Raw genomic sequence first — 57,671 nt, 5'->3', positions numbered from 1 at the left:
TCACCAACGCTTGCTGGATCAAATTAAGCAATCCGGGTTTCATGGTGTAAATAATTTTCCATCTGTTGGTTTAATTGATGGCACATTTCGTGATGCATTGGAAGCTGAAGGGCTTGGCTTTGAACAGGAGATTTCCTTTTTAAGAGAAGCCTCTCGCCAAGGATTGTTTACGGTAGCCTTCGTTTTCAATGAGAACCAAGCCACTTTGATGGCACAAGCTCAGGTGGATATGATTTGTGCCCATTTAGGCTGGACTTTAGGTGGAGAAACCGGAGTACAACACAGCATGACTCTGGAAGAAGGAGTTAAACTGGCCAATCGTATTTTTCAGGCTGCTCGGACCGTTAATCCTACTTGTTATCATGTGGTTTACGGAGGGCCTATTACATCTCCTGAGGATGCGTTTTTATTTTATAAACAAACAAGTGCTATTGGTATAATTGGCGGCTCTAGCTTTGAACGGCTCCCTACTGAAAGCAGTATCAGGAAAATCACTGATCAGTTTAAAAACTACGCTTCGTTAGAAGAAGAAAATCTTTATCTAAAAAAAGAACTTCAGAAAAAACTTGGCTTCGACGAAATTGTGGGGAAAAGCCGTCCTATGCAAGAAATTTATGCACTGGTAAAAAAAGTAGCCAATAAAAATGTCAATGTATTAGTACATGGGGAAAGCGGAACGGGAAAAGAGCTGCTTGTCAGATCAATCCATTACAATAGCGACCGTTATAATCAAGCATTCGTAAAGATCAACTGCGCCGCCTTACCAGAAACCCTTTTAGAAAGTGAACTATTTGGTCATGAAAAGGGAGCGTTCACTGGCGCAATCCAGCAACGTCTTGGTCGGTTTGAACTAGCGGATAAGGGAACGTTGTTTTTGGATGAAATCGGTGAAATGAGCTTATCTACGCAGGCGAAGCTCCTTCGCGTCATTCAGCAGCAGGAATTCGAACGGGTAGGCGGTTCGACAACCATTAAAGTAGACGTGAGAATTGTATGCGCTACCAATGTTAATCTGCGAGAGGCAGTTGAGCAGGGAAGGTTTCGGGAGGATCTCTACTATCGTTTAAATGTAGTCTCCATCCAGACTGTTCCATTGCGAGAACATAAAGAAGATATTCCTTTGCTCATCAGCCATTTCATCCAAAAAATCAATCAGAAATTTCATTGTGAGGTACAAAGCGTAACCCCTGCTGCACTAGATGCAATGCTCAGCTATGATTGGCCAGGTAATGTGCGCGAGCTAGAGAATACACTCGAACGCGCAGCTATTTTGAGTAATTCATCCATTATCGGCTTAAGCTCCCTTCCTCCATCCTTGCAACAGCATATTCAGCTACATGAACAAGCTAATCGTGCTCTCTATGCTCAGGATGTTCCTTATGCTTCGTCTCAAAGCATTCAATCATTGGAAAAACAGTGTATCCTAGACACGCTCGCACTCTGCTCTTGGAATCGTACCAAGGCAGCTGAACAGCTGGGAATTACCCGCAGAACCCTTTATAACAAATTAAAAAAGTATGACATTAAGGTTCCTTAAAGCCTTTTAGGAAATGAATATACAAGAACGGATATCCTTTTATATTTACGTACAAGTCTATGCGGGAAAATATTTCTCGTTATTTTTTTAATTGGGAAATATTTTCCCGCTTTATTTTACACATGAGAACTTTTTTCTCGATCAATACCTACAAAACCGCATCATTTCATTTGGCACGGTGGTTGCAATTAGTAGTCAGTGTAAGCAGGGCGATAATCAAATGAGTGGGGTGTGGGTTATGGAAAAAAAACTGAATCGAAAACCAGTTGTTGCTCTACTAGGTACCCTTGATACAAAAGGAATAGAGTATCGATATATTAGAGAGCGTTTACAAGAACAGGGTGTTGATTCTCTTCTGATTGATGCTGGTATCATAGGCAAGCCCCAGATCGAGCCAGAAATCACACATGAACAGGTAGCAGAAGCCGCTGGTACTTCCCTTGGACAGCTTTTACAAGCTAATGATCGAGGTCTAGCAGTTGAAACCATGGCGAAAGGGGCGGCCAGCCTTTTATATCAGTTTTACACAGAAAATCGAATAGATGGCGTTCTTGGGCTTGGTGGTTCGGGAGGTACCTCTTTAATCACCCATGCCATGCAGGCTCTACCGATTGGCGTTCCTAAAATGATGGTTTCCACCATGGCCTCCGGAGATACTCGTCCATATGTGGGAGCGGTGGATATTGCCATGATGTATTCAGTCGTAGACATCGCAGGTATTAACAAAGTATCTGCTCAGATTTTAAGCAATGCCGCTGGAGCCATTGCCGGCATGGTGAAGGCTGTTGTTCCAGAAATGACAGAAGAAAAACCGTTACTCGGCGCTACAATGTTCGGAGTTACCACCCCTGCTGTAGACGTGGCCCGAAAAAAACTGGAACAGCTCGGCTATGAAATCCTAGTGTTCCACGCTACAGGAACAGGTGGACAATCTATGGAAGCGCTTGTGAAAAATGGTTACCTCAAGGGCGTTCTAGATCTAACAACAACGGAACTAGTTGATGATCTGGTCGGAGGCGTATTATCAGCAGGGCCAAATCGCTTGGAGGTTGCTGGTCAATTAGGGATTCCACAGGTCGTTTCTCTAGGTGCATTAGACATGGCGAATTTCGGTTCGTTGGAATCTGTCCCTCTGCCATATAAAAATCGTTTGCTCTGCGTCCATAACTCTACGGTAACCCTAATGCGAACAACACCGGAAGAATGTGCAGAACTTGGCAAACGCATTGCTCGAAAGCTCAATCAAGCAAAAGGACCTGTCTCCCTATTCATTCCATTGAAAGGAACTTCCGTAATTGCTACAGAGGGACAAATTTTCTATAATCCTGTGGCTGACCAAGCTCTATTTCAGGCAATACATGAGCACATTGATCCACAGGTCGTGAACATTGTTGAATGGGATACAGATATCAATGATCCAGCTTTTGCACTTGCAATGGCTGAACACCTGCACGAAATGTATCAGGTCTGGCTAAATAAACCTGGCACAACAACAAAATAAACACCTGATGACTTTAGAGGAGGAATATCTATGATTACGAGAGAAGAAGCATTGAAACGATTACAAGCGGAGATAAAAGCTAATAAACCGATTATTGGGGCAGGAGCAGGTACAGGCCTGTCAGCGAAATGCTCTGAGGCTGGAGGTACTGACCTCATTATTATCTACAATTCCGGTCGCTATCGTATGGCAGGACGTGGTTCATTAGCTGGGTTACTACCTTATGGAGATGCTAATGCGATCGTGATGGAGATGGCAGGAGAAGTACTACCTGTCATAAATAGCACACCTGTGCTTGCCGGAGTATGTGGCACCGATCCCTTCCGACTGATGCCTGTATTTCTGCGTCAGTTAAAAGAGAGTGGATTTACTGGGGTCCAAAACTTCCCTACGGTCGGCCTTATTGACGGTAATTTCCGTGCTAATCTTGAAGAAACAGGAATGGGCTATGATAAAGAGGTGGAAATGATTCGCTTAGCTCATGAAATTGGCTTACTAACTGCTCCTTATGTATTTGATGAGGAGCAAGCAGAAAAAATGGCGAGAGCAGGTGCGGATATATTAGTTCCACACATAGGACTCACTACCTCTGGAAGCATTGGGGCTAAAACAGCAGTGACATTAGATGAGGCTGTAGCACGTGTTCAAGCAATGCATGATGCCGCTAAAAAAATAAATCCCGATATTATTGTTTTATGTCATGGCGGTCCAATTGCTACCCCAGAGGATGCCGCTTATGTCTTAAAACATACGACAGGTGTTGTCGGATTCTTCGGGGCATCTAGTATGGAACGCCTCCCTACAGAAACAGCTATTACGGAAAACATGCGTCAATTTAAAAAGATAATGGAGTAAGATCCATAAAAAAACTCTCCAGCGCCTTCACCAAAGCGCTAGGAGAGTTTTTTTCGTTCTTATATCTTATAGTTTTGCAAATTTCATTGTGTCGCGAGCAATCATTACCTCTTCGTTTGTCGGGATAATGAAAGCTTTAACTGGAGAATGATCAAAAGTAAGATCAATTTCTTTACCACGTACGTTATTTTTAGAACGGTCGAAGTATACACCCATCCACTCCAATTTATCCAATACGCGACCACGGATGGTATCACTGTTTTCACCGATACCAGCTGTGAAGATGATTGCATCTACACCGTTCATTTGCATTGCATAAGAACCGATGTAGTTACGGATTTTTTCTACAAAGATTTGTAGAGATAGCTCGGAACGCTCGTCATTGTTTTCTGCTGCAGACTCGATGTCGCGAAGATCGCTAGACAGACCAGAAACAGCTAAAAGACCAGACTTTTTATTTAGTACTTCAACTAATTGGTCAACAGAAAGTCCTGTTTTTTGTTGTAGATAAGGAAGCAATGCTACGTCGATATCACCAGAGCGAGTACCCATTGGCAAACCAGCAAGTGGTGTAAAGCCCATAGATGTATCAATGGATTTACCACGGTAGATAGCAGCCAAGGAAGCACCGTTACCCAAATGGCAGCTAATCAAACGTAGTTTTTCTGCTGGACGATCCAACAATTCAGCCGCACGCTGCATCACATACTTGTGAGAAGTACCGTGGAAACCGTATTTACGGATACCGTACTCTTCATAGTATTCAGTTGGAATACTGTACAAATAAGATTTAGCAGGCATTGTTTGGTGGAAAGCTGTATCAAAAACTGCAACCGCAGGAACGTTTGGTAGAATTTTTTGGAATGCAGTAATTCCCATGATGTTAGCTGGATTGTGTAGAGGAGCTAGTTCAGAAAGCTCTTCTAGTCTTTTAATTACTTCATCTGTTACCAAAACGGAATCTTTAAAGGTTTCGCCACCATGAACTACACGATGACCAACGCCATCCAATTCTGTAATATCTTTAATAGCGCCTTTTTCTGGATCAGTTAACAAAGCAATTAGTTTTTTTACAGCTACTTCGTGGTCTTTCAGATCAAGCGTTTCTTTTAGCTTCTCTCCATCACCTACTTGGAAGGAAGACATGGAATCCTCCATGCCAATACGCTCCATTAGACCTTTTGCCAATACACGCTCAGAAGGCATGTCAAATAATTGGTATTTCAAAGAGGAGCTACCACAGTTTACGGATAGTACGATTGCCATATGATCACCTTTATCCTATCTTGTTGTTTGTCTTTCGTTGTCTCTCGATTAATGAAAAAATCAGTATAGACCAATTTCATCACAATCTCTAGTAATCTACTTTAGCATGAATCATCGCATCTGTGAATGTTATCACATGAAATTCAGACTCTTTCAAAAACTATTACTTTTAGTATGTCCAAAACCACACGATCGTACTCAGCGCTCGTTCATCATACTTCTCCTCGTACCTCGGCAATGCTTTTTCCTCCACGAAAAGCATGTCCGCCTTTCACTTTCGTACCAAGGGTTTTAAACCCACAACGTTCATATACTCGTGCCACCTGTTCTGTAATGGGAGAGACAAACAAGCTCTGTATTCCACGTTCTAGCAGACCCTTTTGCATATGAGCAATCAGCTGACGGATGAGTCCTTTTCCTCTAAATTTGGGTAGTGTGGCAACATTTTCTAACATAATCGTATCTTTATGCTGAATCATATACATGAATCCTTGTTCTTCCAATAACTGAAGAAACAGTAGATTCTCATCTACATTTTTAATATAAAATCGTGGGATCAGGTTTCGTTGTTCGTAAAACGTAATGACCTCAGAAATAACCGACTCTGGATTTTTGATTGGCAATTCAACGTGTGCATGATTAGCATCATAATAGCTCGGATTCTGTTCATTGCAGTATAAAATACCCCAATCTCGCTCGTAACCAGTCGTCAAGCTATTATATTGAGCTTTCTCTAGCTCAATGAATTGTTTGTACCAAATGTCCATATAAGGTGCCCCCTAGTTCAAAATTATAGAAAATGAATTGATATCCTTAGCAATTAATTGTTAATTTTCTAAAAGCCTTTTACATAACTCTTTACACTGCCTATACCTTTTTAATATATCTTAGTTGCTTCTAACAAATTTGATCTTTGCAGAATCTCGCCCAGTAATAGGCTCCATTCATCTCTATTCTTCCTAAAAATGAAATTGCTTTTGTAAAAAAAAACGCTGCTCTTTCATATAAACTTCATCCCAGCTTAACCTCTTCTCCTGACAAGCTCTTTACAATGAAAGCGAAAACGAGCTTTTAACAGGAAAAGGAGCGATTCAACCAATGGAAGTAAATCGTCGTCAGTTTTTAACATTTCTTGGAACCGGCACTGCTGCTCTAGCTTCATTGGCAACGGGGATTCCAGCCCTTGCAAAAGGAGAGTCCATTTCTGGGAAAACAGCGGATCACCTATTTGGCCTACAATCTCCTCCTAAAGCCTTTCATCCTAAATTCACCCCGATTAAACCAAGCACAAAGGATGATGTCATCCTTCCTCAAGGCTTCTCTTACGATGTAATTGCCCTTTATGGTGATAAAATTAACGCTTCCGGCGATACTTTTGGTTTTAATGCCGACTTTAACTGTTTTCTACCAATTAACGGAAAATCAGATCATGGTTTGCTCTGGACGAATCATGAATATTGCGGAGAGCTAGAATACTATGTAAATGGGTATGATAACCTACACGCTGATCCCAAAAATAATAAACGCACACAAGAACAAATCAGCAAATACCTATACGCACTAGGTGGCTCTGTCATTGAAATTAAAAAGGAGCAAGGTAAATGGAAATTAGTTCAAAATTCGAAATATGGTCGCCGAGTCAGTGGATTAACCAAGCACGTAATGACTGGGCCTGCCGCTAGCCTTGCTAAAGAAGTAGTCGGTACATTTGCTAACTGCTCGGGTGGTGTCACCCTATGGAATTCTATTTTATCCTGTGAGGAGAATTTTCAAGATGTAGTCACCGATTGTAAACTTGCCGATGAGCGACACTATGGCTGGGTGGTGGAAGTTGATCCATTTGATCCAGGCTCTACTCCTAAAAAGCATACGGCACTTGGACGTTTCTCGCACGAAAATACTGCAATGACACTAGCTCCTGGCGGTCAATTAGTTGTATACATGGGCGACGATGCTACAGATCAATATGTGTATAAATATGTATCTAAAAGCAAGTACGATAAGTCGAAAGGTAAAGCAAATAGCAAGTTACTAGAAGAAGGGACGCTGTATGTAGCCAACTTCGCAAAGGGTAAATGGATAGCTCTCGATTATAGCAAGACAGAAGCCTTGAAAAAAGCAGTAGATAAAGAAAATAAACCGCAATTTACCTCCCAAGCAGATGTATTGATCAACTGCCGTATTGCAGCAAAAGTAGCTGGTGGAACACCGATGGATCGTCCTGAAGATGTGGAGGTTCATCCGATTGATGGTTCTATCTTTATTTCTCTAACGAATAATAAAAATCATAGCAACTTTTATGGTCACATAATGCGACTGTTTGAAAAGAATAACGATCACGCTGGTGTAGAGTTTGATTTTGAAATCTTTGCTACAGGTGGTCCACAAAGTGGTTTTGCTGCTCCTGATAACATGGCCTTTGATAGCGCAGGGAATCTGTGGGTCGTAACTGACATATCCTCTGGTTCCATGAATGCGGGAATCTACCGTTCCTTCGGGAATAATGGTGTCTATTTTATTCCTACCTCTGGTGAGCATAAGGGTGTAGCTAGTCAATTTGCTTCGGCTCCAGTTGGTGCAGAGATGACAGGGCCTTGGTTTACACCGGATGAAAAAACATTATTTTTATCCGTTCAGCATCCTGGGGAAAATTTAGAGTCTTATGATAAACCAACCAGTCACTGGCCGCGCGGAGCATCCTCTCTCGCTTTGCCAGGGGTAATCGCTATTAACGGATTTTAGGAAGCCGCATACCTTACCTGTTACCTGTAAATAGATTCTAATCTCTATCTATTAGGAAAGGAGGAAACACCCACATGCTATCATCTATTGGGATTCCAGGTCTTATCCTGATTTTAATTATTGCATTGGTGATCTTTGGCCCAAGCAAGCTACCTGAGATTGGTCGTGCATTTGGACGTACCTTGAGTGAATTTAAAACAGCTGCCAAAGATTTAACCAAAGATGAGGAATTAGACAAACCAGCAGAACCAGTTAAAGCAGCAGAGGCAACCAAATCTATGGAACCAGCTAAAAAAGAAGTTTCCTAATCGGTTCGTTCGAATCTAGTTGAAAGAGGTAGAATTTCATTGAACCCTTCCAACACTCCAAGTCATATCATTGACCATCTAAGCGACCTGCGAAAACGGATTATTATTGTCATTGCTACATTTTTACTTAGTTTTATTATCTGCTTTTTATATGTAGATTTTATTTATCAGTTCCTCACCAATCGTTCTGGGGAAAAGCTGACCATCTTGGGTCCTACCGACGTACTAAACATTTACATGAAACTATCTGCATGGTCCGCAGTCGCGATTACAATTCCGATTGCTGCCTTTCAGATATGGGGATTTGTTTCCCCAGCTTTAACCGCGAGAGAACGACAGGTAACATTGATGTATATTCCCGCTCTGTTTCTGTTGTTCATTATTGGGGCAACGTTTGCCTATTTTGTCTTGTTTCCGATGGTGTACAAGTTCGTACTGGGATTGTCCAACAATAACTTTCAGCTCATGATTACGGCAAGTGACTACTTCAGCTTTATGCTCGCTTTTTGTCTACCCTTCTCGGTATTATTCGAGCTTCCGCTGGTGGTTTTATTTTTAAGCCATTTGGGTATTGTGAATCCGCATCGGTTAGCAAAATTACGCAAGCCCGCTTATTTACTATTATCCATCATTTCTATCTCGGTGACTCCCCCAGATATCATATCGGATATCTTGGTGCTTGTACCACTGATCGGGTTATACGAATTAAGTATTGGAATATCAAGAATGGTGTATCGTAAGAAGCTAGAGAAAGAAGAGATTACCCTAGGTTAGTCGATATTGTAAAAGAGGCGATCCTTCTCCGACAAAAATTCGGATGAAGACCGCCTCTTTTGCTATACATTATTACTCTCTATCGATTATCCACTTTCTCCGGATACATGTCATGATTCATCATGCGATGTTCTGCCATCTCTTCATATTTGGTACCTGGCTTCCCGTAATTGCAATATGGATCAATCGAAATTCCTCCGCGTGGAGTGAATTTCCCCCATACCTCGATATATCTCGGGTCCATTAGCTTGATTAAATCGTTCATAATAATATTCATACAATCCTCATGGAAATCACCATGATTGCGGAAACTGAATAGATAAAGCTTTAATGATTTACTCTCTACCATTTTCTTATCAGGTATATAGCTGATATAGATAGTAGCAAAATCTGGCTGTCCCGTCATTGGACAAAGGCTAGTAAATTCAGGGCAGTTAAATTTAACCCAATAATCACGATATGGGTGCTTATTGTCAAACACTTCCAAAACACTTGGGTTATATTCATAATGATACGCAGTCTGTTGATTACCAAGCAGCGTTAAATCTTTTAATTGTGGGTTTGTAGATTGATTATTATGGGTCATCTCTTTTTAACTCCTTTAGCTCTTTTTCTCGGATCTGCAAGGCAGCTTGCTACGGACGTTGTTACACGCCCCGCTTATTGCCCCACAACAGGGTGTGTAGCTGCGGTAGCACTTTGGCATTGTTAAACTCTTTCGTCATAGCTACTTTGTCTACTAACCATTCCAGTGATTGTAGTAATCGATCACGCAAGCCTTCTCGATCACTTTCGATATCAGCTAATTCCGCATTTCCTACTTGCAAATAAAATGGCACCTGCGGATAACGCTGATGTAACTCTTTTGCATACTGGAAATCCTCTTCGTCAAATACAACCACCTTCATGCTAACCTGCTGATTCGTTGCTTTAATAGAGTCGTCAGTTAGCTTGGCAACAATCTCATCTAGTCGACCTATATTCGTCGTCATACCGGAGCTAGGTGGTTTCGGAGATAAGGTAATATCATCCACTTCAGCTAGCCACTTCTGCCACTTGCTACCCTGGGTTTCCACACCAATGCGAATGTGGTGGGAATGTAGCAACTGGACTAGTTCTCCAAGTGGGGCAAGCAATAATGGATTACCCCCTGAGATCGTGACATGCGAGAAGCAGTCCCCGCCAAGCTCCTGTAGCTGATTCCAAATCTCTTCTGCTGTCATCATGCTGATTTGCTCTTTAGCTGAGCCATCCCATGTAAAAGCAGAGTCACACCAACTGCAACGATAATCGCAACCAGCCGTACGTACAAACATGGTTTTTTGCCCAATAACCATTCCTTCTCCTTGGATCGTCGGCCCAAATATTTCCAGCACAGGGATGTTACTCATTATACATCCACTCCCTGCGCATTTCGGCATAGCTAGTTGGTGTCTCAAATAGCCTTACAAATTCCACACGTACGCCCTGTTCCTGATAAATAGAGATATTGGTAAGAGACTCTTCCATTTTTTCAAATATCCACGCTACCATATTTTCTGCTGTTGTATTCATTTGTGGTAACGTTTCATTTAAATAACGATGATCTAAATAAACCTCGATTTGTTCTTTCCAGATGGTTTTGATGTCTCCGAAATCTACGGTAATCCCAATTTCATTGGGACGACCACTAATGCCAAACACTACCTTATAGGTGTGTCCATGTAAATTCTTACATTTACCCTCGTAAGCATGTAGATGATGAGCAGCATCAAAAGTGAATTCTTTGCTTACTAGCACTCGCTTTTGATGATAACGTAGCTCTTCCTTCTGGATATCCTGTTCATATCGTTGCAAGCGTTCGACAATGTGAAAATCATAGAAGTTTCCCATTGTTCGCTCGCTCCTCTTCGTATGCTTTAAGGCCTGCCGCACGTAACTGGCAAGCTGGACATTCACCACATCCATCGCCAATCACTCCGTTGTAGCAGGTTAAGGTTTTTTCACGGACATATTCAAACGCTCCCAGTTCATCGGATAGCTTCCATGTCTGCGCTTTGTTTAACCACATAAGTGGTGTATGGATTACAAATGGATAATCCATTGCTAGTTGCAGAGTCACATTGAGCGATTTGATAAAGGAATCCCGACAGTCTGGATAACCGCTAAAATCGGTTTCGCAAACACCAGTGATGATATGTCGAGCGCCAATTTGCTTAGCATAGACCGCTGCGAACGACAAAAAGAGCAGATTGCGTCCATCCACAAATGTATTGGGAATTTCACCTTCTACCTGTTCAATCGCTACATCATCGCGAGTCAACGCATTAGGAGCCAATTGGTTTAACAGACTCATATCCATAATCGTCTGCTTTACGCCTTGCTCTCTGGCAATTCTCTGTGCACATTCAATTTCTTGCTTGTGACGCTGGCCGTAATCAAAAGTGACTACTTCCACCTCACCAAACTGTTTTTGTGCCCAAAACAAACACGTCGTGCTGTCTTGGCCACCACTAAATACAACCACCGCTTTGTCTTTTTTCATGTCGCTTCATCCCTTTCGTGTTCTTGAAGAATCGTGTCTTCAAGGGTCTACGAAGAAAGAGCGTTCTTGAACTATCATATGAAACTTGTCCCCAGGTAGTTTTTTATAGAGGGAGTTCGCGAACCTCTCCCATGCACAAAGTCATGGAATTCTTCTGGTTGTCTGCTTGCGGTAAACAGACTTCTCCATTATACGCTGTTTTTATAGAAAGCATAAGATTGTTTTACAAATTACAAATTTTTACTGATGCAATATTGCTAGCTATAATAAAACAAACCTTTCCCTATTACCAAAGGAGTATCTCTATGTCTTTTCTTAAACAAAAACCATTGATGTACTTGTTTAATGTAATGGTTCTTATGTCGGCAGGCTCGGCCATTTTGTGGATTTATCGTGTAATGGACACAGGTCGCCTGACTTTTCGTTGGCTACTTATTCCAAATCTAGTGCTAGCTTGGATTCCCTTTATCATGGCTTTGATTTTATTTGACTGGTACCAACGCAAGCAGCGTTTTTCGATTGGGATGCTACCGATAGCTGGCGTGTGGCTGTTCTTTCTTCCCAATGCGGCCTATATTGTGACGGATATTGTACATCTGACCACGTTAAATATTCGCTACTTCATCTATTATGATGTGACGCTAAACTTTTATTTTGCGCTAACTGGGATTATACTCGGCTTTTTATCTCTAGCCTTGTTGCATCAAATCTGGGCCCAACGCTTTGGTTCTTTGATCGGGTGGCTCTTCGTTTTGATAACACAGCTATTAACAGGTATTGGTGTTTACTTAGGTCGTTTCCTACGTTGGAATAGCTGGGATATCATCCAGCATCCAGTAAGCATCCTCACCCATGCGATGGAGGCGATTTTTAATCAGGAAGCTGTTCTATTTATTATTCACTTTAGTATATTTGTAGCTTTTGTATATCCACTGTTTTATGTTCTCATTCGACCATATGTAAGCTCTTTACACCCTTCACAGGTACAAGCTAAACCCCATCAGTAATAAAAACACAACAAGATAGGAACCAATTCCTACCTTGTCTGATAAAAAATTTTAGTTATTTTATCTAAACAAATCAGTGCATGCTTTCTTCTTTACTCTGTTCCTCTTGGATTCAGACATAAAGATTCTGCCCGCTGAGCTATTTCATCGTTATAAGTTTGATCAAATTACGCTGTAAGCAAAAAACATTCCACGCTCCGATCCAAGGACACGTGAAATGTTTTTTTGCTTTTTGCTCACCTATTCATAATCAAAATGATCGGGATCTGGACCAAAACGTTGATCTCGATTCAAGCTGTCTAACATAGCCATGTCTTCATCTGTAAGCTCAAAATCAAACAAGCCCGCGTTTTCGATAATCCGTTCTTTTCTCACCGATTTAGGTATGACCAAAACCTTATGCTGTAAATCCCAGCGTAACACGATTTGAGCAGGCGTTTTCTGATAGCGCTCTGCCATTTCTTGTAGCAGCGGAACCTCCAGATTACCTCGCATCAGCGGACGCCATGCCTCTACATAAATTCCATGCTGCTCGCAGTACTGACGCAATTCTTTTTGGATCAAATAGGGATGCATCTCTATCTGATTGAGCATTGGTTTCACTTCACAAACTGAAAACAAATCTTCCAAATGATGAATATGAAAATTACTTACACCAATCGAACGGACAAGCCCTTTTTTATAAAGAGTCTCCAAAGCTCTCCACGTCTCCCTATATTTACCAGGAACCGGCCAGTGTACCAAATATAAATCAATATAATCCAGGCCTAATTTTTGAAGACTAGTATCAAAGGCTTGTAAGGTTGACTCATAGCCTTGCTCCGTATTCCACACCTTTGTCGTGACAAAGATCTCTTCACGTGGAATCTTGCTATCTCTAATCGCTTTTCCTACTCCTGCTTCATTTTCATAAATCGCCGCTGTATCTATACTGCGATAACCAGCCTCTAGCGCCATACGAATGGCTTGCTCCACCTCAGTACCGTCATCCGCCTTATAGACTCCAAGCCCCAACCAAGGCTTTACTACTCCGTTTGCTAATGTTGCTCCATCTGTAATACGTAACGTCATACCTATCCCTCCGCTCACAAAAGTCTCAACGTTATGATAGCATACAACAATCTTTTTAAAAATTTTTTCAAAAAGTATGAAAGAAAATCCTCCCACCTGCGTTATAGCTTATGATTTAAATAAAAACACCCTTAGATATCGTTAGCTAACGCACATCATTGTGAAAGTACAAAAAGGAAAAAAAGCTGCGCAGCTCCCTTTTTGAATAGGAGGACTAACACCAATGCAGGACGACCAAGAGTTGGTTGTTCTTGTGCAACGCGGACATAAAGAAGCCTATACACGCATTGTCGACAAGTATAAAGGTAAAATCTACGCTTACCTATACCGCATGATAGGCCAGCAACAAGACGCACAAGACATGGCTCAAGATGTTTTTCTTAAGGCATATTGTCATATTCACCAATATAAACCGGAGCACTCCTTCTCATCCTGGCTGTACCGGATAGCAGCCAATCATTGTATAGATGAGCTCCGTAAACGAAAGAAAGCTCCAAGGAAAAATCAAAATGAAACCACCTTGGTCGACAAACAAACACCAGAATACATTCTGTTGGAGAAAGAACGAAATCAAATATTACAATCTCACTTATTAGCACTGGATGAGTCATACCGAACGGTTCTCATGCTTCGTCATCACGAGCATTTCAGCTACAAGGAGATCGGGGATATTCTAGAAATCCCTGTGACCACTGTACAAATGCGCCTGAATCGAGCACATAAAAAATTGCGTGAGAGCTTATTAGCCTCTGTTGAAGGAGGTGGATTCCATGACTTGTGTGAAATTGAGACTGTACCAAGCCTACATGAAAGATCTACTCTCTCCTGAAGAGAGCGAACGTTATGAATTGCATGTAGCGACTTGTTCGCAATGTCGGCGCCTTTTAGAGAATGAAGAAGCAGAAGAGCATCTTGAAAACCAAGACGTTGATATTGATATTGATACTGATGCTGATAACGGACATCCTAACGATCTTGTCACATGGGAGAATTGGGAGGAAGCCCTCATGGATATGGACATTCCACCTCTCTCCGACACATTTACCCAAGATGTAGAAAGACGAATGGAGCACATTATACCATTAAAACCACTTATTAATTGGAAAAAAAGGAGCTGGAATATCGTGAAAAAAGCTACACTTGCTGTTGCCGGACTTACTTTAGCTGTTTCTTTAGGTACCTTTGTATCCCCTACCTTTGCCGATTATGTGCATAGTTTATTTTCAGATAATAAAAAAGCTGACAGAGGGCTAAAAAATGCCGCCACACAAGGATATGTACAAAAGCTAACTACAAAAGTGACCCAGCAAGGGATTACAATAGAAGCTAAAGAATTAATGGCAGATACATTACGGGTCGCTGTTCTATTGGACGCTATAGATAAAGAGGGCAAAAAAATACCTGTCGAAGAAATTACAAAAGCTGAAATGAATGCTCAGCTAACAGATGGCCAAGGAAAGCCATTTAGCCAATATGGTGGAATTACTGGTCCATTAGGTGACCTTCTCATCGTAAAACATGAGCTTACCAATCTGTTTACGGAGAAGAATCCTATGCCAGAAGAATTATTTATGGACATCACTTTCACAAAAATCAAGGACATAAAAGGCGAATGGAAACTACGTATTCCAATTGATATGAAGAAGGCAAAACAGGTGACAAAAACCTTGCTTCCGAATAAACAATATACGTCTGCGCAAGGTGTTACCATAGATCTACAAAAGCTAGATATAGCACCGAGTGCAACGCTCCTCACCCTCCGAAAGGAATGGACAGAAAAGGAAAAGCAAAACATAAAGAAAATGATTGATCAGATTGGAGTAAATGAAAATTCGAATGCTAAAGAAAAAGAAGAAGTAGAAGAGAAGCTAGAATTTGCCTCTTTAGAAATGCGTCAGATCGATATCGCTTATGAATTATTAGATGAGAAGGGGAATATCCTAGCAGCACAGGATGACAGTAAAGCTAGTAATAATAAAAACGTGATTCCCAATGGATTCTCCGGAACAAGCAATCCAGATGGATCATATACAGTCTGGGATACTTTTACCCCACAAAGCCTGGAGCCTACGACCTTTAAACTAAAAGCGATCTATCGAAGTGAACCAGCTAGTTTCCAAACAAAGCTGTCACCAGCATCACTAGCTCAAAAGCCTGTTACAGCTACAGGAAGTGATGGCAGTGTATACACCTTTAAAAAAATAAAAGTAGATACGGAAAATGAAAGAGTAGACCTTGAAATCGACAGCGTTTTGGGCAAGAACGTTGTGAATACATCGATGTGGAGAGCAATCGATGAAACCGGTAAATCCTATCGTATCTATCAACCATCTGCTAATACTTTAACCATTGACGAACTAACTAAGATGCCCAAAGAGTTGACTATCAAGTATCATTTTGCTAAGAAGGAATATAGAAATGTCAATTGGGAAATAAACCTCACGGATAAAAAGCAGCAATAGATGAGAAAAAAAGAAAGAGCCAGGCATTCTGGCTCTTTTCCTTTTTAGCAAGCAGTTCTTTTTTCGTTTTACGATAATACTTGCTTAATTAGTTCAATCGCCCAATCCAGCTCTTCTTTACTGATAACAAGAGGTGGTGCAAAGCGAATCGTCGTCTCATGAGTTTCCTTGCACAGCAATCCTAATGCTTTTAAGCTTTCACAATACGGACGCGCTGCTGTATCTAACTCTAAACCGATAAACAACCCTTTCCCACGAACCTCTTTAATATGAGGGTTCTTAATCTCTCTCATTTTTTCCATAAAATAAGTGCCAAGCTCTAAAGAGCGTTCCACTAGTCTTTCTTCTTCCAACACTTCCAACGCCGCCACTGCTACTGCACAGCCCAATGGGTTTCCACCAAAAGTAGACCCGTGGGACCCTGGTTCAAATACACCTAATACCTCGCTATCAGCCGCTACAGCAGAGATTGGGAAAACTCCACCGCCTAACGCTTTTCCCATGATGTACATATCTGCTTTTATACCTTCCCAATCTGTAGCAAACATTTTTCCGGTACGTCCAAAACCAGTTTGAATTTCATCCGCTAGCAGTAATACATTATGCTCGTCACAGAGACGACGCGCTTCACGTAAGAAGCCTTCCTCTGGGATGACAATCCCTGCTTCCCCTTGAATCGGCTCTACTAAAAATGCAGCTGTATTAGGAGTAATGGATTCTGCTAATGCCTTGCTGTCACCATACGGAATAACTTTGAAGCCAGGGGTAAATGGACCAAAGCCTCGTTTGTACTCATCAGCGGAAGAGAAGGAAGTAATCGTAACTGTACGTCCATGGAAGTTCCCTTCACAAACAATAATTTCCGCTTGATTCGCTGGTACTTTTTTACTATCATACGCCCAACGACGTACTGCTTTTACTGCTGTTTCTACTGCTTCCGCTCCCGAGTTCATCGGTATAACCATGTCTTTACCTGTCAATGTAGTAACTTTTTCATAGAAATGACCAAGTTGGTCGTTGTAAAAAGCTCGCGAGGTTAAGGTTACTTTATCCGCTTGATCCTTTAGCGCTTGAATGATTTTCGGATGACAATGTCCTTGATTCAAGGCAGAATACGCACTTAACATATCTAAATAGCGAGTGCCTTCTGGGTCTTCTACCCAAACGCCCTCTGCTTTGGAAATTACAATCGGCAGTGGGTGATAATTATGTGCTCCGAACCGTTCTGTCTGATCAATAATTTGTTTTGTCGTTGTCATAAATAACCCTCCTATATCTAGCTGCTTATATTTTTATGCATTTTCTATGCCAACAAAAAATTGTAAAGAAATAAGCTTTTTTTTGCACGAAATAAGCTTACTACGCAAAAAAAGTTTGCACAAACAGTTTCAAGCAGTTTTCATAGCAAAATTATTTTGCACCTCACTCCATCTATGTTAGAATGACTAAACCAAATTGGAGAAAATACGAAATGAGGTGAGATGCTATGTCCACGTCTCCGTTGATGGACGGAACAACCTTTCTAGCAATGGTTGCTCATATTTTGGACGAAATGAATGAAGGTGTACACGTAATCGACACGGATGGCATCTCTATTTTATATAATCGTAAAATGGCGGAACTAGAAGGCATGCAAAAGGAGGATGTACTTGGCAAGAAGTTGCTAGACGTTTTTCAATTTTCTCCTAATCAGGAAAGCACTTTGCTTCAAGCTCTACATAAAGGAGAGAGCTTGCGTCAGATCAGACAAACCTATTTAAACGGTAAGGGTAAAGAGATTACTACCATTAATAACACGCTCCCCTTGCAACAACATGGAACGAATATTGGAGCAGTGGAAATTGCGAATGATGTAACTAAAATGGAGCGCATGATACGTGAAAATTATTTCGCTAAAAAAGAGATAGGTAGCACGCGTTATACCTTTGCAAGCATCATTGGAAATAGTCCCGCCATTCGCGAAATGATTGAACATGCAAATCGAGTAGCGCGTACCTCTTCCTCCGTTCTGATTGTCGGAGAAACCGGAACGGGCAAAGAGCTGTTTGTGCAAAGTATTCATCATGCTAGTATGCGAGCCAAATCCCCTTTTATTTCGCAAAATTGTGCAGCTCTGCCAGATAGCTTAATCGAGGGGCTACTATTCGGTACAACAAAGGGTGCCTTTACAGGAGCTATAGAACGACCTGGTTTATTTGAGCAAGCAGAAGGTGGGACCTTGTTTTTAGATGAACTAAACTCTCTTAACCTCCCCCTCCAAGCTAAATTGTTACGCGCCTTGCAAGAGAAAACGATTCGACGTATTGGTGATACAAAGGATCGGGCAATTAACATTCGCATTATCGCTGCCATTAATGAAGACCCAATCGAAGCGATATCAAGAAACCAATTGCGGAAGGATTTGTATTATCGCTTAGGTGTAGTCACCCTACTCATTCCGCCACTGCGTGAACGTCGTGAGGATATTCCGACTTTAGCTAATCATTTCATCAATAAATATAACCGTCTGTTTCAAATGGATGTAGAGGGTATAAACGAAGATGTACAGCGTTTTTTCGGAGATTATGATTGGCCCGGAAATGTTCGTGAATTGGAGCACTTCGTTGAAGGTGCAATGAATTTAATGCTGACTGACGAAACCATCATTGCACTTGAGCATCTGCCTCTCCATCATATTCGCCGTAAACTACCTGGATCAGCCTCAATTCCTTCTTCATCAACACCTGGGGTTCAGGCAAAAACGATTATAAGTCATAGAGCTTATTCGACAGAAACTACCAATACTCAACCAAATTTGCATGACTCTCATATACAAGATACCCTACACCTTTTACAGCAGGATTCATTGCCATTAAAAGAAGTGCTACACACCTTTGAAGGGATCTATCTTCGAAAAATATTAGATCAGTTTGCAGGAAATATATCCCATGCCGCAGAACATATAGGGATGAGTCGACAAAGTTTGCAATATCGCTTACGTCGTTTACAAAAAGAAAACCTGTAAGTATCAAATGCAAAAAAAATTGGCAGCAAAGTTTTTCACACAAAAAGCGACAATTTTTTTTGCATGCCCTTTTATTTATCTTTATAATTCAGAAAATTAGAATTGGTACGAATGTTTCATAATATTTAATTTGTAAACGCATACATCTCATTCTCACTGTGAGATCATAGAGAAAGGAGAGATGGACATGTCCCAACAACGTTCCTCTCATGAATTGCAACGTACGCTGAAAAGTAGACACTTATTTATGATCTCACTCGGCGGAATTATTGGTACAGGACTCTTCCTGGGCTCCGGCTATACCATTAGCCAAGCAGGTCCGATCGGAGCCGTCATTTCCTACCTTGTAGGTGGCTTTATCATGTATCTCACCATGCTATGCCTAGGTGAATTATCGGTTGCTATGCCTGTGTCTGGTTCGTTCCAGACGTATACAACTAAATTTATTAGTCCAGCAATGGGTTTTACCATTGGGTGGCTATACTGGTTGGGCTGGGCTGTAACAGTAGCCTTAGAGCTTCTATCTTCTGGTCTACTCATGCAACGATGGTTCCCAGATTCACCGGTCTGGATGTGGTGCGCTATTTTTGGCATTGTACTATTTTTACTCAATGCCCTTTCAGCCAAAGCTTTTGGTGAGACCGAATTCTGGTTCTCCAGTTTCAAGGTAGCGGCTATTTTAGCCTTTATCATGCTCGGCGGAGCAGCAATGTTTGGTGTGATCCCATTCCGTAGTGGTGAGACTGCCCCCATGCTAAGTAATTTTGCTGAAACCTCTTGGCTACCTAATGGAATTACTGGTCTGTTACTCACAATGATAACGGTGAATTTTTCCTTTCAAGGAACAGAACTTATTGGCATTGCCGCTGGTGAGAGTGACAATCCAGAGAAAAACATTCCAAAGTCAATTCGGGCTACCGTTTGGCGGACACTCATCTTTTTTGTGTTAGCGATCACCATTCTAGCTGGTCTAATTCCCCATCAACAAGCAGGAGTGGTTGAAAGCCCATTCGTCATGGTATTCGACAAAATTGGTATTCCATATGCCGCCGATATGATGAATTTTGTTATCCTAACGGCATTACTATCCGTAGCTAATTCTGGTTTATACGCAGCCACTCGGATGCTGTGGTCTTTATCTAAAACAGATATGGCCAGTCCAACACTTGGAAAAGTAAACAAAAAAGGCGTCCCAATGAACGCCCTGTTACTCACGTTTTCCATTTCCCTGTTATCCTTGCTTTCTAGTGTGTTTGCTGAAAATACCGTATATCTCTGGTTGATTTCGCTTGCAGGATTAGGAGCACAGGTAGGTTGGATTTCAATTTCTGCCTCTCAATTAGCATTCCGTAAACATTATTTAAAGAATGGCGGGAAGTTACGTGATCTCAAATTCCGGACCCCGTTTTATCCGATCCTGCCACTAATTAGTTTGACCCTCAATCTAGTTGTACTTATCAGCTTAGCATTTGATAAAGATCAGCGAATCGCCTTATATTGCGGTGGAGTGTTCGCTCTTTTCTGCTTACTCTATTACTTCCTACGGATTAAAAGAAAGCCCCTGACGAATAACCCGCCAGAGGATGATAAAACGTACCACATCATCTAGCTACCATTTATACGTAGCCCTCTGATGCACATATCGAGGGCTTTACTTTTTCCCCTAATGAAAAAACCCTGCAACCGCTGATGCTAAATCAGCAGGTTAAACAAGGTTGGATTATGGTTGATTTCCATAAAAGGGAAGTTTTTTTGTTTCATCCGTTCCATTAATGCCCCATAATCATCTTTTTGTTTTAATTCGATGCCTACTAATGCAGGTCCATTATCCTTATTATTTTTCTTAGTATATTCGAATCTAGTAATATCATCTGTAGGCCCTAGTACTTCATCAAGAAATTCTCGCAAGGCCCCCGCACGTTGAGGAAAGTTAATGATAAAGTAATGCTTGAGTCCCTCATAGATTAGAGAACGCTCCTTAATATCTTGCATACGATCAATATCGTTATTCCCTCCGCTGACGATACAGACTACATTTTTCCCTTTAATTTTATGCTTGTACTCATCCAATGCCGCGATGGTAAGTGCACCAGCAGGCTCAGCTACAATTGCATTTTGATTATATAAATCAAGGATTGTACTGCATACTTTTCCCTCTGGTACCGTGACGATGTCGTCGATAACCTCTTTACATAGTTCGTATGAGAGTTGCCCCACTTGCTTGACCGCAGCTCCATCCACAAATGTCTCAATCTCTTGTAAAGCTACCACCTGATTCTCTTTAAAGGACTGCTTCATAGAAGCCGCTCCCTGAGGCTCTACCCCAATGACATCTGTTAAAGGGCTAATCCCTTTGACACATGTTCCAACACCTGCTGCTAGGCCTCCCCCTCCGATACCTACAAAAAGGTAATCCAATGCTTCTGTCATATCATTTAGAATCTCCATTCCAACCGTACCTTGACCCGCAATGATTTTTTCATGATCAAAAGGGTGAATGAATGTCATATCATGTTCTTTACCATATTTGATCGCCTCAGAAAAAGAATCATCAAAGGTATCGCCTATCAATACAATCTCTACTAAATCACCGCCGAATAACTTCACCTGAGACACCTTTTGGCGAGGTGTTGTGCTAGGCATAAAAATCGTGCCACGCGCTCCTAAGGCTTTACAGGAATAGGCAACCCCTTGTGCATGATTACCCGCGGAAGCACAAACGACACCGCGTTTCATTTGCTCTTCCGATAACGTACGCATGAGATAATATGCGCCACGCAATTTAAATGAACGAACGACCTGTAAGTCCTCCCGCTTTAAGAACACATTGCATTGGTATTTTTCTGACAGAACCGTATTATGCTGCAGAGGTGTTTTGACAATAACTTCTCGCAATAGATGGCTCGCCACCAGAATATCTTCTATGGTTAGTTTGCTGGTTGTTACATTCATCAGTTTCTCCGCCTCTCTATTTTTTCGATAACAAAAAAACTCGCCTAGCATGAAAGCAGTTTACTTCCATTGCTTAGGCGAGAGTCGCGATACCACTGAGCATTCTCCGTTTTTTCACAAAAACGGACTCCACAAGTCTTATTCCACCTCAATCCATGGTACTCACATCTAGAGCTATCCATCTTCACACACGAGAGAGCAGGTTGGAATAGACTTTAGTCCGATAACGTGGACAATTCGTTGTTATGTACTAATGATCCCAGAGACGGAGAGTTCGGTGTTTAATCTGATCCTACTCATGCTCTAATCTGTTCCACAACAAAGCTCTGAGGTGATTTTCAAGGAAAGATAGCGACCATCTTTGCAGCACATTGAGACGGCTCTCTGACACTAGAGCTTTCTTTTACTCTTCCTCTTCACGGCTTCATCCATATTTTTTCATAACATTCAAATACTTATTGTTCAGAATTATAGTGAGATGTCACAGGCTTGTCAACCTTACAAAAAAAGTGCCGCCAAGGACAAAGTATTTGTCTCAAGGCGACACTTGATAAAGAAACAGAGCAAAAAGGCTGTAAGAAAAGGCCGTAATTTCCTTACACCTCTACTTGTTTCTGCATTTGTTCATTATAAATAGTGGTATCTAATTCCTTTGTTACACGGCTAGTAACCACACCTGCTACCATACTTCCACTCACATTTAAAGCTGTACGCCCCATATCAATTAATGGTTCTACAGAAATTAACAAACCAGCTAATGCAATTGGCATGTTCATTGTAGATAGTACCAAAAGTGCAGCAAAGGTAGCTCCACCACCTACACCTGCAACTCCAAAAGAACTAATCGCTACGACAGCAATGAGAGTTACGATGAAGGAAGGTGTCAATGGATCAATTCCAATTGTAGGGGCAATCATCACAGCTAGCATTGCTGGATAAATACCTGCGCAACCATTTTGCCCGATGGACAAACCGAAAGATCCAGCAAAGTTAGCAATGCCTTCCGGTACTCCTAATTTATCACGTTGCGTTTCTACGTTTAATGGTAAAGCTCCGGCACTTGAGCGTGAAGTGAACGCAAATGTCAAAACGGAAAACGTCTTTTTCAAATAAGAAATAGGGTTAAGTCCAGTAATAGCGAGTAAAATCAGATGGACCACAAACATAATCAGAATCGCAACATAGGACGCCAGAACAAACTTCCCTAATTTGAGAATTGCTAAGTAATCGCTGGTAGCTGTTACTTTTGTCATTAAAGCTAGTACCCCATAAGGAGTTAAGCGCAAAATAATGCTCACTACTCGCATAATAATCGTGTAAAATGTATCTACAATTTTTGCAAAGAATGTAGCGTGTTCTGGTTGTTTCCCCTTTACACCTAAGAACGCAACGCCAAGCAAGGCAGCAAAAATAACAACAGCAATCGTAGATGTAGAACGTTGTCCTGTTAAATCAAGGAACGGGTTAGCTGGTAATAATTCCACGATTTTTTGAGGAAGGGATAAATCCTGAATTTGGCCAAACGTTTTTTCTAATTGAGCAGCCCGAGATGTTTCCTGATCACCTTGCTGAATTTGCACAGCTTCTAAATTAAAAGCAAGTGTTGTTCCAATCCCAATAGCGGCAGCTAATGCAGTTGTTGCAATCAGGATACCGATAATTAAAGAACTGATTTTACCAATATTATTCGTGAGCTTAACCTTTGTAAAAGCAGCTAAAATAGATATAAATACCAGTGGCATTACAATCATCTGTAAAAGCTTAATGTAGCCTTTACCTACGACATTAAACCATTCTATAGAATCTTTTACAATGTCTGTTTTGGCCCCATAAATAAGTTGTAAACCAACTCCGAAGACAATCCCAACAGCCAATGCAGTAAATACACGCTTCGAAAAAGAAATATGTTTCTTTTGCATGGTATATAGTCCAAAAATAATGAGTAACATGATAGCAATATTAAGTAAAATCCAAACTGTTGACAATGGATTCCCTCCGTTCTTTCTGATAAATTCTCATGAAGGTAACTAAAGCATATTCAAGTTATAATACATTAATTCCTATATGTAAAGTAGGATTTAAACTTTACCATATTTTTTTTGAAAATACCATATAAATAGGCATGACCCCTATCTGTAAAAAAGATAGAAACCATGCCTCTATGATCTAGGCGCCCACAAAATAACAGCCACACCAACTATACAAATCGTTGCTCCGAGCCAGTCATACATATCTGGAGTCTTTTTATCCACTAACCACCCCCAAATAATCGCTAGAATGATAAATACACCACCATAAGCTGCGTATACCCGTCCAAATGTAGGGAATTTTTGCAAAGTTGGAACAATCCCATACGCGATAAGAACTAAGCTCCCTACAAGACCATACCAGGCTGGTTTTGCTTCTCGTAACCATAGCCAGATAAGATAACCGCCACCAATCTCAGCCAGACCAGCTGTGATAAATAAGAGAATTGCTACTAACAATGATCTCCTCCTTGAAGGATGTCTTTTATTTATTTATACCATATAATTGTATCGTTTTATTCCATTTGCTAATTTCTTTTTTCCATGTCATACCAACATTCTCTGCTACGCGTCTGGCTGCTACGTTCCTTTTATCAATAAGAGAAATCAAACGGTCATACCCGAGTTTATGGAAACCATATTCTCTACAAGCAATCGCACATTCTGTAGCCAGTCCTTGTCCCCAATATTTTCGGACAATCAAATAGCCAATCTCAATTTCTTGTTGAAGATTAATTTCTTGAGGTACCAAGCCACATTGCCCTATAAATTCCCCATCCTGTTTATTCTCAGCAATCCAAAGGCCTATCCCATATTTCTCATAGTTCCCCTGATTCCACTTGATCCACGCAACCGTCTCCTCTTCATTTTTTGTAGCAGGATAGAATTGCATGGCGATAGGGTCAGTAAATATCCGGCTTAATCTTTCCACATCTGATAAATCCATTTTTCGCAAGATCATTCTGTTTGTTTCTAATCGAAACATCGCCTGTCACCTCTTTTCAATAGTTTCCATCCCTTATGTAATACGTAGCAAAACCAAACAAAGATACCTCTCAAATACTTATATATCTTCCTATTATAATTGGCACTATATTATAATTATTCGGGATATTCAACTCTTCCTTACAATTATATGTGTAAATAATTATATATTTATTTATAGAGATATTGTATAGATATATTCTAGTAAAAAAAGCATGATAAAAGTAACAAATGATTTATGTGTAAACATTAGAAAGCTTCTTTACGAATTTAGATACTATCTATTTCATCAGGAAATTCTTGTCTGTATGCTCGTTCTCGTTTGCTTTATGCATTGAGAAGCTGATGGTAGTTAAGTGAATAGGAGTAAAAACACAAGAGGAGTCTAGCAAGTTGGTATATACCTATTATTTCCTAATTTCACACAAATTAGCAAGATTAAAATTTGTAGAAATTTCTCAACTGTTCACGAAGTACTATATACTAGGATATGTATAAAGCTGCCCTCCATATTTCAGAAGGGCAGCTTTTTTACATACAAATCTTGATCTAGCTTAAACGAATAATCGTAATACTCGTTGGTATAGTCGTGGCTAAGGTTGCTACCGCTGCTAAACCGAATAGTTGTACCTGAATGGTTCCTCCAGCTGGTACAGGAACAATTACCTGTGCTTCGAATGAAGTTAGACCAACTAGCGGTGAAACAACGCTACCCGCTACTGGAACTTCATTTACTAAGATACGCGAGCTTACAAGAAGTGCCACATTAATGTTAATGGAATAAGCAATGAGATAGTTACCGGCAGCTGCTACAGTAAATGTATCATTGGTTGCATTGACTGTAATGCCCGGTCCAATATCCTGAGCGTCAGGGAATGGAACAAGCGTACCATCTAGCAATACAGTAATTTCGGTACCACTCGTATTGGCTGCAAACGCAAAAGTTTGGGTAGCAAGTGCTCCTGTTGGGCCTGTTGGGCCTGTTGGACCGGTTGGGCCTGTCGCTCCGGTGGCTCCGGTTGCCCCGGTGGCTCCGGTATCTCCAGTCGCTCCAGTCGCTCCGGTGGCTCCGGTTGCCCCGGTTGCTCCGGTATCTCCAGTCGCTCCAGTCGCTCCGGTGGCTCCGGTTGCCCCGGTTGCTCCAGTCGCTCCGGTATCTCCAGTTGCTCCAGTCGCTCCGGTGGCTCCGGTTGCCCCAGTCGCTCCGGTATCTCCGGTTGCTCCGGTTGCCCCGGTTGCTCCAGTCGCTCCGGTATCTCCAGTTGCCCCGGTTGCTCCGGTATCTCCAGTTGCCCCGGTTGCTCCAGTCGCTCCGGTGGCTCCGGTTGCTCCGGTATCTCCAGTTGCCCCGGTTGCTCCAGTCGCTCCGGTATCTCCAGTTGCCCCGGTTGCTCCAGTCGCTCCGGTATCTCCGGTTGCCCCAGTCGCTCCGGTGGCTCCGGTTGCCCCAGTCGCTCCGGTGGCTCCGGTTGCCCCTGTTGCTCCGGTCGCTCCGGTTGCCCCAGTCGCTCCGGTTGCTCCGGTTGCTCCGGTCGCTCCGGTATCTCCAGTCGCTCCGGTGGCTCCGGTTGCCCCAGTCGCTCCGGTTGCTCCAGTCGCTCCGGTTGCTCCGGTTGCCCCAGTCGCTCCGGTTGCTCCAGTCGCTCCGGTTGCCCCAGTCGCCCCGGTTGCCCCGGTCGCTCCGGTTGCCCCAGACGGTGTAAGGTTAGTTAGAATGATTTGAAGCTGCTGCAATAAACTTAAAAGAGTTTGTAATGTGACTGGGTCTACTTGGAAGAGTAAAGTAAATTCTAGCAGCGTATTGAGTAAGGATTGGAATTCAGTAGCAAAAGCACTTGGGTTAAATGGCTGCGTGTTTAATATAGTTAGTAATCCGGTAATGACAGAATTTAATTCTGCCAATTGGCCAGGACTAAGACCAGCCTGAGTTCCAAACGTACTTAATCCTCGCAATAGTTGTACCAATGCGGCGATGTTATCTGGACTTGGCTCTGCAAAAACAGCTGGTACTGCGGTAATTAAACCATTTAGCAGTGAAATAAAGGGAGGAATTAGTCCTGGTGGTATCGAAATTGGGCCGCTTCCTGGACCGGTTGGGCCTGTTGGACCCGTTGGACCTGTTGGGCCTGTTGAACCGGTTGGACCTGTCGGACCTTGAATAAAGGAAATAAAGGTTGACCTGCAAGTGTTAGAAGAGCTAGAACTCGAGCTGCAATGTTTATGTGCAAACAATGGGTCTCTTCTTAAATAAAGATCTAATTCTGTTTGAATAATGCTTTCGTAAATCTTGTCAATTTCAAAACGATTATCCAACCCAATAACACCTTCCTTTCTCCTTTACAGTATTCATTTTTTTAAAAATGGAATTGTGTAAACAAACTTTTTTTAAAAAAAATGTACCTTTATCCAATCAAATAGCAATCCAATACATCTTTATCCAAAAAAAAGAAGCGCCCAAATTTATGATTTAGACGCTTCTTCACTTATGTAATTAACTCTGTGGCAATAGTAGTGATGATAGATTGATTCATTCATTCTCTATCTTTTTTAAGACATAATCTCTTTAATAATCACTGCTGGATTTCCACCAACGACAACATTATCCGGCACGTTTTTCGTTACGACTGCTCCTGAGGCGACAACCACATTATGTCCAATCCTAACACCTGGATTAATGATAGCCCCCCCACCAATCCATACATGATTGCCAATAACGACCGGTTTACCATATTCCAGACCACTCGCCCGTTCTAAAGGGTGTAGAGGATGCATAGCCGTATAAATATGAACACCTGGCCCCAGCATACAATGCTCGCCTATACGTATTTCACAAACATCTAGCATGATGCAATCATAGTTGGCAAAGAAATGTTCTCCCAGATGAATATTGTATCCATAATCACATCGAAAGTTAGGTTGAATGATACAATCCTCTCCTTTCGAGCCGAATAGCTGAGATAATATACCCTTGCGTACTTCCTTTTCGGTTTCCAACGACTGATTGTACAACCTCGTCAACCTACTAGCCTGTTGACGTTCTTCACACAACTCTACATCAGAGGCGTCGTATAATTCACCGTCTACCATCTTTTGTTTTTCTGTTTTCATTACGTCACTCTCCTTATTTCTACACACAAATACAGTCACAGTCATGTTATCACGAATAAAATAAATATTGGTACAGCAATAAACGTTATGAAAAATCCATCCCTTCAATAATTATCAGGGATGGATTTGGTTATTACTGATCATTGTTAGATTGGATAAAAGAACCGATCCTTACATCTCTACAGCCTTTTTCATTTCCAAGTACGTAGGCTGTCCAATCAGCCCAATTCGCCATAGCGAAACACCTTTTAAATTGTATCGCTTGGCTAAACCAATTTTACTGTTAATGGTACTAGCATTTTCACTCCCCATAGAGATACCCAGGATCAGTTTCTCTTTTGGTACCAGCTTTAAAGCAAGCTGGATAGCCTCATTGACTTTGTCCAAATTCTCCGGCTGTCCTTTTTGTCCGTAGTCATAGGCCATGATAATCAAATCGTCTGCTAAAGTACCTAATTGTGCATAGTCGTAGCCTTTATAAGAACTGTTAGGAGGATGCAACACCAGTGACAGCTTTTTGCCTTCCTGATGCAACACAGAAGCTAGTTGCCCAACAAATTCTGTATACATACGTTTCTCAAGCTCGATATCTCCGCTCAAGCCCAAGCCCTCAAAATCTAAGGCAACCCCTTCAAATGCTTGATTACGCACAGCTTGTAAAATTCCATCGATCGTTTGTTGGCGTAGCTGCTCGGTTTGAAGCATTTTCATCAGTTCACCTTTGCCATCCGTAGAAAAAACCATGAAATAAGGCTGTGTTCCACCTGCTTTTGCCTCACTTACGATCCCCTCTGGTGTTACATCTCCTGCTGATTGAGGCCAATAAAAATCTTTGCCCTGAAGTGTAAATTCCCCTTTTTCATTGATTCTTGCCCATCCAAAGGACACTGCATCAAAGGAAGGGATAAGTTGTCGCTCACTAAATGAAGAAATGGCATAGAAAGCCATGGTATATATATCCTTTGGTGGAGATTGCAGTAATACAGTTTGGTTAGCCCCGTCCCAGTTAACCGTAGCCCCAAATTGCTCGCTGAAGACCCGCAATGGGATTAATGCACTTCCCTTGTACAACGTAGGACTTACAGCCAATGTGATTGGTTGATTATTCACATAAGCAGTAGCATTGTTGATTTGTAGTCGAAGCTCTGTTCCAGTTGTGCCATTTGATTTAGTAGCAACGATCGTCTGTGTTGCATTTTCCCATTGCACCTGAATTCCCATCGCTTCTGCAATCGCTCGGAACGGTACTAAAGTTGTTCCTTTTACTAACTGGGGCTGTACCGGAAAGGTTAATGGATAACCATCTAACAAAATTTTCGAATTACCACTTGCTAAGGACTGGAACGGCTGCAGGCTAAATAGCAACAGCAGTAATCCAGATAGCAAGAATGTCTTTACCCATATTTTCATCTCTATTTTCTCCCTGTCCTTATCCTTTTTTCTTTTGTCTATCTATTTCGCCATCATTTGCACATGCAAACTCATTCAATCTATATTCCGAATCCTTTACCAATCCAACACTTTTCGCCAATGTAGCCGTAGCATCATTACCCTTGCTACACTCCAGTAAAGCTCTTCTGTATTTTTTACAAATGGGTAACCTTACTTTAATAACATAGCAAGGTTTCCACAACAGAACGACGGTAAGGTTTCAATTTTAATAGAATGGGGTTTTCCTGATACAAATGCTGACATAACATATGCTCACGATCAATTGTTCATGAACAATGCTCCAGCCATACCCTATCTGCATAAAGGCCCCTTAGGAATCCCAGAACAGCTCCAGCTTTTTTAACAAGAACCCTTTATTTTTAGAAGAGCGGAGTCTTGTAACAATTCAACTCGAAATGATCTATTTCGAAAAGTAGCTGAAATCTGTTCATCAACGAATTCGTTTCACATTGCTAAAATAACTAATTAGCTAAGTTTGCGACTAAGTTAAATTCTCCAATGCCTTGTAACCACAGAGGTAGGTTTGGTCTGGATCGTCAACAAAGACAAGTCTTTCGGATTGGTACCTTCAATCACTGCTTTGAAGAACAAGTTACATTCTGGCTTCAAAATCAATTGAAGCTTTAGAAAATCCTGTTTCTCCAGCTCCGTAATCATAGGCCGCCTACTTCTTTGTCTTTATTGGCTTATTGTAGATCATACCAAAAAATCACAAATGTTACGCTGTAAAATTACACATATCTAAAATTTTTTTATTTTTTTAATAGAATTTGCTTTTTTTTTATCTATATGTTATGATTATTCTTGTGTTTTTCATATTAAAGATGATTTTTTTACCTTCACCCAACCAATTCTTTTTTCCTCGAAATGAATTACTCTCACCTGTTTTTCAAATCTCACGTCCAAAAACTATTTTTACAAAGAAGCGATTCATTTTACAGGCAAGCTTTTTGATTTACCCGATTCACACTGGCACGGTCATTGGAGCCGTAAGGACGGAAGAGAGGTAGGGCTTTCGTTGTTTTGAGGTTCAAATTGCTATATCTATCTTTTTCCAGATAAAATGTCGTAAGGGAGAAAGAATTCGAATAAGGTTATAAAACACCGACATGAAGTCATGTGGGACAACTACAATATGGAAACCATAAAGCTGCCTATAATGGTGGCTTTTTCTATTTTTTCCATCTCCCTTCCTCTTTTGAGAAAAAATAAGTATTTTACTGAAATATACTTGCTGTTACACAGCTATGACTTTAAAATAGAATTCCACGACACATTGAGTTGACAGATTCCTACCACAATTCATATGAACACGAGAATGTGGGCCATACTAACTGGCAGTGCCCCTGTCTTGGAATGTTATTAAAGTTATTTTTATAATGAAAGGGGAACATCTGAGATGAGCCCAAGTATCTTGGCACCGTCAGAAACAGAGCAACATCAGCAAGTATCCTCTCAATTGTTACATTGGATCGACCAATTTAAAGAAGCAACTTCCCAAGGGAAGTGCGCTGATTATATACCTGCCCTAGGCAATATGAACCCTCATCAGCTAGGCGTTACTGTAATAGGTACAGATGGAACTATGATTACCGCTGGTGATTGTGAGGCACCATTCACATTGCAAAGTATCTCAAAAGTACTCAGTCTGGTCGCGGTATGTATAGAATATGGTATTCCTCATGTATTGCAGCGAGTTGATGCAGAGCCTACTGGCGATGCTTTTAATTCCATTATTCGATTAGAAATGAGCAAACCGGGGCGTCCCTACAATCCGATGATTAATGCAGGAGCCATTACAGTTTCATCCATGCTCGCTGGTGATTCTGTTGCCCAGAAAATGAATTCACTTAATAAGCTGTTTATCCAACTAATTGGTACCGCTCCCATGCTAAATGAAGAGGTTTTCGAGTCAGAATGGAATACTGCTCACCGCAATCGAGCTTTGGCTTATTATCTGAAGGATATTGGTTTCTTAGATGGAGATGTGGAGGGTGCCCTTGAGGTTTATTTAAAACAGTGCGCCCTAGAGGTAACGACCAAGGATACAGCCCTGATTGGCTTAATTCTGGCTCTGGACGGCTACCATCCGATTCGTCAGGAACAAGTGATTCCTAAGGACGTAGCTCGTTTCACCAAATCCTTAATGCTAACATGCGGAATGTATAACGCGTCTGGTAAATTCGCTGCCTTTGTTGGTGTTCCAACGAAAAGTGGGGTCTCTGGAGGCATCCTATCCGCCGTACCACCTCGCTATCGTTCCCGTGACTTACCTTTTGCCGATGGTTGTGGAATCGGGATTTTTAGCCCTTCGATCGATGAGGTTGGCAATAGCGTAGCTGGTTCCCTCTTGCTAAAAGAAATGGCTCAGCAATGGGATTTGAGTATATTTTAGACAACGAGAAAAGTAGGTTAGACTCCGATAGATACGATCGGAGTCTTTTTTATGCTACTTCCATACATACATATACAGAAAATGGTATTATGTAGAATAAAAAGGTGGCGGCATTATGGTACGTCAGCGTAAAAATATCCGATCACTGTTACTCCTGTTTGCAATTACATTCAGCCTGCTCGGCTGTTCACAAGATCACCTTCTTCCAACAGTACAAGGAAGTGGATTTGCTAGAAGTGAGCATAACCCGCTCTTTCACAACATTAAAAATGTTACCTATTTCCAGCCAGTAACCCCAAAAGAGATTGCCTCCTATCTGCCTACACAGATGAAGCCTGTAAATCAGCTTATCGATACGTCCAATCTCCCTTTCCCTGTAGGAAAAGAATTAGCCTTTTTAGTAACTTTTCAGCAAGGGCATGAAAAAGAACTTTTCCAGCAAGTTCAGCTAACTTATGTAAAAGAAAGAGACGAGTATGATAAAGCCAATAATGAATTTGTCATCTTGCGAATGACCGAGAGTAAAGAAGACCCCTTCGCTACAATAGACAGGACCAATCAACATACCTCCAAATCAGTAGATATAATCGGAAATGAGGTTCGTATCGAGAAAGCCCAAAATGGAGTTCCTCTCTTTCAACACATCAAAACAACACCTAGCTCCATTGTCTATTCCTACTATGATTGGGATGAATCTGCACTCTCCGTTCACTTACACAATACTGTAGCAGACGAGATTATTTTTTATCATCAAGGGATTTTGTATCAGATCGCTTACTCTGTTAATGAAGATAGACGGAATGAGAAGGTACACCAGCAAATGATACAGTTGGCTAAAACGTTAGTAGACAAACAATAACTCCGAATAGAACGCCTTTTAAAGTGTTTCACTCAACGGCTCATCTTTGTATAATTGGAAATGGAAGCTTTTATACTCCTTTCCGATCTCTTCTTTCATAGAAATGATCAGTTTTATATAATCATTCAAAAGTTCACGTTATGGTTAACATGAAAAGGAGATTGTTCACATGAATCAAGATAAACAAGTAGAAATTTCTTCGGGTACATTTGTAAACTCGAACAATCCATCCTCACTATCACTAAAACGTATACTTATCGTCACCTCTGTACCAGCCGAACAAGAAGCGGTAATCCGTGGGTTAAACGGTGCGGAAGGCTTTGATGTTCTAGTAGGTGGCGTTGGTGCAGTCTTTGCCGCAGCTAGTACAGCACGCACCTTAGCAACTACCAAATATGATGTGGTTATTTGTGCTGGCATTGCTGGTGGATTTATAGGTAAAGCGGATATAGCTTCAGTGGTTGTAGCAAATGAAATGATAGCCGCTGATCTCGGTGCCGAAACCCCTGAAGGGTTCTTAAGTTTGGACGAACTAGGGTTTGGTTCTGTTCGAATCCCTGTAGACATTATGCTGGCAAAGCGTGTAGCAGAAGCACTGAAGGTATCCGGTTTGCCAACCCATATAGGCCCAATTCTCACTGTTTCCACAGTAACAGGTAGTGCCGAGACAGCCGCAGCTATAGCCTCCAGAGTAGTGGGGGCGACTGCCGAAGCCATGGAAGGATATGGAGTGGCCACTGCCGCACAGCAATTCAAGATTCCCGTGTTGGAAATTCGCACTATTTCTAATCCTGTAGGTCCACGCGACCGATCTGCTTGGCGTATAAAAGAAGCATTAGAAGCTCTTGAAAAAGTAAGTTCAGTACTTGTGGAGGTGTTACGATGAAAATCGCTTTTTCCCCTTGCCCTAATGATACATTTGTTTTTCATGCGTGGGCTCATGGACTCATTCCTGGAGCTCCTATCCTAGATGTTATGTATGCAGATATTGATATCACGAATGGACTTGCTGCTAGTTTAACTGGACCAGAAGTACTCAAAATTTCCTACGCTGCACTTCCTTGGGTATTGTCGGAATACGCCCTGTTGCCATGTGGTGGAGCGTTAGGTAGAGGATGTGGTCCCTTAGTCTTAACGAAAAACTCGTCTGCTATTGATAAACCATCCCACCAACAAGCTGACCCCTCCGCCTTATCTGGTAAACGTGTAGCAGTTCCTAGCGAGCGCTCCACTGCCTATCTACTATTCCGTCTATGGGCTGCACAAAATGTGCCTGGTGGGGTAGGAGAAATCATTGTCATGCCTTTTCACGAAATTATGCCTGCTGTACGGGATGGTAAAATTGACGCTGGTCTAGTAATCCATGAAGCACGTTTTACCTACCCTTCATACGGTCTTACACTAATGACAGACTTAGGTAATTGGTGGGAAGCGGATACTGGCTTACCAATTCCACTCGGTGCAATCATTGCTCGACGTTCGCTGGACTTGGATGCTATTGCTAGCTGGACTCGCGCATCTGTGGAATATGCGTGGGCACATCCAGAAGCGTCCAGAGAGTATATCATGCACCATGCTCAAGAAATGGACCCAGCAGTAGCGCAAGCTCATATTAATTTGTATGTAAACAAATTTACTGCTGACCTAGGGGAAGATGGCTATGCGGCCGTGACTGCTCTCTTAAGTCGAGCTGCACAAGAAGGACTTGTACCGGAGTTTGATCTGAAGTTATTGCGATAATCGGTTCTCTTACTTAAGTAAAAAACGCTTATTCCTTATAAAAAGTAAATTATTTCAAGAAAGACTGCCCACCTGCAAAGAAATATGATAGTATTAAAAAAGAGAACAAAAGTTCTCTTTTTTAATACGAAGGCTATTCAAAGAGCGGTATCATCTGTCGTACGAGTCATTCCCTCTTTGTTTACAGCAAAAAGAGGGGGAGCATCTTGAAGTATAAAACACATATCGCTTTTTCAACGTTGGCTGGTGTATGTGTAGCGAAGTTTTTGGATATTCCATTCCAAACAGACTATGTGATAGGACTAGCTGTGGGAAGCTTATTGCCCGACATTGACCATCCAAAATCTTACATAGGTAAAAAACTCTCCAAAACATCGCGGATAATGAGTAAAACAGTAGGACATCGCGGACTGACACACTCTCTGCCTTTTTGGCTTTGTTTATTCGCCCTCGGATTCTTTATGAAAGAGAATGTATTTTTAGGCTTGTGGATTGGGTATCTCTTTCATATCGTAGGGGACCTATTAACAGTCGCCGGAGTACCGCTGTTCTATCCCTTTAGTAAAGCTAGAATAAAATTACCTCTAGCTTTTAAAACAGGAGGTCCCGTAGAAAAAGTCGTATTTATCGCTTGCCTTCTGCTCATTGTTGTATCAATGGATGCTAGCATGTTTGCTGAGCTAAGCAGGTCTTTATCCATTCAACTGCAATCCTTATTGAAAATGGTGTCAGAGCTAATTCATTCGTTGCTGGCGAATGAATTGTAATCCCCTACCTGTACGTGCATTTTTGTGGTCAAGCGTAACAAAAAAGAGCGCCTCATTTTTCGGACGCTCTTTTTTGTTATTTTCTTATCGAAAGCTCATTAATTCTTGGCTTATTTTGTTATAAAGTCCAGCCGCTCCAAGGTTATTCGACTGTTAATAACTGCTCAAAAAAACCTCCGATCTCACGCTCACGATCGATAAAATGCACCTCTAAGATCCAATCTCGCAGTCTACCATCCTTATCAGTCTCTCGCATTTCAATATTGTTATCAGCATGAATGTAATTCTCTACTTCATCCCCTTGAATTCGCTCATGAGGGAATTCCCCTATTAGATGACCAGCGTGTGGGCCTCCATATTCCCATCCATACTGCTCAGCGAGACGACACATAAATTCGAACAGCTCACTTCCGGTAATATTTGGTCTTGATAGAAAAAAGTCTTTACCATCCTGCCAAGCCTGAGCAATATCATCACGTAGCTTTATCTTATATGGATCATTGCCAAGCACGTATGTCCGACCAAAATCAGCTTCCCATTCTTCAAAAATCGGGCCAAAATCAAGAAAGATAATATCTTCCTCAGAAATCATTAAGTCCGGTGGATTTTCACGATAAGGGTACAGCGTATTTTTACCCGCTCTTACAATCCGTTTATGCCAATACTTTTTGATTCCATACATTTGAAAGGCCAATTCATAAATTTCTTTATTAACCTGCTTTTCAGTTATTCCACTTCGCAATATTCCCTTCTCTTCTACCTGTTTGAATAATTCCTCTGCTTTTCTTTCCGCTTCACGTAATCCTACACGTCTCTCTTCTGGTGAACGTTGCACAGCTCCTACACCTCTTTCTATCATAATAGAGTAATTGCATAAGCATTATGGCTATTTCACTGGAACAAATCGTAAACTCCTGTAATGTAGCGATAATATTTTGTTCAATATGATCATCAATTTCTACGTTCTTTCGTGCAAAAGGAAGTAAAGGTTCATACTTGCCAATCAATACTGAATAGTAAGCCTTTTAAATCGGAAGCAACCAATCCAATAGTTACAAAAATTCCGATTAATATAAGTGGAATTTGTTCATTTCAAAACCTCAACTCAGATATAATGATTGTAAAAGATTGTTTTTTCTTTTTCTATAGCATTATACTGTTTTCTTACTTATGATCAGATCAAAAATAAACACGAATCGCTAATGAAATGTATATACTTATCTAGTTCATGTAAGCTTTTTTCAAACAAAAAAACAAACTCCTCTAGTAGCATAAGAGGGGTTTGTCGATAGTCTGAACCGTCATTTCTCCATGAATGACGTCCCAGTTCCTTTTCCTTACAGGCGTCTATACGAAACTTCCTTGACCAAATCGTACTTCTGCTATCGCTTGTAGTTGATTTCGATCCGTCTTTCCGTTAGCTAGGACCGGTAAATCAGGAATCATTTCATAAAAACTCGGTCGGGAAGGCTCGTCTACTCTATCTTTTACAAATAGGTCTATATCTCTTTTCGTAAGAGACTCATCACCCACCACAAAAGCACACAATCGATTTCCACGTGTCGGATGGGGAATTCCCACAACAGCTACGTCTCTTATTCCATCGTGTTCTCTTATGGTTCTTTCTACATATTCTGGGCTGACATTATATCCATTGACAATAATGATATTCTTTTTTCTTCCCAAAATAGTCACGTACCCTTGCTCATCTCTCATTGCCATATCACCAGTAGACAGCCATCCATCGTTAAGCATCGAGGCATCTACTTGTCCAGCGGCATAATACCCTAACATTATAGAAGGGCTTCGAACCCACAACTCTCTATCCTCAGAAAAGCGAATTTCCGTTCCAACAAGTGGTTTGCCAACCGTTCCATAACAATAATCATAAGGGCGATTCAGTGATACATTAGGACCTGCTTCCGTTAATCCGTAACCATCCAATATGGGAACACCTGTCATCTTCACCCACTGTTGAACGAAGGCATGGGTAAGTAAATCGCCTCCACATCCCCATCCCTTTACTCCTATATCTACAATCCCTCTCTGCTCTTTTAATAGATAAGGAAGCATAGATTGATAAAAGAAAGGAGCGCTTTCTACCCACCCAACCTTCTGTTCCTGTAGCACGGTAAGTATGGATCGAGGACGTAAATTAGCAGGAATGACCAAATCCATGCTATTTTGTTCCAAAACTCCCACAATACTTAATCCATATGCTCCCCAAAGTGGCAATGTGAAAAGAAGTCGTTCCCCCTCCTTATACTTGAATACTCGTGTCGTCTCGCGTTTCTGATATTCAATTCCCTCTTTACTCCATGCTACATATTTAGGTATCCCTACAGTAGAGCCTGAGGTTCTGCAAATGAGGGCGGTGTTACTAGGCATATCCCTTTCCTTTACCAAGGATAATCTCTCAATTTGTATCTTGTAGTGATCGCTCGTATAGCACACATAGTCAGCTCGAACTATCTCCAGCTGTTTGTCTAATTCGGCTACCTTTCCTAGCATGACAGGAACCGCTTGTAGTTCTTTGCATGCATAATAGGAAATTAACCAAGAGATGGGCTCATGAATAGCGATTGCAACCAAATGACCCGCAGAAACTCCCAGACGATTCATACTAACCATAAGCTGTTCTATTTCTTGTTTAATAAGGGCTGTATAGGATGTACTGCCAACAAAAACCTCATAATTAATCAAGCCGCTTCTTCCCTTCCTTGGGAGATCATATTTGGATTGTTTTTATGGGTTCTACTAAGGAAATATGAGAATGTCTGTGAAGAAATTCAATAAAAAATTGATTCTCTTGCATCCCCACTTGCTCTACTGACTCAATTGTTGTTGTTAAAAACTTTTTAAGTGGCGACTGTCGCATAATATGCTTCATCAGACCAATGTTGGTAACTTCCCATCGTTTTACAATCTTCTCAAACTGGGCCAAATCCTCCTCATAAACAGAACCGTATAGCATTACCAAATCTTTAAGCAAATCCAGATAGTAGTAGCGCATCAGTTTTATTTCCAGAACAGCTTGGCCATAATCAGAAAGATGACCTCCATTCAGTTGATCATCATATTTATAGGAGCTCAAATCCTCTACTAGCTGATTAATTGCACTTCTTCCAAAGTAATGTGTGTCGTTACCTTCTCGAACGATGAGCCCCCGAGTATATTCAAAAGCAACTGTAACAGCTACACTCTCCATCAGTTTCATTACGTCACTCTTACCTATTTTGCAAATTTCATGTAGCTGTAGCATTTCAAACTCTTTTTTACCCTGTACTTTCGTATTTTTTTCTAATTGTTTAATAGCCCGATCTCCACGCCAGCAGGCTTCAAAGTCTTGAAGCTGTATACTCCCAATATAATCTCCTGGGACACCATCATAAATCAATGCCTTTTGCTCTTCTATCCCATATACAGATATCCAATGCTTAGTAATTCCGGGGTGAAGACTATTGTAATCCATCAGATACTTATCACTATGATAATATTCGCTGTAAGGCAGGTGGAAATATGTAGCACCAATCAATGAAAGATGTTTATTTTGAATATTATGAACAATAGCCAACTTCCCTTCCTCATAGGTTCTAAACGACATGTTCTCTATTTTATAGCCCATATGCTCTGGACTGACTCCATAGCCCAGCTTACTTAAACGGAAAGAATCTATATATTCATCCCATAAACCATATCTCATGTTAATTACATCGTTTTTCTTAGAATAAACCGTTACGCTATACATCTCTATATTGGGATGTAAGCTAAGAAAGCTAGTCATTCCCTCATGCCTTAATCGCTCATGCAGGATGACGTGAAGGCAAATGGAATAATACGGAGCTTTCCTTTCTGGTTCAAATGGTTGTATTTTCATTGCTGTACGCTTCCTTTCCAACGTGTAGGCTCTATACGTTACACAGGGTAAGAGCAATTACAATCAGATATGGATTTCTTGGCAGTATGACTTGCTTGATGTGCTCTGAATGTCGGAGAGCTACTTTCTGTAACCAAATGGTTCTTGGGAGTTCAGTAAGAATCATGTTCTCTACATAATAGGGTAGAGACATTGCTATCTGCTCTCCAAACAGTGGTGTTCCAGTTTTGTACTGTTTCCAGTTAGTCAAACCAAATCGCGCTTCTTCTTCTATCCCATCCACATATTGAATTGTAAATTTATCCTGATAATCGCCAAACAGTGAAAAACCTAGGAAAGCTAAGGTTTGAAAGGAACTTGGAGCGTTTACTTCAATGATTTGGCCATCACAACTTATAACATCATTCTCAACCATTTCAGTTAATGGGAAGGCAAAAGGAATTCCTTGGTATGAAATTACTTCATCGCTTGGAAATATCTCTCCCGGAATGCTACTGTGTACATGATCCAACTGAGCAACCAGCGTTGGGTCTTGGTTTGATACTCCCTTTGCATTGAAAACGGATGCCAAACCAATTATATGTGCCTCTGTCATACTCATTGTTCAAGCACCTCAATCGCTTTTCTATCAGTCTAGAAATAGGTAGTTAGCTTTTCATAAACTTCTTTTTCTTTTTCAATGATTTTATCGACCCAATCAATCTGTTTTTGGAAAGTGGTGCTTCCCGTAACCTTCGCCTTAATCAAATAATTTCGAAACACAGCCCATATATTTACCGTCTCTTCTACTAAAGTAATAAGTGCTGGATCTATCTCGTTATGTACAGGGCTTGTTTGGTCCTGATCTGCATATAAAACAAACTCTAGAAAACCATCCCGATAGTTTATTACTCGTTTTAACATGTCAAATATTTTATCCAGATGAATTCCTAAATCTTTCCCATGCAATATCATATCCTGCTGACAAGCAAGCAATGCTTTTTGTCCGCTGAGATAGCCCTCATATCCAGGATCAGTACCAGTAATTTTGTCACAAACGGACCTAAATTGCTGTTGAAGCAATTCCTTGCTGATTTGTAAGGATGGTTCGGTCAATGTAAAACTGTACCTACCTTCTACTTCATAGGCTTGCTTGGTAGGTTCGATCGGGAACCAATCAGAAAATTCATATGGCCACAAATCTGTTATATAAAAAAGCTTAGATGCCGAATCATAGTCCTGAATTAAAACAAAATGAGAGAAGATTTCCATATCTGTATACCATGGAAAGAATCTACCGTCCACAACAGTAAAAAGCTGTCGATTTTGACTGATGGTTTCTTTGACCACATCCAATAGCTCACGCTTTTCGTAATGAAGAAATTCTGCCTTATAAATTTTTTGTAACGTACCAGGAAAAGGTATCAATACCTCTTCCTTTGCTGCTGTGAAATCATCAATGCTTCGATAATAAAATCCCCATCTGTCGGACAGTAGCCAGTGATACGGCACTCCAAATCCTTGAATATAAGAACAAATGAGATACTCTAAGCAATCTAAAAATTCCTTTCGCTTGTTATACATGACTGGATGGTGTGTCGGAATAGCCAGATTCATGGGATTCCTCCTAGCTTATTTGGACATCTACATACATTGTTTTCATTCGAACGCTCCCATGAGACATACTTATTGTTCTTTGTCTCCATATTGCATCATCACTGTAATTGGCAAGTCTTGATCCCAGTTAACCACTAATTCTAGCAAAGCAATCTTATTTTGTTCTGTATATAGCCTTGCTTCTTTTAATGCCTCTTGGTATTCATTTGGTGTAGTCAGTTTTTTATAATAACCGCCAACCGATTGAGCTAAAGCAGCATAGTTTAGCTCTATTTGAAAGCAACAGCCTATTTCCATTTCACTCATGCTTTGCTGAAATCTTGGCCAAGAAAATCCACCATTATTTATCACGATAAAAGTGATACCCAATTGATGCTCGGCAGCACTACCCACAGCTGAGTATCCCATTTCAAACGAACCGTCCCCGAGTAAGGCAATAACATGCGCTTTTCTATCAGCAATCTTCGCTCCTAAGGATATACCCATCGGTAAACCTAGGGCTGTTTGTTCACCCGGAACAACTGTACGACCGGGCGGAGCAACCGTATAAACAGGATACGAATATCCCCACATATCATGTAAACCATTATCCTGAACCAAAACGACATGCTCTCCAAATTCATGCTCGATTCCCTTTAGCATACTTCTTACAGGTGCCTTTATGTCTTCTATTTCTGCCCAAGCTGACAGAGCTTCTTGTTTTACTTCCTGCATTCTTTTTATCCACTCATTTTTGCTATTGGTACCACAATCCATATTCTCGCATGACATTCGCCATAAGTTTTGCAGAGAAAGCTGGGCATCCCCAAGTAGCCTGTAATCGGCATGAACAGAGCGCTCTAGCGACTCATAATGGCAATCAATATGTACAAAGCATGTATTTGATAAGGCTTCCTTCCAACCCATCAAAGCTGTTTCCTCTAATTGAGTTCCAATCGCTATAATCAAATCTGCTTCGAAAAGGAGCTTCTTGATTTGTGGTAACGTATACAGCCCTACATTTCCAAAAGCATAAGGATGCCTCTCATCTACTATTCCTCTTCCAGATGCTGTAGTAAAGATGGCTAATCCATGTGCCTCTGCTAAGGAGATTGTTAATTCAGACACGAATGGACGATGTTGACATCCCCCTCCTAACAGGATGATGGGACGTTTTGCTTTCGTTATCTGATTGAATACATTACGCATACTTTGTTCTTCTGGCTGAGAAAAAATAGGGCCTTGCTCATCAAGGTTCTTCTTATCAGCAGAGAACGATCCACTACCTAGCTCCTCCCATGTGAGATCATCTGGAATTTCAAGATAGACTGGACCCGGTTTTCCATTAATAGCTACAAAAACAGCTCGTCGCAAAGCCCAAATGGCTTTCTCTGGATGCTCCACACGATAGCACCATTTCGTCACAGGTTGCATCATAGCAATAGAGTTGGTTTCTTGAAAGGCTCCTTCACCGCGCATGTTCCGTGCTGTGGCATTTGAGATAACTATTAGGGGTACAGCAGCAGAATATGCCTCTAATACACCCATTATGCAGTTTGCAATTCCAGGTCCCGGGCTGGTAACTAGCACCGCTGGATTCCCTGACACCTGAGCATGTCCCATTGCCATTCCAACCGCTATCCGCTGGTCGCGAGCCGTGAAAATATGTAGTCCCTCTTTTTTATATGCGGATTCAATTAATCCTGCACCATCTCCCACCATACCAAACAGTTTGGTTATGCCTTGCTCTACAAGTACACTCGCATAAGCATCCCAGATCGTCAGACTTTTTATTGCCTCCATTACTTCACATCCTTCTATCGTTATGGATTATGTAGTTATTTTCTGCCAAATACGGCTGATACTTCTTTGGAGATTAAAAGAGGACGACTAGTAAAATTTCCTTGGTGACACACATAATTCGCTTGTAAACCATAGCCACCAAACGGATGATTTCCATTTTCAATATCATATAGGCTCAAATTCTCTGAAACGATATGGGTAGAGCGTAATTTTTCTACTAGCTCTGGCGCTCCAAAAACAGAGGCTCCAAGAGTACTCTCTACACGTTCAGGCGCATGTAACCAATCCACTACCTCTTGTTCATCTCGATAGGTTACAACATGAAAGATTGGGCAGAAAAACTCAATAACCTCACCAATTTTTTCAAGGGAGGACACGACAACAGTCGGCTCTACATAATTTATGGACACATCCACTGCTCCACCATAAACAATACGGTCTTTCATTTGTGTGAGATAATCCTGTGCCTGCTCGGACAATCCCTCGTAAAATAGCGGAGCAATTACATTCCCCGGTACATTTCGTTTACCAATCTGCAATTCTTTCATGTCCTGAATCAATGTAGCTAGAAAACGCTCTTTCATGTTCTCGTGGACAAAATAAACGTTGGGGCACATACAATCCTGTCCTGAATTATAGACACGAGCAGCTACAGCTCGCTTGGAAGCATCTTCTATATTTGCTTTTTCTCCAATGATAAATGGATTAATTCCAGCTCCGAAATACAAGAACAAAGCTTGTGGATATGTTTGTTGTACCTTCAAACTATTTTCATAATTCCCAGTAAAGACAACTACATCTGATTGCCCTGCCTGTTCTCTAAATTTCCGTTGGGAGATGGGGAGTAGTTGGGATGGTATATCTGCCTGCTTCATCAAGAAATCATGAAGCTTTACCATTGTAGATAAAGCCTTTGTAGAAGGTCTGATCAAGATTTCCTTACAAAATAAACTTGGGATAGCGGCATATAACACGTAGGAGTACAACAAAACATTCGATGAATGATAAACCGCAATTCGATCAATAGTAGGGGGATTGTAACGCTCCACTTCCTCTTCAGCTCCAAGCAAAGTTGCGATGGAAGATTCGATCTCAGCCTCAGCACTATCATAAGTAGCAATCTCCGTCAAAATATCTAGCAGCTCTACTTTGTTCGTTCGAATTCCTGAGATAAGCTTGTCCAATCGTTTTAATTGCACGTCTCTTTCCTTTGTAGCAAAAATCATAAGTAGTAAGCCTCCTTCTATTTATCAACAGTAAAAAAATTTATATATCCAAAATTTCTCTTATCTGAATAGGCCATTCTTGGAGTTGAGTACCATACACAACCAGCAAGGCATATACCCATCGGTCAATCCCAAAAGCTACGCAACCTGAATGCAATATCGAACCATTTGGTTCCGTAATATCAAACTCTTTACATAGCGTGTCTTTCACATTATTAAAGGAAGCAATTGAAAAGCTCCCTGTGTCAGTTGAAATAATCAGCTCATATTTCATGTGAGCCATCAACTGATACTGACTTTTCTCAGCGTGATGAGGAAAATAAAAAGGATCATGTGCCGTCTCTACATAACCACTAAATCCTAATTTAACAAATAATTTCCATATTAAATCTAAAAAAAAGGACCTGGTTTCCTCTACAAAGGATTCATTTCCCATAAAAACAAACTCTCTCATTCTAAAATTATGAAGTCGATGTTTTCCCAGACGCCATGGAGCCTCATGCCGGAAACAAACCCCTTCTGTACTAAGTAATAATGGTTCGTGCAAAGTCTGATTGGAATACTCTTCATAGCAATGAAAACATAGAGCTGGCGAAAGAAGATGCTCACTGCAACGAATATGTTCTTCATAGTTATCTGTTTGACCAACCTGATTAAGCACTTCATACTCATGAGGAAATTCGGCAACCACATATAGGTTTTGTGGGAAGTTTTTCACATACTGACATTTTTCCAGTGTCTGTCTTGGAATTAAAGAAGAATAGATTCTCGCCCTCGCCTGTTTAGATACTGCGTATTCCGTAAAAAGGCGCTGTAATGCCTCATATAGAGTAACGGCAGACTCTTTTCGAACCAACTCTGAAAACTCTGCTAGCATTTCTTCCTCATTAACTCGTACTTTTGTGATTTCTCCATCGGTCTTTCGAATGATTCGATTAGGAAAAGATCGGATACTCTTTTGTTCCTCTATCATGGTTTGAATAACCTGATCAATATGTGTTTCTTTACTTTTGTCGACTATGTCAATTTCAATTTGCTTTGTTTCAGGATAGAAGGAACAATGGGAAATCCCCTCAAGACTATACATTAATTTCGAAGTAATCGCTTCTGCTTGCGATTGAGAGAGGGTTCCAGCTACATGATACTGTTTTTTCATTAGCACTCACTCTTTTCTGTATAAACTACTTGCTCTGATTGTCGTTCATTAATTAAACCAGTTATTTTCTCCAGAGTTCGAAAATTTGCCAGTAAGAGATCTTCCTCACTGAACTCCAGATCAAATGCTTGCTCAAGTGCAACTATTAAGCGAATCGTAGTCATGGAGTCTAAACCCATTTTGGTTAGGTCATCACATTCAGCAATAGGTTCCCTGATCCCAAGCATGTCTTGTAGGATTGTACGTATCGTAGCTTCTGTCATTTCCTTTCATTCCCTTTCATTAAATGATTTGGACGTTCGCCTCTTTTACAAGCGAATGCAAACGTTCCAAGCTCTCCATGATCTTCTGTCTTTCTAATCCAAAGTCAACCAGCGCTGCAACCTGCGTGACACCAATCTCCTCTAGCTTCTTCAATACAGTCGTGCAAGTCTCTGGGGTACCTAGCAGGGAATAATGAGGAGAATACTTCTTAAGCATCATCGTTTTCGCAATCTCTTCTTCTCGTTTACTTTCATAATGAGGGGTAGCCTCTGCCAATGACAGGAAAGCATGCTGGTACTCATAAAAGGCATTCTTTACGATCTGTTCTACCGCTTTAAGATCATGATCCAGATAGGTATGAAGCAAAATGGTTACATCTTTGTCTTCTACGCTATGACCTCCATCGCGTAATCCAGCATGATACAACTCAATCTTCTGCTTTACATCATTCATATCATTAAAAATAAAATGGGTTAACAAATGGTATCCACGTTTCCCAGCTTCATAACAAGTCTCTTTTGAAGAAGCTACGGTTACATAAATCGGGATTTGTTCCTGATAGGGTTTAGGATATATTGTTATATCTGTTTCTCGGTCATTCCAAAGGTTTTCAATCCTTTCCATTCCCTCCCACATTCGTTCTTTTCGATGATCAAAATGCTCTGGATTTTCTTTAAAATCGTTGGGATTCCAGCCAGAAGCAAAGGAAATACTTACTCGCCCCTTTGACAATTGATCCACCATTGCCCATTCTTCTGCAATTCGAATGGGCGAATGGAGAGGCAATATGACACTTCCTACCTGAATGCGCAGTTTCTTTGTTTCCCTTGCTACAGCCGCGGCAAAAACGGATGGACTAGGAAATAACCCACCAAAGGTATGATAGTGCCTCTCAGGAAACCAGACACCATACCAGCCATGCTCCTCCGCAAATTGGATTACTTCGAATAAAAATTCATAGTGATCCTGCATGTTTTGGGCTGTAGAATCATTCAAATTTGAAAAGAAGCTAACTGAGAATTTCATTACTGTGTTCCACCTCTCTATGAAAACTCAACTGCTTGCACTTGAATAATTCCGAACTGCTGCCTTCCACAATACCCGAGTCAAAAGCAACAATGCTAGTGGAGCAAGGATACCCCACATCATATTCGCTGTGCTTAATTGATTTAAGAGATACAATGGTCCGAAGTTGCTCGCCAAAAATAACGGAATAATGTAAATACCAATGGTCTGGATTGTCTTACTATAGATTCTCGCTGGCATATGCCCAAATTCCCAAATGTCATTGCTCAAGTCATTCACAGCGGATGTTTTAATAAACCAAAACGAAAAGAGATGCGGGATCAACATGACCGTATAACTAATTACAATTCCTCCGATTAAAAATAGGACGTAGCCTGCGATATTGGCCAAACTAACCTCAATTCCTAATCGACTCCATCCCATAACCAGTAGCACACCTCCGACTACTAAGTTGGGAATCGCCAAGCCGAAGTCTATATATCTCATTGTAGTAAGGAATTGTAGAGATATTGGTTTTGTAATATATAAATCGAGTTTTCCTTCGTGTATATAATCCTCTGAGATTTTGAAAAAGTTAACGACGAAAAGGCTTACGTATACCCCTGTCACCAACATAAATGTTCCTGAAAACAATAGAATGGAATCTCTGCTTAATCCTTCAATAATCAAACCCGACTGGTATATGACGAAGATATAAATCAACTTGGATAATACAAAACCGCTCTCCACAATGACCCCGACAAAAAAATTAAAACGATACTCCATCTGCGCCATCAGACAATTCTTACAGAAGAGATAGTAAATTTTTAATATTTTTTTCAATTCTTTAACCGATGCCATGTTTATCCACCTATAGCGATATATTTTTTAATACCGATACCCCATAACAATTTGGAGAGAAGAGCAAATGCCACAATCCAGAATACTTGTAGACCCATACCTGTCACTAGTTCCATCCCCTGGTACTTTCCAATAAGCACATCTACTGGATAATTTACCGTATATTTAAATGGCAAATAGTTCAGAAAAGAAAGAATCGTATCATCAAAGACATCCAGTGGAAAAATCCCTCCACTTAAAATCACAAGCAAAATTTTCGGAGCTTCAAATATATAAGAAACATTCTCAAGCCAAAAGGCTATGGTAGTAATACTAAAGAAGATAAAGAAGTTTAATACGAGAGCAAGTAAAAGTGTAATGAGAAAATAACCGATATTAACCAAGTTAATTTCTACTTGAATCAGCCTATTTAAGATGAACAAAATGAGAAAGATTAAAATAAAGCTGACAACAATATATATGAGTTTAGAACCAAGAAACGAATAGATTTTGTAAGGAAGATATCCAATTGGTCTAATTATAAATTTGTTAAGCCCACCCTCCTTTATATCTTCCGCTACATCATACTCAAAACCAGCTTGAATGATCTTGGCTGTCACTGCCGCAATCAGCGTATATGTAATCATCTCCCGATAGGTGTACCCAAAAACGGTAGCACCGGGACTTTGACTATCAAAAATAGCTGTCCATAAGTAGGTTAATATAGTGATGGAGAATACACTTCCCACAATTCCCAAAACAAAATTAGCTCGATATTCAACTGCTGACTGTATGCCTAATTGAAAGGTATGAATATATTTCCTAAAACTGCGCAACCTTCTCATTTTTCTCATCCTTCTTATACAAAATCGTAATACTATCTTCGATGGGGATATCCTCTACATTAATGTCACTTACAGGCAAATGATCTAGTATCAACTTGGAGTTTTGCTTTAAGGACTCGCGATCCAGCTCAATCAAACTTTCAAATTCATTGTGTTCTCTCACAATCCCGTAAGCCTCTACAGCTGATTGTTGAACAGGAGAGGAAAATTGAATTTTAATGAGCTTCTTCTGGTTCAGCAATTCATTTACTTTGTTTAAGTTGCCATCATAGACAATCTTTCCTTGATTGATAATAATAGCTCGTTTGCAAAGGTCTTCTACGTCTTTCATGTAATGCGTTGTCAGGATGATCGTAGCTTTCGTCTCTTCATTGTAATACTTCAGAAATTTACGAATGCTTTTCTGAGAGATAAGGTCTAATCCAATGGTAGGCTCGTCCAAGAAAATAACCTTAGGTCGATGAATTAAGGCAGCCACCAATTCTAGCTTCATTCTCTCCCCCAAGGAAAGTCTTCTCACTTGTACATCCAAAACGTCCTTGACATCAAGTAACTCTGTTAGCTCCTCCAATGTTTTTTGATACTCGCGGTCCTCTACTTCATAAATGAATTTATTTAAATATAGGGATTCATTAGCGGGTAGATCCCACCATAGCTGACTTTTTTGCCCCATAACGATAGAAAAATTCATTTTAAATTCCTTCTTACGCTCCCATGGAACATAACCCATCACGGTTGCTTCTCCACTTGTTGGATGCAAGATGCCCGATAAAATTTTCAGGGTTGTTGTTTTTCCAGCACCGTTTGGTCCAAGAAAAGCCATCATCTCTCCCTCATCAATATCAAATGAAATCTTCTGTACCGCTTCCTTAATCAGCTTTTCCCGATGGAACAGATTTTTAATAGAATTGAGTAACCCAACTTCCTTTCTATAATAAGCATACTCTTTCTGTAGATTTGAAACGTGTATAAAACTCATACTTTCTCCTACTTTCCGACACTATCTTATAAATTTTTTATCACCATACATTCTCAGTGCTCGTTGTTGCTCACGGTTTGCTGAAGTGACTACCATCGACACATAATTTCCGCAGAAGCCAAAACTATTGATAAGCACAGATTCTACTGCTGCCTTCATACTATGTCCGATTACTGCATGAACAGGACAAGCCCGATCGAGGTTTATCAAACCAATAGTTGGTGGGATTACTTTCATTTGCAAAGAAATGATTCCTGAAGCCAATCCCATTACGCCTGAACAGCGTAACAAATGTCCAATAGCACCTTTATGGGAGCTAACTGGGATCATATTCCCCTCTTGTATAGCCTCCACAATGCCCACTGCCTCAACAAGATCACCTTGTGGTGTACCTGTTGCATGGGCCTGAATGCAATCGACTTTTTTACACTTTGCTTCCTCTAGCGCCTCACGCATCGTTTGTATCGTACTTTCTTTATCCAGCTCAACCATATTTGTTTCATAGCCACTAACAATATGACTAATTCCATCTATCCATGCTAGTGGCTTTTTCCCACGATTTTGCAGGCTTTCCTCTGACTCAAGTAAGATGATTCCTGCCCCTTCTCCTACTAAAATTCCATTACGATCTTTGTCGAAGGGACGTGCTGCCTCTGTCGAAATAGCCTTAACAATATCGAGCGAAGCATATTCATATTCATTTAACAACTCTGCTCGCGCAATCATTACCATATCGAGCTGTCCCTGTGAGACAAGACTTTTTGCCATTGCGATCGCAGAACTAATGGAAGAACACGCTGCTGATACACGTAATACGGGTGTTTGCTCACGCCATCTAAAAGGGAGGAACTCTAAAGGGTCTTTTACCCAGACCTCTGCCCTTTCTCCAATTGCAGATGAAGAATCCCCACACACAACTGGTAAAATAATAGCTTTTTTGCAGCCACGCCACGTCTCTAGCTTGCACTCTGCTTGTTCCACTGCCTCTTGTAAGGCTTTGTTTAACCAAAATTCCGCTATTGATTCCTCCAATTTGTCACTTTGAAAGTCAACTTGTCCACCTACTTGGGATCGAAAACCTTGAGCATCAAATCTGGTTAAAGAGGTAAGCGCACTTTTCCCAGAAAGCAAACCTTTAGAAAACAGCTCAAAACCGAATCCATAAGGAGAAACGATACCCAGACCAGCGATACCTACTCTCATTCCCTGCTCCCCCCTATGATTTGGTAAAGTAAATTGCCCAGTTATCATGATCGACATAACCAAACCGTGGCGATGAATTCTCTGATTCAAGCCAGACCATTGCCTGCTCTAGCTTACTTCCGTATAAACTGTCATTTCCCGGATGCCCAAATGTCCAATCTGCTAGTTTTCCGACTGGTACTATCCCCCCTAGGGTAGACTCTTTCATTAACGCCGCAACACTAATACTTCCAACAAAATCGTCTGTTAAGGAAGGCTCCCGATCTATATCAACTACTATCATTAAATCCGTACGATTTTCCCTTATCAGATTGTACGCCCAGCCTAAACCACTCAAGCCACCATACTGATCAGTCAATGTTGCAGAAGGCCCTTTAAAATTGAATTGCAGGGTAACAAGTGCAGTTGGAGAGCTTGAATCGATAGCTAAGCTCTGATGCGGTCTGATTCTTCTGCGCGGTTGATGAAAAGCATTTAGATAAGAATCAATTTCTATAGAGACAGCATTAGGCACATTCATAATGACTCCTCTTCGATCTGGCTCTGGTAAAAGATTTTTCTGTTCTAATAAAGAAACAACATAAGCGACAGATTGCAGAAGAAACGGTGTCAATTTTTGATGAATTTTAAACGGTTTTTGTGTATGTATTGAAGTGAAAGCTGTATCATCTATTTTGCCAAACCATTTATTCGAGCTTATTTGTTCTTTATCTATAAAGAAATGATATCCGGTCACAACTGTAATCGATTCCCTATCCATCGACTTAACCTCTCTATATTTTTTTGAATAAATGGTATTATTTACTAAATTGTTTACATGTTATCACGATATTTTTAAAAAAACAAGTTACTATAATTGTATATTTTTTGTACATTTTATATATTTTTCAATAAGTTATGTGGAAATATATTGACTTTTTTATCAAGTCAATTTCCAATTCCATTCTCGTTCTCTTCCATATACTATTAAGAGTAAGTAAGGTTTCGTTAATTCCATATTTTATAAATTTTATGTAACAACACCAAAGAACACCTATAAAATGACAGGTGTTCCTTGGTGTTACTTCTACATATATCTCCATAATCAATGATATACACTATGCACCAAATCGCTTTCTATATCCAGACTTCCTACATAATTCCTCGACAGCTTCCCTTCTAGGGAAGCATAGTTGATTTGATGCTATCTGTTATAGTGTAATTATTTATGATTAAATTTGAGTTTTTAAGTTTTCTTTTAAATGCTTTGTAATGTTTTGTAATACTTGACGAATTTGGTCAACAATTCGTCAACAACTTCCTTTGTATTCGTATACGTACCTTGGAGTTGGTTTGCAAAAGAAAAAGTCGTCTCCTTAAATTTAGGAAACGACTTTCTTAATTAAATTACACATCAACCTTCACTACATCCTCTACAGGTATCCACCAAAAATCCTCCTCACTTTAACTTGATTTGTTTAAACGTTGAATCAAACTTGTCTACCCATCCCCAAGCAAATTCAATTACACCTCTATCCTCTTTTGTCTCTTTCCACCAGCTAATTGTTAAGGCGTAATCATACTAACGTGAGTCAGATATCCTGTACCAAAACTCGGCAAGCTCATCCTCTTCAATGATCGGTTTCTCGATCAGTTTTTTATCCTCGTGATACTGACGTAACATTTCTGCATGTTCTGGCAAAATAAACTTCGTTACAAGTGGATCAAGAATTTTACTAGCCATTAAAACATCTCCCTGAATACGAATGTGTGTTCTTATTTTATTAGATGATGAAGAGATTATGCAATGGGTAAAATTACATGTTCAATAAATCTGGTAAACAATAGAAATAATTTTTAAAATGTATTATATTTACATTTATACTAATATTATGATATAACTAAGAGGCAATAACCTAACCCTTAAGGAGAGTGATCATTTTGAGAAAAGCTTTAGCTGCTTTAGGAGTACTTGCAATGGTTACAGCCGCAGTTCCAGCATCAGCTTCAACTCAATTCTCTGAACCTAAGGAAATTACAGCATATGGAGATGTACAGTTTGGACAGACGGTTACGCATAACGTTGCTGGATATTCTAGTTCCAGTACAGACTTTCTGGATTTAGGTAAGTATGGTAGTCATACAATTGTAGTTCATGCAATAGGTAATGTATCTGATGTAACGGTCCATGTTAATGGGGATCCTACGAATACTAGACTTCAAGCTGGAAGGAATACTTTTAATGTTACGGGAAGCACAGTAACCTTTAAATATTATGGTAAATCGACTGGAACTAAATCCTTCAAAGTTACGTACTCTAAACAATAGGCATATAGCTTTTTGAAAGTTTCACTAAGGTTATAAAATAGGTTTCCAACAGTTTAGATTTTACTTCTCTGTTGGAAACCTTTTATTATTCACATCCTAAAAATCCCTTCCAGTTTCACCATTTAATTATTTCTGTACATGGTTAACACTTGATAGCCCTCACTTTTAGTGGCCCAATTCCGTTACAAAAATCTCATATAAATCAACTTGGTTGCTGACATATTTCGTCAACTAATTTTTATTCTGTGGTTCCTGTCCACTAGCCACCCTCACCTCATCTGCCACCCGATGTTTATACCCTCATTTAAAAACCTAACATTTCAAAATTAACACGTTAGTAAGATTAAGAACAATTAAATAAAACCCATTTTATGGTATAATAATTAATATTAACGTAAGGGGGTTATGATCTAAATGCGATCATACTTATCTGGAGCAGGATTATCTCTGTTCTTTGCTAATTTAATTTTGTTTATCTATGTATTAAGTCCTACGATTGATTTTACTGATTTAAGAATATCGGGTTTTCAGAGTATTCTTTTATTTGTTACCTTATTTAATTATATTTGTTGTATCTTTGGGTGGTTTTTACTTTATATTTTTCGAAAAAGAACAATAATAAGTTGGCATCTTTGTACATTTTTTTTCATCGTACTAGGAAGTATTTTCGCCGTTCCACTCTATTTCCTTGCTATGAGAGCAATCATTGTACCTATTATTACTATTTTGGGTTCGGTTATCTTTTTTATGTCACAATATAATAACTCCAAATTCATTTCGACATTATTTAGCCTTAGTGGTCCGATTTTAACAGTATTGTTGATTATGATTGTTCAGTTTTTTTAGGATAGTCCTTAGTGTAACTATAACAAACTTCCATATAGATTTGATTTATAAAATTGATACTAGGTGTTTTTTAGTTGTAGGATACATATTAGTCGTAACTTCTAAAACACTTTAAAAAGCCCCTTAAAAATTGGTGCTTTTTAAAGTTGAAAATCGACTATTTAAACTGCAAATTTACGGCGACTTACGCCCCATTCCATAGGAGGAAATAGGGATAAAGGAGTTTCATTATGGTCAGCAATATCAAATGTATAAACTACATTTTTTCTATTACCCATTGAATTATCCGTATCGATATATACTTCATAATTTGGAAACCCATCATGCAAACCTTCAAATGTTCCAGTCCCGTCTGAATTAAGAGTTACTTTAAATTCATAATCAATAGCTGGAGCATTCGGTACTAAAGGATTTGCACTTGAACACACAACTTTATATTTTACTTGTTTTGAGTTGATCCATTTAACGTCTAGTAACTGAAGACCACTCACAGATGCCCGCGCTGTTTCTCCTGTAGTCAGATTATGAGTTTCACCAATGAATTTATGTTCTGTAACAGTTTTTTTAGAAAAATCTACTTTTACATCATGTTTGGTACGAGAACTTCCGAAATAATCGAAATCTCGGTCATCTCCTTTAAACCAATCAGTACCCTTTAAAATTCTAAGTTTTGCCATTGGAATAAACGTTTTAAAACGCAATCTAATCATACCCATAAAAACACCTCAACTCTTATATTTGAACGGAAGGGTAAGATCGAGTGTTTCCCTTCAAAACAATCGATCTTTTACGTTTCATATAAGGTAAGGTATAAAAAAACAGAAATAGTCAACCTAATCCCTTTTTTTATTAGAATTAATATATTCAAATAAATCAGGGATGTTTTTCATATCATATCTGTATACTGCTTCTATTATATTTTTTGCGATTTCTTGTCTTAAATCTTCTTTTAAATGATTAGGTGCTTTTGCAATCTCTTTCCGAATTTTCGGCTCAAATTTTTCACAAATTTTAATCATTGCTTCTGTATCATGTTGCTTTGCTTTTTTGACCAATTCAATTAGACTCATGCAATCTTCCTTTTACAAGTAACTTTCTCAACTTATTTAGTGCCCTAATCTTCGTCTTTGAAACGGATTGTTTTGTTGTGTGCGTCTTCTTTGAAATATAACTAACATCGTACCCATCAATAGCTAAATACTTTAATATCAATTTTTCTTTATCAGTTAATGTGGTTAGCGCTATGTACAGACTTTCGTTTTCAATTACTTCTAAAAGGTCATTATTTTCTGTAAAGTAATCATCCTTATTAGAATTTGTTTCTTTTGCGTCATTCTCAAAAATTATGGGGACTAGTTTTTCTTCTTCCTCACGGTTTTTCTTAGAATAATTGATGGAAGAAAACTCTATTAATGAAGCAAAATATTTTACCAACCTTATTTCACCAAAATATTCTATGAAGCTTTCATTTAGTTTTTCACTTGCTCCAGTGTCTAAAGGGTTTGAAATCACTTTGTCATAGAGACTCTTATTCTCTTCTCTGCTCAAGAAGTTAACGATTATTTTATTTTTCGCAAATTTTTTGTTAATTGTGTTCATCATTATTTTACCACCAATCTGCATTCGATACGAATGTACGTTCTTTTTATAACAAAGAATAAATTGTGCCAGCACGTAACTGGCACGCTCTTTAAACTGTTTTTATTGATTCTTTTGGGCTTGCCCACTTGCAACCCTCAACTCATCTGCCAACTGTCCAATCCTAACAGCCTTATCCTTCATCCCCATTTGATTGTAAAAAGCCCATTGCCCTTGTAAATGACTAATAATTTCATTTACTACCTCTGGTTTCATTTTAACCTCTCCTTTTGATTTGATTAGTGCTATAAAATCTTGCCAACCGTTGGGACGTGCTCTTAACACGTGAGGGCAATTCTTTCCACTCCAATCCCAATGTTGCTTAACTCTATCAACACCCAAGTTGAACTGCTTTAGTAGATCAGCAACCAGTTGAGCAGCTAAGTCCTCTGCTTTTCGAATATCTCCGTCAACGTTCTCACAAATTTCGATCCCAATAGATGATGAATTACCCGGGCCATTACCATCACCGCAATGCCAAGCCATTTCATTCAACGGCAAATGCTGAATGATGCGTTTATCATCTACAGTAAAATGCCAAGATGCTTGCCTTTGAGCAGCCGCATCACCTTTGATGTATTTAGCGTGTGAAAGAGCATCTGCGCCTTTTCCTGCATTACCTGTATTATGAATTGTGATGTATTTTGGAATCATCTTACGTTCTGGACGGTTCTTTCTCCCTGCTGGAACAAAATCCTGTATCGTCTGCATTACTCCACATCTCCCTTCTGAAACGAATTTTTCACGCCTGAATGAATCCCAATGGCAGCCGTTGCCTCAATAAAAGCCATCTTGCCAGCTTCGAGTAAATCTCCCCCGAACAATAAAGCATTGATCGCATTATAAGCTACCGCCATCACAACAATAGCAAGAGGAATGTAATCGTTTGGGAACCAACTTCGCGTTTTCAGCCATGCTCCTGACACCATTACTACAGCAATTACTAAACCATCCCGTTTAGATTTGAAGATTCACAGCACTAATATCCACACTTTAATGATGAAGGTAAGTCATTTAATCCAGAATCTCCATCTCAATGGTTTCGATCTTTCTTAAAAAAGCATAATTTACGATATATTCGCTTCCACGATTTGCGTCATACTTCAGCAACGATTCTAATTAATCAGGGAGTACACGCCAAGATAATTTCTGAAAGGCTTGGTCACGCAAGTATTTCTACCACGATGAATATTTACGGACACGCCCTCTAATCAGCAGATAAAGAAGCTGCAAATAAATTTGAATTCATATTTCAACCCAAAGTCTCTAGCAAAACAAAATAAGACACCAGATCAATTATCCGGTGTCTTTTACTCTCTTGTAATATAGTTTTAAGAATTTGGTCAACAATTCGTCAACAACCCATCTTTTCGATAGCTGTTACACTCAAAATTCAATCACTATTATATAGGCAGAATCCCTTGTCATATCAACATTTATCCAAACCTCTTTCTATATCCACACTTCCTACATAATTCCTCGACAGCTTCCCTTTTAGAAAACCCATCAAAAAGATTATTTGCTCTCTCACTCTCTACGATTTCAGAGAAAGGTGTAGCTTGGACATTCCCCAAATTAATCACACCTTCTCCATCCAAACAGCACGGCACAACCGTTCCATCCACAAGAATTCCAGCTTGACTACGAAGGGCATGGCAAAAGCCTTTTCCATCGTCTTCGGGTGCGTGCAAACTCGGCCATTCAAATTCATGATCCTGATTGAGATAAATCCGTTCAGCAATCTTGACCCCGCTTCCAGGAGCCACTTTTTCTTCAATTTTATAGTCTAAATGAAATTCCTTTTCCAATACCTCTAAGGTCTCTCTGTTTCTATTCCTTTGAAGGTTCGTTGCGTTATCTTGATCCAGATTCCAGAGACGAAAGGATATGATCACGTTATGCTCCGCTGCCTCTCGAACAAAGGATAGGATGTTAGATAGATATTTATCACGATCAACAGAGCCTTCGTGACCATCAAAGCTATGCAACGAGAAGTTCATTTGACGCAAGGCTGGCTTGCCCAGTAGCTTGACACGATTCTTTTGAATAAGGGTTCCGTTTGTCGTGATGTTGACCTTAAATCCCTTCTCATGGCTCACATCCAGCAATTCATCAATTTTGGGATGAAGGAGTGGTTCTCCCTTCACATGTAGATAGATATGCTTCGTGTGTGGTTTAATTTGGTCCAAAATATTAGTAAACGTGTCTAGCTTAATAAACCTAGCTTGTCGACCTGTTTGTGGACAAAAGCTACAGGCAAGATTGCAAACACTAGTAATCTCAATGTATACCTTTTTAAATGTCTTCAAAACTTGTTCCTCATTCCATCTATTCTATAAAAAAGTGATTTTTATTTTTCCATATATCCTACTTGTCACATGGACAAATCTAATAATCGATATCTTCTTACCTTCGCTTATTATACATGAAAACTCAAGGATGATTTCAATTTGAGATTTTCGTTGTGATAGATCGATATTTTTTTAAAAAGATTGTATACATTTGTGCCCCTTCATACGTGAATAGTACAGAAAGGAGTAGAAAATGAATAATGAAAGTTTTGAACTCTTGCTACAGGAAAATAGTAAAAGCATCTATCGATATTTTTTACGACTGGGTGTAAGCCAGACTGACGCGGAAGATATTGTCCAGGAAACCATGTATCGAGCCTTCATTTGTCTGGATGAGCTGCATGTGGATAAATTTACTCCCTGGTTGTTTCGTGTAGCTATTAATTACCACTACGATCTTGTGAGACGAAAAAAACGCTGG

General features: G+C 40.2%; 55 protein-coding genes and 3 pseudogenes (2 of these 58 running past the window's edge). 19 read left to right on the top strand and 39 right to left on the bottom strand.

Annotation, left to right across the window (positions count from 1 at the left end):
* From ACQV1I_RS03195 to ACQV1I_RS03185, 3 genes are all read left to right on the top strand, one after another.
* Positions 1-1,537, top strand: the 3' portion of a protein-coding gene (locus ACQV1I_RS03195; RefSeq protein WP_094701565.1) for a phosphoenolpyruvate hydrolase family protein. It extends 302 nt beyond the left edge of the window; 1,537 of the gene's 1,839 nt are visible here — the last part of the coding sequence; the start codon falls outside the window, past its left edge; its stop codon occupies positions 1,535-1,537.
* A 238-nt stretch (positions 1,538-1,775) separates the two neighbouring features.
* Positions 1,776-3,038: a Tm-1-like ATP-binding domain-containing protein gene (locus ACQV1I_RS03190; protein ID WP_116335230.1), complete on the top strand. Its 1,263-nt coding sequence runs from the start codon at positions 1,776-1,778 to the stop codon at positions 3,036-3,038.
* Positions 3,039-3,068: 30 nt separating this feature from the next.
* Positions 3,069-3,893, top strand: a complete 825-nt coding sequence (locus tag ACQV1I_RS03185; RefSeq protein ID WP_094701563.1) for a phosphoenolpyruvate hydrolase family protein — start codon at positions 3,069-3,071, stop codon at positions 3,891-3,893.
* Between the two features lie 66 nt (positions 3,894-3,959).
* On the opposite strand, the gene ACQV1I_RS03180 is transcribed toward ACQV1I_RS03185, so the two are convergent.
* Both ACQV1I_RS03180 and ACQV1I_RS03175 read right to left on the bottom strand, forming a co-directional pair.
* Positions 3,960-5,159 carry an acetate kinase gene (locus tag ACQV1I_RS03180; RefSeq protein WP_094701562.1) on the bottom strand — a complete coding sequence of 400 codons (1,200 nt, stop codon included), beginning with the start codon at positions 5,157-5,159 and terminating at the stop codon, positions 3,960-3,962.
* A gap of 212 nt (positions 5,160-5,371) precedes the next feature.
* Entirely contained in the window at positions 5,372-5,926 is a 555-nt protein-coding gene (locus ACQV1I_RS03175; protein WP_236645918.1) for a GNAT family N-acetyltransferase, read from the bottom strand.
* A 331-nt stretch (positions 5,927-6,257) separates the two neighbouring features.
* On the opposite strand from ACQV1I_RS03175, the gene ACQV1I_RS03170 reads away from it, so the two are divergent.
* The 3 genes from ACQV1I_RS03170 to tatC all read left to right on the top strand — a co-directional run bounded on the left by ACQV1I_RS03170 (position 6,258) and on the right by tatC (position 8,983).
* A complete protein-coding gene (locus ACQV1I_RS03170; RefSeq protein ID WP_094701561.1) occupies positions 6,258-7,901 on the top strand; it encodes a PhoX family protein in 1,644 nt (547 codons plus the stop codon).
* 74 nt (positions 7,902-7,975) lie between these two features.
* Positions 7,976-8,209, top strand: a complete 234-nt coding sequence (tatA, locus tag ACQV1I_RS03165; RefSeq protein ID WP_094701560.1) for a twin-arginine translocase TatA/TatE family subunit — start codon at positions 7,976-7,978, stop codon at positions 8,207-8,209.
* A 39-nt stretch (positions 8,210-8,248) separates the two neighbouring features.
* The gene (gene tatC / locus ACQV1I_RS03160; RefSeq protein WP_116335231.1) at positions 8,249-8,983 is read left to right on the top strand and encodes a twin-arginine translocase subunit TatC; all 735 of its coding nucleotides are present in this window, start codon (positions 8,249-8,251) and stop codon (positions 8,981-8,983) included.
* Between the two features lie 79 nt (positions 8,984-9,062).
* Here the strand turns inward: tatC and queF are convergent, their stop codons facing one another.
* The 4 genes from queF to queC all read right to left on the bottom strand — a co-directional run bounded on the left by queF (position 9,063) and on the right by queC (position 11,507).
* The gene (gene queF / locus ACQV1I_RS03155; RefSeq protein WP_018673550.1) at positions 9,063-9,569 is read right to left on the bottom strand and encodes a preQ(1) synthase; all 507 of its coding nucleotides are present in this window, start codon (positions 9,567-9,569) and stop codon (positions 9,063-9,065) included.
* A gap of 61 nt (positions 9,570-9,630) precedes the next feature.
* The gene (gene queE / locus ACQV1I_RS03150; protein WP_094701558.1) at positions 9,631-10,374 is read right to left on the bottom strand and encodes a 7-carboxy-7-deazaguanine synthase QueE; all 744 of its coding nucleotides are present in this window, start codon (positions 10,372-10,374) and stop codon (positions 9,631-9,633) included.
* Positions 10,367-10,855: a 6-carboxytetrahydropterin synthase QueD gene (gene queD / locus ACQV1I_RS03145; protein ID WP_018673548.1), complete on the bottom strand. Its 489-nt coding sequence runs from the start codon at positions 10,853-10,855 to the stop codon at positions 10,367-10,369. Before queD ends, queE begins: the two co-directional genes overlap by 8 nt.
* A complete protein-coding gene (gene queC / locus ACQV1I_RS03140; RefSeq protein ID WP_018673547.1) occupies positions 10,839-11,507 on the bottom strand; it encodes a 7-cyano-7-deazaguanine synthase QueC in 669 nt (222 codons plus the stop codon). Before queC ends, queD begins: the two co-directional genes overlap by 17 nt.
* Before the next feature lie 305 nt (positions 11,508-11,812).
* Between queC and ACQV1I_RS03135 the strand changes: the two genes are divergently transcribed.
* Entirely contained in the window at positions 11,813-12,514 is a 702-nt protein-coding gene (locus tag ACQV1I_RS03135; RefSeq protein ID WP_161555136.1) for a DUF1361 domain-containing protein, read from the top strand.
* 240 nt (positions 12,515-12,754) lie between these two features.
* Here ACQV1I_RS03135 and ACQV1I_RS03130 read toward each other — a convergent pair whose 3' ends face one another.
* Entirely contained in the window at positions 12,755-13,585 is an 831-nt protein-coding gene (locus tag ACQV1I_RS03130) for an aldo/keto reductase (protein WP_116335233.1), read from the bottom strand.
* 223 nt (positions 13,586-13,808) lie between these two features.
* On the opposite strand from ACQV1I_RS03130, the gene ACQV1I_RS03125 reads away from it, so the two are divergent.
* Together ACQV1I_RS03125 and ACQV1I_RS03120 are read left to right on the top strand one after the other, a co-directional pair.
* The gene (locus ACQV1I_RS03125; protein WP_116335234.1) at positions 13,809-14,414 is read left to right on the top strand and encodes an RNA polymerase sigma factor; all 606 of its coding nucleotides are present in this window, start codon (positions 13,809-13,811) and stop codon (positions 14,412-14,414) included.
* The gene (locus ACQV1I_RS03120; RefSeq protein WP_116335235.1) at positions 14,356-16,047 is read left to right on the top strand and encodes a DUF4179 domain-containing protein; all 1,692 of its coding nucleotides are present in this window, start codon (positions 14,356-14,358) and stop codon (positions 16,045-16,047) included. The genes ACQV1I_RS03125 and ACQV1I_RS03120 overlap by 59 nt, the downstream gene beginning before the upstream one ends.
* Before the next feature lie 68 nt (positions 16,048-16,115).
* Here the strand turns inward: ACQV1I_RS03120 and ACQV1I_RS03115 are convergent, their stop codons facing one another.
* Entirely contained in the window at positions 16,116-17,306 is a 1,191-nt protein-coding gene (locus ACQV1I_RS03115; protein WP_116335236.1) for an ornithine--oxo-acid transaminase, read from the bottom strand.
* Positions 17,307-17,533: 227 nt separating this feature from the next.
* On the opposite strand from ACQV1I_RS03115, the gene ACQV1I_RS03110 reads away from it, so the two are divergent.
* Entirely contained in the window at positions 17,534-19,051 is a 1,518-nt protein-coding gene (locus ACQV1I_RS03110; protein WP_116335237.1) for a sigma-54 interaction domain-containing protein, read from the top strand.
* Between the two features lie 187 nt (positions 19,052-19,238).
* Entirely contained in the window at positions 19,239-20,660 is a 1,422-nt protein-coding gene (locus tag ACQV1I_RS03105) for an amino acid permease (protein ID WP_116335238.1), read from the top strand.
* Positions 20,661-20,743: 83 nt separating this feature from the next.
* On the opposite strand, the gene ilvA is transcribed toward ACQV1I_RS03105, so the two are convergent.
* The 9 genes and pseudogenes from ilvA to ACQV1I_RS03060 form a co-directional block, all read right to left on the bottom strand.
* On the bottom strand, positions 20,744-22,003 hold the full coding sequence (gene ilvA / locus ACQV1I_RS03100) for a threonine ammonia-lyase IlvA (protein WP_094701582.1): 1,260 nt from the start codon (positions 22,001-22,003) through the stop codon (positions 20,744-20,746).
* A gap of 596 nt (positions 22,004-22,599) precedes the next feature.
* Entirely contained in the window at positions 22,600-23,988 is a 1,389-nt protein-coding gene (locus ACQV1I_RS03095; protein WP_116335239.1) for an L-cystine transporter, read from the bottom strand.
* A 174-nt stretch (positions 23,989-24,162) separates the two neighbouring features.
* Positions 24,163-24,489 (bottom strand): YnfA family protein, encoded by a 327-nt coding sequence (locus ACQV1I_RS03090; RefSeq protein ID WP_116335240.1) that lies wholly within the window; start codon positions 24,487-24,489, stop codon positions 24,163-24,165.
* 25 nt (positions 24,490-24,514) lie between these two features.
* Entirely contained in the window at positions 24,515-25,015 is a 501-nt protein-coding gene (locus tag ACQV1I_RS03085; protein WP_116335241.1) for a GNAT family N-acetyltransferase, read from the bottom strand.
* Between the two features lie 548 nt (positions 25,016-25,563).
* Positions 25,564-26,748 (bottom strand): BclA C-terminal domain-containing protein, encoded by a 1,185-nt coding sequence (locus tag ACQV1I_RS03080; RefSeq protein ID WP_438769938.1) that lies wholly within the window; start codon positions 26,746-26,748, stop codon positions 25,564-25,566.
* Positions 26,731-27,246, bottom strand: a pseudogene (locus tag ACQV1I_RS03075) (collagen-like repeat preface domain-containing protein); the annotation flags it as partial. The gene ACQV1I_RS03080 and the pseudogene ACQV1I_RS03075, both read right to left, overlap by 18 nt.
* Positions 27,247-27,561: 315 nt before the next feature.
* Positions 27,562-28,122, bottom strand: coding sequence for a sugar O-acetyltransferase (locus ACQV1I_RS03070; protein ID WP_018673535.1), 561 nt, complete (start codon positions 28,120-28,122; stop codon positions 27,562-27,564).
* 171 nt (positions 28,123-28,293) lie between these two features.
* Positions 28,294-29,532, bottom strand: coding sequence for a stalk domain-containing protein (locus tag ACQV1I_RS03065; RefSeq protein WP_094701545.1), 1,239 nt, complete (start codon positions 29,530-29,532; stop codon positions 28,294-28,296).
* 528 nt (positions 29,533-30,060) lie between these two features.
* Positions 30,061-30,231 (bottom strand): hypothetical protein, encoded by a 171-nt coding sequence (locus tag ACQV1I_RS03060; RefSeq protein WP_161555138.1) that lies wholly within the window; start codon positions 30,229-30,231, stop codon positions 30,061-30,063.
* A 754-nt stretch (positions 30,232-30,985) separates the two neighbouring features.
* On the opposite strand from ACQV1I_RS03060, the gene ACQV1I_RS03055 reads away from it, so the two are divergent.
* The 5 genes from ACQV1I_RS03055 to ACQV1I_RS03035 all read left to right on the top strand — a co-directional run bounded on the left by ACQV1I_RS03055 (position 30,986) and on the right by ACQV1I_RS03035 (position 35,335).
* Positions 30,986-31,969, top strand: a complete 984-nt coding sequence (locus tag ACQV1I_RS03055; RefSeq protein ID WP_438769936.1) for a glutaminase — start codon at positions 30,986-30,988, stop codon at positions 31,967-31,969.
* A 115-nt stretch (positions 31,970-32,084) separates the two neighbouring features.
* Positions 32,085-32,828 (top strand): hypothetical protein, encoded by a 744-nt coding sequence (locus tag ACQV1I_RS03050; RefSeq protein WP_116335243.1) that lies wholly within the window; start codon positions 32,085-32,087, stop codon positions 32,826-32,828.
* A 169-nt stretch (positions 32,829-32,997) separates the two neighbouring features.
* Positions 32,998-33,714, top strand: coding sequence for a futalosine hydrolase (locus tag ACQV1I_RS03045; protein ID WP_116335244.1), 717 nt, complete (start codon positions 32,998-33,000; stop codon positions 33,712-33,714).
* A complete protein-coding gene (locus tag ACQV1I_RS03040; RefSeq protein WP_094701541.1) occupies positions 33,711-34,568 on the top strand; it encodes a 1,4-dihydroxy-6-naphthoate synthase in 858 nt (285 codons plus the stop codon). The genes ACQV1I_RS03045 and ACQV1I_RS03040 overlap by 4 nt, the downstream gene beginning before the upstream one ends.
* Positions 34,569-34,774: 206 nt before the next feature.
* Entirely contained in the window at positions 34,775-35,335 is a 561-nt protein-coding gene (locus ACQV1I_RS03035; RefSeq protein ID WP_018673528.1) for a metal-dependent hydrolase, read from the top strand.
* A gap of 142 nt (positions 35,336-35,477) precedes the next feature.
* Here the strand turns inward: ACQV1I_RS03035 and ACQV1I_RS03030 are convergent, their stop codons facing one another.
* The 16 genes and pseudogenes from ACQV1I_RS03030 to ACQV1I_RS02955 form a co-directional block, all read right to left on the bottom strand.
* Entirely contained in the window at positions 35,478-36,170 is a 693-nt protein-coding gene (locus ACQV1I_RS03030) for a M24 family metallopeptidase (protein ID WP_116335245.1), read from the bottom strand.
* A gap of 512 nt (positions 36,171-36,682) precedes the next feature.
* Entirely contained in the window at positions 36,683-38,038 is a 1,356-nt protein-coding gene (locus ACQV1I_RS03025; protein ID WP_094701539.1) for a class I adenylate-forming enzyme family protein, read from the bottom strand.
* Positions 38,039-38,063: 25 nt separating this feature from the next.
* Positions 38,064-39,212, bottom strand: a complete 1,149-nt coding sequence (locus tag ACQV1I_RS03020) for a hypothetical protein (RefSeq protein ID WP_116335246.1) — start codon at positions 39,210-39,212, stop codon at positions 38,064-38,066.
* A gap of 31 nt (positions 39,213-39,243) precedes the next feature.
* Complete coding sequence (locus ACQV1I_RS03015; protein WP_116335247.1) at positions 39,244-39,813, bottom strand: hypothetical protein; 570 nt, start codon at positions 39,811-39,813, stop codon at positions 39,244-39,246.
* Between the two features lie 32 nt (positions 39,814-39,845).
* Positions 39,846-40,808 carry a hypothetical protein gene (locus ACQV1I_RS03010; RefSeq protein ID WP_116335248.1) on the bottom strand — a complete coding sequence of 321 codons (963 nt, stop codon included), beginning with the start codon at positions 40,806-40,808 and terminating at the stop codon, positions 39,846-39,848.
* A gap of 69 nt (positions 40,809-40,877) precedes the next feature.
* Positions 40,878-42,590, bottom strand: a complete 1,713-nt coding sequence (locus tag ACQV1I_RS03005) for a thiamine pyrophosphate-binding protein (RefSeq protein ID WP_116335249.1) — start codon at positions 42,588-42,590, stop codon at positions 40,878-40,880.
* A gap of 35 nt (positions 42,591-42,625) precedes the next feature.
* Complete coding sequence (locus tag ACQV1I_RS03000) at positions 42,626-43,816, bottom strand: aldehyde dehydrogenase family protein (RefSeq protein WP_116335250.1); 1,191 nt, start codon at positions 43,814-43,816, stop codon at positions 42,626-42,628.
* A gap of 40 nt (positions 43,817-43,856) precedes the next feature.
* Entirely contained in the window at positions 43,857-44,972 is a 1,116-nt protein-coding gene (locus ACQV1I_RS02995; protein WP_094701533.1) for an amino acid--ACP ligase, read from the bottom strand.
* A complete protein-coding gene (locus ACQV1I_RS02990) occupies positions 44,972-45,235 on the bottom strand; it encodes a phosphopantetheine-binding protein (protein ID WP_094701532.1) in 264 nt (87 codons plus the stop codon). Before ACQV1I_RS02990 ends, ACQV1I_RS02995 begins: the two co-directional genes overlap by 1 nt.
* A 19-nt stretch (positions 45,236-45,254) precedes the next feature.
* A complete protein-coding gene (locus ACQV1I_RS02985; RefSeq protein ID WP_018673518.1) occupies positions 45,255-46,262 on the bottom strand; it encodes a MupA/Atu3671 family FMN-dependent luciferase-like monooxygenase in 1,008 nt (335 codons plus the stop codon).
* Between the two features lie 27 nt (positions 46,263-46,289).
* Positions 46,290-47,102, bottom strand: a complete 813-nt coding sequence (locus ACQV1I_RS02980) for an ABC transporter permease (protein ID WP_116335251.1) — start codon at positions 47,100-47,102, stop codon at positions 46,290-46,292.
* Positions 47,103-47,104: 2 nt separating this feature from the next.
* Entirely contained in the window at positions 47,105-47,926 is an 822-nt protein-coding gene (locus tag ACQV1I_RS02975; protein ID WP_018673516.1) for an ABC transporter permease, read from the bottom strand.
* A complete protein-coding gene (locus tag ACQV1I_RS02970) occupies positions 47,904-48,905 on the bottom strand; it encodes an ABC transporter ATP-binding protein (protein WP_018673515.1) in 1,002 nt (333 codons plus the stop codon). The genes ACQV1I_RS02975 and ACQV1I_RS02970 overlap by 23 nt, the downstream gene beginning before the upstream one ends.
* 21 nt (positions 48,906-48,926) lie before the next feature.
* Entirely contained in the window at positions 48,927-50,108 is a 1,182-nt protein-coding gene (locus tag ACQV1I_RS02965; protein WP_116335252.1) for a beta-ketoacyl synthase N-terminal-like domain-containing protein, read from the bottom strand.
* A gap of 13 nt (positions 50,109-50,121) precedes the next feature.
* Positions 50,122-50,868: a beta-ketoacyl synthase N-terminal-like domain-containing protein gene (locus ACQV1I_RS02960; RefSeq protein ID WP_094701529.1), complete on the bottom strand. Its 747-nt coding sequence runs from the start codon at positions 50,866-50,868 to the stop codon at positions 50,122-50,124.
* Positions 50,869-51,494: 626 nt separating this feature from the next.
* Positions 51,495-51,831: pseudogene (locus ACQV1I_RS02955) on the bottom strand (YolD-like family protein).
* A 233-nt stretch (positions 51,832-52,064) separates the two neighbouring features.
* Between ACQV1I_RS02955 and ACQV1I_RS02950 the strand changes: the two are divergent.
* Positions 52,065-52,415: a hypothetical protein gene (locus tag ACQV1I_RS02950; RefSeq protein WP_236645919.1), complete on the top strand. Its 351-nt coding sequence runs from the start codon at positions 52,065-52,067 to the stop codon at positions 52,413-52,415.
* Between the two features lie 1,007 nt (positions 52,416-53,422).
* On the opposite strand, the gene ACQV1I_RS02945 is transcribed toward ACQV1I_RS02950, so the two are convergent.
* From ACQV1I_RS02945 to ACQV1I_RS02925, 5 genes are all read right to left on the bottom strand, one after another.
* Positions 53,423-53,977, bottom strand: a complete 555-nt coding sequence (locus tag ACQV1I_RS02945; RefSeq protein WP_116335254.1) for a DUF3238 domain-containing protein — start codon at positions 53,975-53,977, stop codon at positions 53,423-53,425.
* A gap of 117 nt (positions 53,978-54,094) precedes the next feature.
* The gene (locus ACQV1I_RS02940) at positions 54,095-54,331 is read right to left on the bottom strand and encodes a helix-turn-helix domain-containing protein (RefSeq protein WP_116335255.1); all 237 of its coding nucleotides are present in this window, start codon (positions 54,329-54,331) and stop codon (positions 54,095-54,097) included.
* A complete protein-coding gene (locus ACQV1I_RS02935) occupies positions 54,318-54,863 on the bottom strand; it encodes a sigma-70 family RNA polymerase sigma factor (RefSeq protein WP_116335256.1) in 546 nt (181 codons plus the stop codon). The genes ACQV1I_RS02940 and ACQV1I_RS02935 overlap by 14 nt, the downstream gene beginning before the upstream one ends.
* A gap of 99 nt (positions 54,864-54,962) precedes the next feature.
* A complete protein-coding gene (locus ACQV1I_RS02930) occupies positions 54,963-55,610 on the bottom strand; it encodes a peptidoglycan recognition protein family protein (protein ID WP_094701524.1) in 648 nt (215 codons plus the stop codon).
* Positions 55,610-55,825 carry a hypothetical protein gene (locus ACQV1I_RS02925; RefSeq protein ID WP_161555140.1) on the bottom strand — a complete coding sequence of 72 codons (216 nt, stop codon included), beginning with the start codon at positions 55,823-55,825 and terminating at the stop codon, positions 55,610-55,612. Before ACQV1I_RS02925 ends, ACQV1I_RS02930 begins: the two co-directional genes overlap by 1 nt.
* An 87-nt stretch (positions 55,826-55,912) precedes the next feature.
* On the opposite strand from ACQV1I_RS02925, the pseudogene ACQV1I_RS02920 reads away from it, so the two are divergent.
* Positions 55,913-56,110 (top strand): annotated as a pseudogene (locus tag ACQV1I_RS02920) (site-specific integrase); the annotation flags it as partial.
* A 225-nt stretch (positions 56,111-56,335) separates the two neighbouring features.
* Here the strand turns inward: ACQV1I_RS02920 and ACQV1I_RS02915 are convergent.
* Positions 56,336-57,208, bottom strand: coding sequence for a radical SAM/SPASM domain-containing protein (locus ACQV1I_RS02915; protein ID WP_104066873.1), 873 nt, complete (start codon positions 57,206-57,208; stop codon positions 56,336-56,338).
* A 235-nt stretch (positions 57,209-57,443) separates the two neighbouring features.
* On the opposite strand from ACQV1I_RS02915, the gene ACQV1I_RS02910 reads away from it, so the two are divergent.
* Positions 57,444-57,671, top strand: partial view of a sigma-70 family RNA polymerase sigma factor gene (locus ACQV1I_RS02910; protein WP_236645920.1) — the 5' end (the start) only. The gene runs 1,275 nt beyond the window's last position; only the first 228 of its 1,503 coding nucleotides appear in the window; its start codon is at positions 57,444-57,446; the stop codon falls past the right edge of the window.

Source organism: Brevibacillus sp. JB24b (assembly GCF_051713385.1).
Lineage (GTDB): Bacteria > Bacillota > Bacilli > Brevibacillales > Brevibacillaceae > Brevibacillus_B > Brevibacillus_B laterosporus.
The sequence above is the reverse complement of the archived record's forward strand: the minus strand, read 5'-3'. Positions and strand labels throughout refer to the sequence as shown.

Excerpts from the sequence above, each read along its gene's own strand:
- ACQV1I_RS03190 (WP_116335230.1), top strand. The coding sequence starts at position 1,776 with ATGGAAAAAAAACTGAATCGAAAACCAGTTGTTGCTCTACTAGGTACC.
- ACQV1I_RS03010 (WP_116335248.1), bottom strand. The coding sequence starts at position 40,808 with ATGAATCTGGCTATTCCGACACACCATCCAGTCATGTATAACAAGCGA.
- ACQV1I_RS03020 (WP_116335246.1), bottom strand. The coding sequence starts at position 39,212 with ATGAAAATACAACCATTTGAACCAGAAAGGAAAGCTCCGTATTATTCC.
- ACQV1I_RS03115 (WP_116335236.1), bottom strand. The coding sequence starts at position 17,306 with ATGACAACGACAAAACAAATTATTGATCAGACAGAACGGTTCGGAGCA.
- ACQV1I_RS03175 (WP_236645918.1), bottom strand. The coding sequence starts at position 5,926 with ATGGACATTTGGTACAAACAATTCATTGAGCTAGAGAAAGCTCAATAT.
- ACQV1I_RS03015 (WP_116335247.1), bottom strand. The coding sequence starts at position 39,813 with ATGAGTATGACAGAGGCACATATAATTGGTTTGGCATCCGTTTTCAAT.
- queE (WP_094701558.1), bottom strand. The coding sequence starts at position 10,374 with ATGAGTAACATCCCTGTGCTGGAAATATTTGGGCCGACGATCCAAGGA.
- ACQV1I_RS02960 (WP_094701529.1), bottom strand. The coding sequence starts at position 50,868 with ATGGATAGGGAATCGATTACAGTTGTGACCGGATATCATTTCTTTATA.
- ACQV1I_RS02940 (WP_116335255.1), bottom strand. The coding sequence starts at position 54,331 with ATGAGTCTAATTGAATTGGTCAAAAAAGCAAAGCAACATGATACAGAA.
- tatA (WP_094701560.1), top strand. The coding sequence starts at position 7,976 with ATGCTATCATCTATTGGGATTCCAGGTCTTATCCTGATTTTAATTATT.
- ACQV1I_RS03170 (WP_094701561.1), top strand. The coding sequence starts at position 6,258 with ATGGAAGTAAATCGTCGTCAGTTTTTAACATTTCTTGGAACCGGCACT.
- ACQV1I_RS02930 (WP_094701524.1), bottom strand. The coding sequence starts at position 55,610 with ATGCAGACGATACAGGATTTTGTTCCAGCAGGGAGAAAGAACCGTCCA.
- ACQV1I_RS02990 (WP_094701532.1), bottom strand. The coding sequence starts at position 45,235 with ATGACAGAAGCTACGATACGTACAATCCTACAAGACATGCTTGGGATC.
- ACQV1I_RS03125 (WP_116335234.1), top strand. The coding sequence starts at position 13,809 with ATGCAGGACGACCAAGAGTTGGTTGTTCTTGTGCAACGCGGACATAAA.
- ACQV1I_RS03120 (WP_116335235.1), top strand. The coding sequence starts at position 14,356 with ATGACTTGTGTGAAATTGAGACTGTACCAAGCCTACATGAAAGATCTA.
- ACQV1I_RS03130 (WP_116335233.1), bottom strand. The coding sequence starts at position 13,585 with ATGACGTTACGTATTACAGATGGAGCAACATTAGCAAACGGAGTAGTA.
- ACQV1I_RS02965 (WP_116335252.1), bottom strand. The coding sequence starts at position 50,108 with ATGAGAGTAGGTATCGCTGGTCTGGGTATCGTTTCTCCTTATGGATTC.
- ACQV1I_RS02995 (WP_094701533.1), bottom strand. The coding sequence starts at position 44,972 with ATGAAAAAACAGTATCATGTAGCTGGAACCCTCTCTCAATCGCAAGCA.
- ACQV1I_RS02950 (WP_236645919.1), top strand. The coding sequence starts at position 52,065 with ATGGTTACAGCCGCAGTTCCAGCATCAGCTTCAACTCAATTCTCTGAA.
- ACQV1I_RS03050 (WP_116335243.1), top strand. The coding sequence starts at position 32,085 with ATGGTACGTCAGCGTAAAAATATCCGATCACTGTTACTCCTGTTTGCA.
- ACQV1I_RS02985 (WP_018673518.1), bottom strand. The coding sequence starts at position 46,262 with ATGAAATTCTCAGTTAGCTTCTTTTCAAATTTGAATGATTCTACAGCC.
- ACQV1I_RS03005 (WP_116335249.1), bottom strand. The coding sequence starts at position 42,590 with ATGGAGGCAATAAAAAGTCTGACGATCTGGGATGCTTATGCGAGTGTA.
- ACQV1I_RS03000 (WP_116335250.1), bottom strand. The coding sequence starts at position 43,816 with ATGATTTTTGCTACAAAGGAAAGAGACGTGCAATTAAAACGATTGGAC.
- ACQV1I_RS02935 (WP_116335256.1), bottom strand. The coding sequence starts at position 54,863 with ATGATGAACACAATTAACAAAAAATTTGCGAAAAATAAAATAATCGTT.
- ACQV1I_RS03185 (WP_094701563.1), top strand. The coding sequence starts at position 3,069 with ATGATTACGAGAGAAGAAGCATTGAAACGATTACAAGCGGAGATAAAA.
- ACQV1I_RS03180 (WP_094701562.1), bottom strand. The coding sequence starts at position 5,159 with ATGGCAATCGTACTATCCGTAAACTGTGGTAGCTCCTCTTTGAAATAC.
- ACQV1I_RS03135 (WP_161555136.1), top strand. The coding sequence starts at position 11,813 with ATGTCTTTTCTTAAACAAAAACCATTGATGTACTTGTTTAATGTAATG.
- ACQV1I_RS03110 (WP_116335237.1), top strand. The coding sequence starts at position 17,534 with ATGTCCACGTCTCCGTTGATGGACGGAACAACCTTTCTAGCAATGGTT.
- ACQV1I_RS03060 (WP_161555138.1), bottom strand. The coding sequence starts at position 30,231 with ATGATTACGGAGCTGGAGAAACAGGATTTTCTAAAGCTTCAATTGATT.
- ACQV1I_RS03085 (WP_116335241.1), bottom strand. The coding sequence starts at position 25,015 with ATGTTTCGATTAGAAACAAACAGAATGATCTTGCGAAAAATGGATTTA.
- ACQV1I_RS02945 (WP_116335254.1), bottom strand. The coding sequence starts at position 53,977 with ATGGGTATGATTAGATTGCGTTTTAAAACGTTTATTCCAATGGCAAAA.
- ACQV1I_RS02980 (WP_116335251.1), bottom strand. The coding sequence starts at position 47,102 with ATGGCATCGGTTAAAGAATTGAAAAAAATATTAAAAATTTACTATCTC.
- queF (WP_018673550.1), bottom strand. The coding sequence starts at position 9,569 with ATGACCCATAATAATCAATCTACAAACCCACAATTAAAAGATTTAACG.
- ACQV1I_RS02970 (WP_018673515.1), bottom strand. The coding sequence starts at position 48,905 with ATGAGTTTTATACACGTTTCAAATCTACAGAAAGAGTATGCTTATTAT.
- ACQV1I_RS02975 (WP_018673516.1), bottom strand. The coding sequence starts at position 47,926 with ATGAGAAGGTTGCGCAGTTTTAGGAAATATATTCATACCTTTCAATTA.
- ilvA (WP_094701582.1), bottom strand. The coding sequence starts at position 22,003 with ATGAATGTAACAACCAGCAAACTAACCATAGAAGATATTCTGGTGGCG.
- ACQV1I_RS03065 (WP_094701545.1), bottom strand. The coding sequence starts at position 29,532 with ATGAAAATATGGGTAAAGACATTCTTGCTATCTGGATTACTGCTGTTG.
- ACQV1I_RS03105 (WP_116335238.1), top strand. The coding sequence starts at position 19,239 with ATGTCCCAACAACGTTCCTCTCATGAATTGCAACGTACGCTGAAAAGT.
- ACQV1I_RS03040 (WP_094701541.1), top strand. The coding sequence starts at position 33,711 with ATGAAAATCGCTTTTTCCCCTTGCCCTAATGATACATTTGTTTTTCAT.
- ACQV1I_RS03070 (WP_018673535.1), bottom strand. The coding sequence starts at position 28,122 with ATGAAAACAGAAAAACAAAAGATGGTAGACGGTGAATTATACGACGCC.
- queD (WP_018673548.1), bottom strand. The coding sequence starts at position 10,855 with ATGGGAAACTTCTATGATTTTCACATTGTCGAACGCTTGCAACGATAT.
- ACQV1I_RS03045 (WP_116335244.1), top strand. The coding sequence starts at position 32,998 with ATGAATCAAGATAAACAAGTAGAAATTTCTTCGGGTACATTTGTAAAC.
- queC (WP_018673547.1), bottom strand. The coding sequence starts at position 11,507 with ATGAAAAAAGACAAAGCGGTGGTTGTATTTAGTGGTGGCCAAGACAGC.